This is a genomic window from Hymenobacter metallilatus (assembly GCF_003944705.1).
Classification (GTDB): Bacteria; Bacteroidota; Bacteroidia; order Cytophagales; family Hymenobacteraceae; genus Hymenobacter; species Hymenobacter metallilatus.
Genome location: NZ_RWIS01000001.1, coordinates 57,672 through 115,342 on the forward strand (window position 1 = coordinate 57,672; position 57,671 = coordinate 115,342).

Genomic DNA, 57,671 nt, shown 5'->3' on the forward strand with positions numbered 1-57,671 from the left:
GCTGTGAAGCCGGCCCAGGGCGTAAGGTGCAGATAGGTACCGCAATATTCTGCCTCGGTGCGGGGTGCCGGCGAAAACCAGAATGAGAGCGTGAGGCCGAGGATGAGCAGCGTGTAGGCGGCTATCCGGCGCGGCCAGGTTAGGCGAAGAGACATGGAGGCCTAATGAACGGGTGCCACCCGAAGCTGTGCTCCGGTCAGCGTTGAAGTTGTACCCCGGAGCTGTGCTCCGGCTCGCGGGAGACGATACTGAACCGCTTGCGCGGGCCGGAGCACAGCTCCGGGGTACACGTTTTGGCGGTGCTAGTGGCCACTGCTGCCAACCCCGCTGGCAGCGGGCGGCTGGTTGCGCAGGTTGGTTTCAAACAGCTTTAGAATACGCTTGTACTCGTCGGTCCAGGAGGAGGACTCCACGAACCCGTGGTCCTCAACCGGATACACGGCCAGCTCCCAGTTCTCCTTTTTCAGCTCGATGAGCCGCTGCGACAGGCGCACGATGTCCTGAAAATGCACGTTGGTATCCACCATGCCGTGGCACATCAGCAAGGCACCTTTGAGGCCGGCGGCGTAGTTGATGGGCGAGGAGCGGGCGTAGGCCAGGGAGTCGTTGTAGGGCTCGTTGAGGATGTTATCGGTGTAGCCGTGGTTGTAGTGGGCCCAGTCGGTAACGGAGCGCAGGGCGGCACCGGCCCGAAATACCTCGGGCTGGGTGAACATGGCCATCAGGGTGATGAAGCCGCCGTAGCTGCCCCCGTAAATACCAATGCGCTGGGGGCTTACGCCGTATTTCTCGGTCAGCAGCCGGGCCCCGTCTACCTGGTCGGTGAGGTCCTTGCCGCCCATGTAGCGGTAAATGCCGGTGCGCACGTCGCGGCCGTAGCCGCTGGAGCCGCGGTAGTCGATGTCCAGCACGGTGTAGCCCCGGTCGGCCAACAGGTTATGGAACATGTACTCGCGGAAGTACTGGCTCCACCACTTGTGCGCGTTCTGGAGGTAGCCGGCTCCGTGCACGAAGATGACGGCCGGGCCCTGGGGCTGCGTAATAGCCGGGCGGTAGAGGCGGGCGTACACGTCAGATCCGTCGCGGGCTTTGTAGCTGATGACCTCGGGGGCGCGCCAGGGGTAACTTTCAAACTCCGGCGTGGTGCTGTGGGTGAGGCGGCGCATCTTAGCCCCCGGCTTGTTTTCCATCACATACAGCTCCCAGGGCTGGTTACTGGTGCTGTAGCGCAAGGCCAGGGTTTTCTCGTCGGGCGAGAGACTAACCTCGTAGCCGCCGGGCTGGGTAGTGATTCGGGTGAGCGGCCCGCCTTCCAGTGGCATGGAATAGAAGTGCTGCTCGCCGGGGTGGGTTTGGTTGGCGGTGAGGTACCAGGTTTTCCGGCTGCGGCTGAGTTGGGCGCGCTGCACCTCAAACCGGCCGCTGGTGAGGGCCTTTTTCTGGCCCGTATTTACATCCACCGTGTACAGATGGGAGTAGCCGGTTTCCTCGCTCTGAAACCAGATGCGGCGCGAGTCGGGCAGCCAACCCACGTTGCCTTCGTCATAGCCAATGCCGGGGCCGTTGATCCAGGCGTCGTCGTGCTGGCGGTCCAAGAGCCTGATTTGCTGGGTTGCGGGGTCCAGGGCTACAATCCACCGGTCCTTGTTGTCGGTGCTGCGGATAACCAGGAAGGCCCGCTGCCCGTTGTCGGACCAGAACGGGCCGTAGGGCACCACGCGGCGCTGCTCAGTAGCGGGTTTTTCTTTTTTGGCGGCGGCCTTGCTGGTATCGGCCGGCACAGGGGCTTTGGCTTGCAGCTGGTACTCCTTGCGGTAAGCCGGCTGCTCATCCAAGCCCTTCAACTCTTTATAGCCCAGCACAAACGTAGTATCGCGCCCCACGTCGTACAGGCCCAGCTGGTAGGCTGTTTGGGGCGCCCCCACCTTGGTGCGGGTGCTGATATCCTCAGTAAAGCCGGAAGCCGTAACGAAGTTGGGCACCAGGGCCACCTTTTCGCCGGAGGGCTCCTGCGTGAGGGTGTAGGTAACGTAGCGGCCATCGGGCGAGAGGCGCAGGTTGCGCACGGTTTGCTGGCCCAGGTATATAGCTTTGGGCCGTAGCCGGGCCAGGGCTTTCTGCTGGCGCTGCCGGGCCCGGGCATCCTGCTCCTTGCCGCGCAGCACCTCAAACAGAGCCAGCTGCTGGGCTTTCAGAAACTTCTCTTCCTTATCGGTGGGCTCATTGGAAGCCGGCCGGGGGCCACGGCGGAAATCGGTGCGCTGCACGGTTTCGCCGGTGGCGGGGTCCCAGGTAAACAGGTTGCCGCCCCGGGTGTAGCTGATGGCCCCCTCCTGCAAGGCAAACTGCGGCTCGGTTTCCCGCTCGGCCGTGTTGGTTATCCGGCGGCGGCGCTGGGTTTTGAGGTCGAGCAGGTAAATATCCCCGTCCTTTTCGTACACCTTGCGGGTGTAGTGCTGGTCGTACTCACCGCTGGTGGCAGGCAGGCTCAGCTGTTCCCGCAGACTCACCTTGCGCGGGGTGCCGCCCTGGGGCGCGAGGCGGTAGAGCGAGTCGCGGCGGGCTTTTTCGGGGTTCCAGCTGAAGTAAATGGTTTTGCCATCCTCGGCCCACTGCACGTTGCTGGGCGAAGTACCCAGCCATTGCGCCGGCTCGCGCATGATTTTCTCGACGGTAAGCGGACTGAGCTTCTGGGCGTAGGTGGGCAGCGCCAGCAGCAGGCCGGCGGATAAGAATAGGTGTACAGGTTTGAGCATACAGGCAGGTGGTTGCAGTACCGCAACTTACGACGCTGTAGCTGATGCATAATACTGGATGAGAGTAGAATTTACCTCTACACTCCTTACTATTCTCTTAAGATGCTATTACCTTATTTTCGGATTCTTTTGTTGAAGAAATTCACAAGGCAATAAACGGCGAGAGTGGCCACAAAGGGCGCAACACCAACGAGCAGGTTAAATACATCAGCAGATTCTCGGAAGGGCACATTAATAAACATGGTCCATACCAACAATACGGTTAAAATATAGGCCAAACTCATCCAGGCTTTTGTAGCATACGCCAATCGGCTGAGCAGAAGGATTGCTGTAAATAAGACAACCGAGCCGAATTGAATAAAGAACGGCACAAGTACGTCCTCGCCGTGTGCAAACGCCAAAGCAGGCATTAGCAGAAAACCCAATAACAGGCAGGCTTTTCTCTGATACTGCATAAGGAACGGGAACGATTAAAGTGTTTGAATTGCACCCTGAAGAGCTTCCGAACTACACACTCCCGTTTTTCCACGCCTTCAACTCGGCCTGGAGGTTGCGGCGGGCGGCGGCATCCAGCTGCCCCCGGAAGGTGGCGGTGTGGTAGAGCAATGGCGTGTGGAGCAGCTTTTCGAGCACCTGACGGCGGCCCCGGCGGTACAGAAAATCGGGGATGAGGCGGTACTCCTGGCGCACCTGCCGGGCGTACTGCCAGTAGTCGGCCTCGGGGGCACCCAGTATTTGCAGGTCGGCATCCAGGAAGAAGTGCAGGTCCGGGTCGGCAGGCTGAGATTGGGTATGATCCTGAGTCCGCTCAATGAGGAAGGCTACGCGCTGCTGCCGGGCTGCGGAAAGTGTGGTGTGCTGCAAAAACTCCAGGGCCAGGGCAGCACTGCGGGCTTCATTATCGGCGCGACGGGTGTGGTACACGGCATCATGGAACCAGATGGCCAACTCCACTACCTCCCGGTCGTGCACCAGCGCGGGGTACCGGTCCACGGCTTCCAGCAGCGCCCGAATGTGCGGCAAAGCGTGGTAGTGCCGGTCGGAGCCGCCGTAGGCCGCCGCCAGCTGCTGGTACGTTGCCGTACGCAGGGCTTCATCGGAGAGAATAGGCGTGGTAAGGTGCTGCCAACGGGCCGCCAATGTGGTATGCATAGCGCGAGGATACAGAATAGACGAATGTGGCGCGGCTAATTGGCCGTGGGTATTCCGTATGGGTTGGCCCGCCGGACCTCCAGATACCGCTCCGGAGCGGCCAGCTCCTGAAACCCAAACTGCTGGTACAGGCCATGCGCGTCCAGGGTAGCCAGCAGGTGCCGCCGCTGGTTCTGCAGGTCCGGATGGCTCCACACCGTATGCATCAGCTGCTTGCTGAGGCCCTGCCCCCGGAACTCGGGTAGTACGAACACGTCGCAGAGCCAGGCAAACGTGGCCCGGTCGGTAACTACCCGGGCAAAGGCAGCTTGGCGGCCATCGGGGGCGTAGGCGCCAAAGTTGAGGGAGTTGGCCAGGGCCCGCTGCACCGTTTCGAACGGAATACCACGGGCCCAGTATGACTCCTCGGCCAGGTAGCGGTGAATCAGGGCTACATCGAGGCGGGCCGGGTCGGTGCTGACGGTGAACATAGCGGGGCTGGGGGTTGGGTGAGCAACAAGAACGAAAAGCCCGTGCAAACCCGCACCGTTTTTAATCCAAAAATGCTTCTATTACGTTACTCTTCTACTCCACCACCATTTAACTACCTGACTATGAAACACCTTCACACGCTGCTGATTGGGGCCGCTGCGTATTGCAGCCCGCTGCTACTGTCGGCCCAAACGGCGCCGGTGCTTACCACGTTTCCGGTAGGCAGCACCACCGTTTCGGTTTCGGCCCTGACCACTGGCCTGCAAGTGCCCTGGGAGCTGGTTTGGGGCCCCGACAATTTCATCTGGATGACGGAGCGCGGCGGCCGCATCAGCCGCGTAAATCCCGCCACCGGACAGGTTACGCCGCTGGTTACCTTGTCGGATGTGGTTACCTCCTCGGAGGGTGGCCTGCTGGGCATGGCCCTGCACCCTGATTTGCTCACTACTTCGCCCTACGTGTACGTGGTGTACAACTACAACGACGCGGGCGGCCAGTACCGGGAAAAGCTGGTGCGCCTCACTTACTCCAACGGTACGCTAAGCAGCCCGTTGGTGCTGCTGGGTAACATCAGCGCCGTGAGCACGCACAGCGGCTCCCGCCTGCTCATCCTCCCCGACCGAACCCTGCTTATGACCACCGGCGACGCCCAGAACCGCCCCGCCGCCCAGGACCGGGCCTCGCTCAACGGTAAAATCCTGCGGCTGAATCTGGATGGCACCATTCCGGCCGACAACCCGGTAGCCGGCAACGCCAGCTACACCTACGGGCACCGTAACCCCCAGGGCCTGGTGCGGGCCGGCAATGGCAAAATCTACAGCTCGGAGCACGGCCAGGATGCCGAGGATGAGGTGAACATCATCGAGCCCAACCGCAACTATGGCTGGCCCACCGTGGAAGGCCTGTGCAACCTGCCCGCCGAACAGCCCTTCTGCACCCAAAACAACGTGCGGGAACCTATTTTCACCTGGGCCCCTACGGTGGGTTGCGCGGGCATCACCTACTACGACCACCCGGCCATTCCGGGCTGGCGTAACAGCCTGCTGGCCTTGGCCCTGAAAGGAAATAAGCTTACGCAGATTCCGCTGGACGCCACGGGCAGCACAGCCGGCACCGGGGCCTTCACCCTCACCGGCTTCGGGCGCCTGCGTTCCATTTGCATTTCGCCCCAGGGCAAAGTGTACGTGGGCACCAGCAACCGGGACGGCCGCGCCACCCCCGGTGCCAACGACGACCAGATTCTGGTGCTGGAGAACCGGCTGTTCACCAGCACCGCCAAGGCCAACACGAGCCAGCTCAGCCTCTGGCCCAACCCGGCACGGACTTCCCTGACTCTGGAACTACCCGCGCCAGTCACCAACACCACCCCCGCCGATATTCACGATGCCGTAGGCCGGGTAGTACGCACGGCGCAGTTCAACGCGGGCCAGCGGACAACCCAGGTTGGCCTGCAAGGTCTGCGGCCGGGTCTGTATTCTATTCGTAGCAATAACGTGGTGCAGCGTTTCGTGGTGGAATAAGGCACTGAACCCTCCAAACCACGAAAAGGGGCCCGACGCAGCTGCGTCGGGCCCCTTTTCTTAGCGTAGAAGATGCGGATGGACTACTCCAGCACCACCTTCCGTACAATGGTGTACTCACCAACCTGCACCTGCAGGTTGTAGATACCCTTGGCCAGGCCCTGAACAGCCAGCGGCTGCTCCAGAGTGCCGCCCCGTACTGCCAGCTTCTGCGTAAGTACCTGCTGGCCCAGCAGATTAACCAGAGTGGCCTGCACTGCGGTGGCCTGCGTCACTCCGCTCATGCGCAGCGTAAGGCTACCCGTGTTGCTGGGGTTCGGGAATACGCTTACCTCGCCACCCGGCAACTCACTGCGGGTACCGGTAATCACGCGCGAAGCACAAATGGTAAACGGACCCACCGGATCGGCCGAGCCGTAGCCAGCCACCATTACCATGTAGCGGGTAGCCGGCTGCAAGCCGCCCACCTGGAAGGTGCCAACCGTCTGGCCGGTAGCCACTGCGTTACACGAAACGGCCGTGAAAGCCGTTGAGCAAGAAGCCGCCGTGAACAGGCGCACCTGCCCCGCGGCCGAGCCCGTGGTAGTAATGCTGATGGTTTGGGCACCCGTACCGCTGGGAGTAGTCATGCTGAACCACACGTCGCGGGGGTTAAGCGAGGTAGAGCAGCCAGGGTTCACGTAGCCATTGGCAACGGTGGACGTAGCGCCCACGGTGGTAGCTGCCAGTGGCGTGCAGGCTGTGCCCACGGGCAGCACCACGGCGTTGCAAGGCTCGTCGTTGCTGGCGGGCGGGTTGGGCGTGGTAAAGCAGGTGGGGCCCACGTTGGTGCTGCTGCCACTGGTGCCACAGTCCTGGCGCACATAGAAGCAATAGGTAGCGTTGGGCGTCAGGCCGGTGATGGTGGTAGAGGTGCCGCTGATGTTGCTGACCACGGTACCAGTACCAGGCGTGAAGCCCTGCAGGCCATATTCTACCCGGAACGTAGCCCCGGCGGTGGGAGCCGATACGCTCCAGCTCAGTACCGCCGACGTGCCCGTGAGGGAGCCCGCCGAAGGCGTAACCGGCACCGGGCAGTTGCTGGTAGAGCGCGCGCACAGCTTGAACGCTCCAAACGTATCGTTGCCATACTCCCACACCCGCACGTACAGCACCTCGCCGGGCGTACGGCCGGTCAGCTCAACCAGCGAGAACAAGCCGTTGGTGCTGCTGTCGTCGTCGCAGTCCAGTTCCGTAAGGGAGCCGCAGGCCCCGGAATACACCGACATGCCGGTGTCGCGGATGGGGCTGGTGCCTACAGAGTCGGTTTCCAGAGTAATCACTCCTGAGGCGGGCACCACTACCCGGAACCACACGTCGCCGCCCTGGTAGTTGGCGCAGGTAGGAGCCGGCGCACCAGTTGATGTGGTAGCGCCGCTGTTCACGGCCCGCGTGGGAGCCGTGCAATTTCCGTATTCCACGTTCACTGCCGTGGCGTTGGCGCAGTCGTCGTTAGCCGGGGGCAGTGCCAGTGTAGTGAAGGCAACTGGGCCGGTTGGGTTGCTGTTGCCGCTGGTACCGCCGCAGTTCTGCGTTACGTAAAACTGGTACTGAACATTAGGAGTAAGCCCCGTTACTCTGTAGCGGGTGGTGGTGATGTTCGGTACCCGGGTACCCGTGCCCAGGGTGAAGCCCTGGCGGCCATACTCAACAGTAAAAGGCCCAACCCCCGAGGGCGAAGTCCATTTCAATACGGCCGAGGTGGTAGTCAGAGTATCGGCCCGCAACGCCGTGGGCGCCAGGCAGGTGGGAGGCAGCGTGGCACAGATAGTGAAAGCCCCCTGCGTATCGGCCGAGCCGTAGCCAGCCACCATTACATAGTATGTAGTACCAGGCGTGAGGCCAGTCAGAATGCCCTGCCCCGCCGACGTATTGTTGGTGGTACCGGCAAAGCACCCCACCTGTGTGAAGGGGCCGCTGCAGCCGTTAGGAGAAGAAAACAACCGTACCAGACCGGCCGGCGTACCCGTAACCGTCATGGCAATACTGGTGCTGCCCAGGCCCGAGGCGGCAGTAGTAACTGTGAACCATACATCCTTGGGCGAGGTAGCAATGCCGCAGGAGGTGCCCGGGTTACTGTAGCCGTTAGTGGTGGTGGTAGTGGCCAGGTCGTTGGTAGCACTCAGAGGCGAACAGGTAGCACCCAGTGGCAACGCAATGGCACCGCAGGGGTCGTCGTTGGCCGGGGGCGGCGTGGGCGTTGTTACGCATACCGTGAACAGGGCCGGCGTACCCGTTTGGGCAGTGGCTGAATACGAGTATATCCGCAGGTAATAAACGGTGCCCGCCGTAAGGCCGGTGTACGTTTTGGTATTCGGGTCGGAGAAAGTAATGGAAGTAAGGGCACTGCAGGAGCCGCTCAACAACTGCTGCACGTAGTCGCCAGTGCCGGTGAGGGTAACCGTGTGCGCCGTGGAGGTAGCCGTAAACCGGTACCACACGTCATCGTCGGCGTTGCCGACGGGAGCAGCCAGACCGGGAGTTGCCAAAGCGTTTTCGAGCGTACCGCTCGTAGCGCTGGTACAGGCCGCGTTGATGGCTCCAGCCGTCAGGACAACCGCATTGGCACAATTGTCATTTGCCGGGGGCAGGCCACGGGTAGTGAAGGCCACGGGCCCCGACCGGGTGCTGTTACCGTTTGTACCACCGCAGTTCTGCGTTACATAGAACTCGTAGGCTGTGGCCGGGGTAAGGCCGGTTAAGGAGCGGGAGGTAGTAGTAAGGTTGGGCAGCAGCGTGCCGGTGCCGGGCGTAAAACCCTGCGGGCCATACTCAATAGTATACGGGCCGCTTCCTCCAGCCACCGTCCACGACAGGTCGGCGGTAGTGCTGGTAAGGTTTGCAACCGTGAGGTTGCGGGGTGCCGGGCAAGCAGCCAGCGGGGCCGGAGTGAAGGCATAAATCTGGCCGTCGGCTGGCTTGGTGTTGATATTTGTGGTTTCGGCAGTAGAACTGGCCGTAGGCGCGGTGCCGGTACCGTTCAGCGAGAGGTAGGAGCCGGCTCCGGTACCTATTCCGGCCAGCCCAATAGAAGCGCCCCCGCTGTTCACACCACCCGCCTCGGGGTGATAAATAAACTCTACCCGGTTGCTGGTTTCGTACAGCTTAGCCTGAAAGGAAATGACAGCGGAAGAAGCCGCGTAATTCCATTCCCAGTTCCGCCATTCAAACGTGAACACGCGGTTGGGAGCCGTACCCGTTACCAGGTAAGAGCCAGTGCCGGTGGCCCCGGTAGGGCGTCCGTCCAAATCATCCCACAACGGAGCTACCAGGGGGCGGTTGGTGGCAGAGCCCGTAGCCAGGTTGTTCGTCAGCGACGAAGATGTGGCCGTAGTACTGAACGTGAGGTAGCCATCAGAAGCCGCCTTAACGCTGGTGTAAGGCGTTCCATCGAAAACGAACGTGAAGCCCAGCGGAATAGCCGGCGACAGGTACGTATCGGCGGCCATACCGCTCACAACGGTGCTGCCCGCAAGCGGAGTGAACGTACCGCTGGAAGGCGTAAAAGTATACGTATCTACCTGCGCAACAGCCGGAGCAGCCAAGCCCAGTGCCAGCACCAACCCAGCGGCCAGCCTACGCCAACTTTTCCAACGCAACCCAACAGGAAAACTACTTGAGGGTAGAGGTTTTGTCATCATGCAATGCGGTTTAGAATGAAGGAAAGGAACAGAAAGTATGTTGAAACAAAGAAAAAACAAGCCTCAGAAAAGACCCGCATGCTTCCGGTATGGTACCCGCGCAGCAACCCCAAAGTATTCGCCGGCTCATTCTAGGGATTTTCTTTTGAATAATTGGCACCATTTCAAATTTATTTTCAATTCAACACAATTGAAATATTTATAAATTACCGCTAACATTGCTCAAACCTACCCGCTCCATCTGCTTCCTTCTTTACCATTTTTTCAATCAATTTCCTTCCGCATGAAGAAACTCTTACACGCACCTTTAGTACTCTTTCTAAGTTGGTGTATATCCGTGGTGGGTATGCAGCAGGCGCGTGCTTCGCACGCGCAGGGTGGGCAGCTTACGTACACGGCGCTTGGCAACAACCAGTACCGTATTTCGTGCCGCTTCTTTCGTGACTGTTCCGGTATTGCGGCGCCTACTACTCTTTCGCTGAGCGTAAAAAATGGCAGCTGCTCGGCGGCGGCCACTACTTATACCCTCAACCAGGTAGGAGCTTTGGAAAATGGCTCCCCGTACTGCGCCAGCGTACCTGGCGGTCCTACCCAGTGTACCAGCACCGGCCGCACTAACTTCCAGACGGCCAAGTACGAAACCACTATCACGCTGCCTCCGGCTGCTGAGTGGATTCTGAGCGTATCGGAAAGCTCCCGCCCCGCCATCGGCAACCTGGTAAGCTCCAGCGGGGAGAATATGTACTACGAAGCCCGCCTGAACAACCTGCTCTCGGTGAATGGCGTGAACACCACCATCCAGAACAGCTCACCGCAGTATCAGGATCAGGACATTCCGATTCCGTTTGTGTGCTGGCAGCAGCGCACCACCATCACCTTCTCGGCCCTAGAAGCCGACGGCGACTCGCTGGTGTACTCCCTGGACCGCCCCCTGGCTGGTTGCAACGATACCATTGCCTACAACACGTTTGCCAGCGGTGGTATTCAGGTTATCTCAACCAACCCGCCCTGCGTACTGCAGCTGCCCTCCAATGGCCGCTACAGTCCCTTATTTCCTATTTCCTCGTTTACCACCACCGGTGTGTGCCCGGTAAAAACGGCAGTACCCGATTTCCGCTTCGATGCCCAGCTGGGTAGCATGACGTTCACGCCCGGCGTATACGTTCAGCCCAATGCCGCCGGCAACACCGACAACTACCTTAACAAGTACTCGCTGGTAGGGAAAGTAACCGAATACCGCCGCATTAACGGACGCTACTACAAAGTAGGCTCCGTGCGCCGCGACTTCCTGGTGATTGTAATTGACTGCGGCGGCAACACCACGCCCGCTCCGCCCATTGCCTCGGGCCCGCCCAAAACCGGCGTGCAAATCATCAACACCGACTCTACCCTGATTACGGCATATACCTGCAACTACTCCGAAGTCCGCATCAAGTTCAGCGACCCAAACCCCGGCGACCTGCTGACGGTAACCTACCCCAAAGATACTGATCCGGTTTTCGCCGCAGAGGTAAAGCAGACCATCCTGCCAATTGACGTAGCACGCTTCACCATTGTAGGCAATGGCACAACCACGCCGTACGGCATTCTGAAAATTCAGCCGGACGTGCTGTTTACGGGTAAAACGTTCCGCATTCCGGTGCAGATAACCGACAATGCCTGTCCTATCAAAGGGGTGCAGAACCGGATTCTGGTGCTGAAGATTGCCAAAGGCAACTTTGCGAAAGTAGTGCCCTCGGTCAACAACCCTTATGTATGCGCCGGCACCCAGGTTGACCTCACCGCCACGCCCTTCCGCCCCGACTCGGTGGGTTTGCAGCTGGCCCAGTACGACTACCGCTGGAAGCTGGGTAACGGCATGGCCCCGGCCGATACCGTGAAGCAGACGCTGAAAGTAACGCCCACGCAAACCACCCGGTACTACGTGCGCATCATCGGCAAAAACTTCCGCCTGACGCCCAAGCCCACCTGCGTGGATACGGCCTCGGTGCTGGTGCGTGTGGCTCCGGCACTCACGGCCAATTTCACGGTAGCTGTGCGTAACGGGGGCACTAGTGCCAGTGTGCCGCCCCGCATCTACACCTTCACCAACACATCCATTTCCCGTGTTACCACCGACTCCGTGCGGTGGACTTATCAGCTGGTGAAGGATGGGGACGGTAACCCGGTAACCGGCGCGCCAGTGGTGGTTTTCTCCCGTAAGTTCGACCCGGGAGCCGATGTGCTGACCATCCGGGAAGGTGGCACCTATAAGTTTACGCTCAGCATCAACAATACGGCCGGCATAGCGCCCAACAAAACCCAGTGCACCGCCTCTACCAAATCGGTAGAAGTGGTGGTACCCAAGCTGGAAATTCCGAACGTGTTTACACCCAACGGCGACGGCAAGAATGAAACCTTTGTGCTGACGGCCGGCCAGGAAGGCAACAAGGTGCAGATTTTCAACCGCTGGGGCCGCCTGATTAAGGAGTACGCCAACTACCAGAACGACTGGACCGGCGAAGAGCAGCCCGCCGGTGTGTACTACTACCTGCTCACCGACAGAGCCGGTAAAACCACCAAAGGCTGGGTGCAGTTGTCCCGCTAAGCGGTAACCGCTTCCAACTAAACAGAAAGCCCGTTCGCAGAGTGCGAACGGGCTTTCTTACTGATAAAGGATTGCCTATTGGGGTATAGCATCATGGAGGGTAAGCTGGTGCCGCTCGTTTTTGGCCACGTTGGCCAGGGTCCAGGGAATTTCCTGCGTGAAGGCGTGCTGGCGGACGGGGCAGTCGGGCATGTGGCAGTGGGAGCAGGCCGAAAAGTGGCAGGGGTCGGCGTGTACGAACATTTCTACCTGTACATCGAACTCCTGGTCCACCAGCTGCTCAATGCGGTGCACCTGCTCGTGGGTCTGCTCCAGGCTGAAATAGTAGGGCATGGTCACGTGGCAGTCGATGTGCATGTTGGCCCCGTAGCGCACCACGCGCAGATTATGTACATCAATCCATGCTGGCTCCCGGTGCTCCTGCAGCTCCGCCACCACGTGCTGCACGGTGGCAGTATCGGCCTCATCCATCAGCCCCGACACTGAGCGGCGCACCATGCGCCAGCCGTTTACTACAATAAATACACCCAACAATAGGGCCGCTGCCGAGTCGTAGAGCACTTGGCCAGTAACCACCACCAGCAGCAGAGCCCCGCAGGAAACCAGGGTGCTCACGGCATCCAGGTATAAGTGCTGCCCGTCGCCGACGAGCGTGGGCGAGTGGTGCTGCCGCCCCGCCCGCACCAGCAGAAAGCCGGTGGCCAGGTTGGCCAGTGCCGTAACGAACAACAGCAGCATACCCCAGTCGGGCCGGGCAATGGCGTGCGGGTACAGCAAGGAGTGCAGAGCCGAGTAGAAGATATACATGCCCGCCATCAGAATCAGCCCACCCTCGAACCCCACCGAGAGGTACTCAATCTTGCCGTGACCGTAGGGGTGGTTTTCGTCTTTAGGCAGGCTGGCCAGGTAGATGCTGTACAGGGCAAAGCCGCTGGCTACCACATTGATAATGGATTCCAGTGCATCGGTCAGCACGGCCTGGGAACGGGTGAGCAGCCAGGCGTAGAATTTAATAGCAATGAGCACCACGCTGACTACCAAAGACAGAACGGCGAAACGGGTTTTGACAGGCAGCGTGAACATAGGCGACTAACGGCAGAGAAGGGCCCAAAATTCCGGGGAAAATTCGGGCTTCGGGAGGTATACGCAACTTTTTAAAACAAAAGCAGTAAGCAGACTGTCTTAAATTTAAATTTAGACAAGCCTAAAAATTTCGTTTCTTTGTGAGTATCAATACCTCCGCCTCCACGCCGACGTCCCCGGCCGACGATATGCCCGCAGTGCTACCTCCCCCCGCTCCTACCACTTTACCTGAAACGGCTACTCCGGAAGCCGGCTGGCGGCAGGCCCGCACGGCTCCTTCCTTGCAGGAGGTATATGCTTCGGTGCGGGTGCCGGCTCACAATGCTTCATTCTGGCGCAAGCTGCTGGCCTTTTGGGGGCCGGGCCTGATGGTGGCCGTGGGCTACATGGACCCCGGCAACTGGGCTACTGATTTGGAGGGCGGCTCCCGCTTCGGCTACACCCTGCTGTCGGTTATCCTGATTTCCAACCTGTTTGCCATGCTGCTCCAGCACCTGGCCGCCAAGCTGGGCATCGTAACGGGCCGCGACCTGGCCCAGGCCTGCCGCGACCATTACAGCAAGCCCGTGGCGCGGGTGCTGTGGGTGCTCTGCGAAATAGCCATTGCCGCCTGCGACCTGGCCGAAGTCATCGGCTCGGCCATTGCCCTCAACCTGTTGTTTGGGCTGCCGCTCACCTGGGGCGTGGTACTCACCATTCTGGATGTGCTGGTGGTGCTGATGTTCCAGAACAAGGGTTTTCGGGTGCTGGAAAGCATTGTGGCGGGCCTGATTGTGGTGATTTTCGGGTGTTTCCTGTACGAAATCATCGTGTCGCGGCCCGATTGGTTCGGGATTCTGGGCGGACTGGTGCCGCAGCCGGAGGTCGTAACCACGCCGCGCATGCTCTACATTGCCATCGGTATTCTGGGGGCCACTGTGATGCCTCACAACCTATACCTGCACTCCAGCATCGTGCAAACCCGCGCCTTCGACCAGGACGAGCCTGGCAAGCGCATGGCCATCAAGTTTGCCACCATCGACAGCACGGTGGCGTTGTTTCTGGCCTTCTTCGTGAATGCCGCCATCCTGATTACGGCCGCCGCTGCCTTCCACACCAACGGCCTCCAGGACGTGGCCGATATCCACGATGCCCACAAGCTGCTGGCCCCGGTACTGGGCGCGGGCGCGGCCTCGGTGGTGTTTGCGGTGGCTTTGCTGGCCTCGGGCCAGAACTCCACCCTCACCGGTACCCTGGCCGGGCAGATTGTAATGGAAGGCTTTCTGAACCTGCGGCTGAAACCCTGGCTGCGCCGCCTCATCACGCGCAGTATTGCAGTGGTGCCGGCTTTCATCGTGGCGCTGCTGTACGGCGAGAAGGGCACCGGTGAACTACTAGTGCTCAGTCAGGTAATCCTGTCGTTGCAGCTCAGCTTCGCGGTGGTGCCCCTGGTGGTATTTACCGGTAGCAAGGCCAAAATGGGCGTTTTCGTGAACAAACCCTGGCTGCAAACGGTGGCCTGGGTGGTGTCGGGCATCATCATCACCCTCAATGCCTACCTGCTGTACCAGACGTTTTTTGGGTAGAATGTGTACCCCGGAGCTGTGCTTCGGCCCGCGCTTGTGAGTAATTGCCCTCTTGCCGAGCCGGAGCACAGCTCCGGGGTACACGTTCTGTTAGTGTAAACCAGCGTGCTAACCCACGCTTTTTTTACCAGCCTTGATTTAGACTTGTCTAAATAAATTCACCAGCTCTTCCTAAAATGAAACCACTTCTGCTATTCTTTTTTCTGTTGATAACCTTATCAGGCCAGGCGCAAACCACCGGAGCAGTGCAGGGCACGGTGCAGGCGGCCGGCCAGCCGGTGCCGTTTGCCAGCGTGGGGCTGAAAGGCAGCGGGCAGGGCGTAACGGCCGATGAGGCCGGCCGCTTTGCGCTGCCGGGCCTGGCTGCCGGGCCGTATCGGCTGGTGGTGAGTGCCGTCGGGTTTCAGCCCCAGGAACGCCCGCTCACCATCGTGGCCGGCCAGACCATTACCGTGAGCCTGCGACTAAACGCGGTGCCGGCGGCTTTAGCTGAGGTGGTGGTAACGGGCGTGAGCCGGGCTACGGAGTTGCGGAAAAGCGCGGTGCCGGTGGCAGTGTTGAGCAAGCGGGAAGTGAACCTGAACAGCAACGGCAACCTCATTGACGCGGCCGTGAAGGGCGTGCCGGGCCTGAGTGCCGTGACTACCGGCTCCAACATCAGCAAGCCGTTTATCCGGGGGCTGGGCTATAACCGCGTGCTTACCTTGTACAACGGGCTGCGCCAGGAGGGCCAGCAGTGGGGCGACGAGCACGGCATCGAAATCGACCAGTACGACATTGACCGGATTGAAGTGGTGAAAGGTCCGGCCAGTCTGATTTACGGTTCCGATGCCGTGGCGGGCGTCATCAACATGCTGCCGAGGCTGCCTAATGGGTCGGCCGGACGGCTGCACGGCGAGGCGCTGTCGGAGTACCAGACTAATAATAACCTCATCGGCACCTCTCTGGGGCTGCATTACAACCAGCGCGGCTGGCAGTACGCGGCGCGGGGCTCCTACCGGCTGGCCCAGGCCTACCGCAACGTGCTGGAAGGCCGCGTGTACGGCACCGCGTTCCGGGAACTGAACCTGACCGGGCTGGCGGGCGTGGAGAAAACCTGGGGCAGCACCCACCTCACGGCCACGCTCTACGACAACTTCCAGGAAATTCCCGACGGCAGCCGCGACTCCCTGAGCCGGCACTTTACCCGCCAGGTGTGCGAAGGCGAGCAGGACGACATCAAAAACCGGCCGCTGGTGCCGACGGCCGAGCTGGCAACTTACCGCATCAACCCGCTGCATCAGCGCATTCAGCACTACCGCCTGCTGAGCCGCACCCGTCTGCGGCTGGGACCCGGCGAGTTGCACGCGCTGTTGGGGGCGCAGCAGAACCTGCGCCGCGAGTACAACCACCCCACCGCGCCCAACCAGGCCGGCCTGGCCGTGGCCCTGAATACCTACAACTACGACCTGCGCTACGCTGCTCCCGCCTGGCACGGTCTGGAAGCCACCGTGGGCCTGAACGGTATGCACCAGCGCAACCAGAATCAAGACGCCACCGATTTTCCCATTCCCGACTACCAGCTGACCGACGTAGGAGGCTTCGGCTACCTGAAAAAAACCTTCGGCCAGCTCGACCTGTCCGGGGGCCTGCGCTACGATACTCGCCTGCTCCGCTGGGCCGATTTCTACGTGGGTCCCAATCCTGCTACGGGCTTCGAGGGGCAGCTGTCGGCCGCTGAGGCCGGGGGGCGGGCTCCGCAGTTCGCGGCGTTTCGGGCGCGGTACGGGGGGCTTTCGGCGAGTCTGGGGGCTACCTACAGCTTCTCGGAGCGTTGGGTGCTGCGAGCCAACGTGGCGCGGGGCTATCGGGCTCCCAACATCACGGAGGTCGGCTCCAACGGCCTCGACCCGGGGGCGCACATTGTGTACTTAGGCAACCGCAGCTTCGGGCCGGAGTTCAGTTTGCAGCAGGATATTGGCCTGAGCGCCTACCTGCCCGATGCCGAGCTGAGTGCCAGCGTGTTCAACAACCACCTCAACAACTACATCTACCAGGCCCGCCTGACGGATGCGGCCGGGCAGCCGGTGGTCATTGTGCCGGGCAACGCTACCTACCAGTACCAGCAGGGCCGGGCGCAACTGTATGGCGGCGAGCTGACGGTAAACCTGCACCCCCAGGCCGCGCCGGCCTGGGCCCTCAGCAACAGCCTGGCCTACGTAACGGGCCTGAACCGGGCCGCCGACCAGGTGGAAACCCACGGCACGGCCGCCCGCTACCTGCCCCTGATTCCGCCGCTGCGCACCCGCACCGAGCTGCGCCTGACCCAGCAACGTGCCCGGGGCCGCTTTGCCAATGCCTACCTGCGGGCCGTACTCGACTATAACGCTCCGCAAAACCGTTTCTACGCCCTCGACGACACCGAAACCCGCACGGCCGGCTATGCCCTGCTGGGCCTGGGCGCGGGCACCGGCCTGCTGGGCGGCCCCGACAAGCGCGAGGTGCTTCAGCTGTTCGTGCAGCTCGATAACGCCTTCAACACGGTGTACCAATCCCACCTCAACCGGCTGAAATACTTTGAGTACTACGCGGCCGCGCCCAACGGGCGGCGAGGCATTTACAACCAGGGCCGCAACTTCAGTGTGAAGGTGGTGGTGCCGTTCTAGCCGTAAGCACGGGGCTGATGACGGTTTTCGGACCGTTTGCGTACAAGCCGCACTGTTCTGCTTCTTCTCCCCTCGTTGTACTCGTGACTACTTCCCGCTCTTTACTCGCCTTACTGGCCCTGCTGGGCGCGGCCGAAACCGCGCAGGCCCAGGACAAACCGGCCTCCTGCCCCTACGATTCGGCCCACTTCGACCTGTTCAAGCCAGTGCCGCGCAACCGGCTCCGGCCGCTGCGCCCCGACCGCCCCGGTGTTACGGAAAGTCCATTTACAGTGGATGCCGGCCATTTTCAGACCGAAACCGACGCTCTGCGCCTCATCAACGGGCGCGACGACGATATCCGGAGCCGGGAGTGGAAGGCGGCCTACACCACGCTCAAGTTGGGTTTGAGCCGACGCACTGACGTGCAGCTGGAAGTGCCGCTCTATAAGGTTTCCAAGGAGCGGCAGGCCACCGAAACCACCTGGCAACGGGCCGCAGGCTTCGGCGACCTGGCGTTGCGGGTAAAGCATAACTTTCTCGGCGACGACCAAGAAGGGCCCGTTGCCGTGGCGGTGGTGGCCTACACCCGCCTGCCCACCGGCGGCCAGGCCGGCAGCGGCGGCGTAGAGGGCGGCCTGATTCTGCCCGTCAACATAGAATTACCCGATAATTTCAACCTCGACGTGCAGGTGGAATCGGACCTGAACTACGACCGGGAAACCGGCCGGCTCTACGTGCAGGTAATGCCCTCCATTGCCCTCGACCACGAATTCAATGAGGTCTTCAGCTTTCTGGTGGAGGGCGTAACGCGCTGGGACGCGCAGCAGTCCGGCTGGCGCACTTCGGTGAACGTGGCTCCTATTTTCACCGTCAACCCCAATCTGCAATTCGATTTCGGGGCCCACCTCGCACTCAACAAGGAAACCGACCGGGAATTCTTCGTGGGCTTCACGTTTCGGCGGTAAGGTTGGTTTTTGGTTGTTGGTTGTTGGTTTTTCGTTTTTTGATGAGTGACCACAACTGGATTTCAGCATCGAAAAACAAAAAACCAACAACCAAAAACCAACCTCACACCAGCCCGCGCAGCCGCTCGAACCGGCTCCCCAGAATGGCCGTGTCGTCGGCCTGGAGCCAGTCGTGGAGGATGGTGGCGTAGAGGCTGCGGAAGTCGAGCTGGTGGCGCAGGTCGCCGTCGAGGAGGTTTGCTAGGTCGGGGGCGGCGTTAAGGATGCCTTTTTGCCGGAGGCCGCCGCCCAGCAGCAGCACGTTGTTGGCCGTGCCGTGGTCGGTGCCGTTGCTGGCGTTCTGGGTTACGCGGCGGCCGAATTCCGAAAACACCAGCACCAGCGTATCGTCGAAGTTGCCGGCCTTCTGCAAATCCTCTACGAACGAGCCCAGGCCTTCCGACAAGTCGCCGAGGAGCTTGCCCTGCTGCTCCTGCTGGCGGACGTGGGTGTCGAAACCAGTGAGCGACACGTAGAACACCCGGGAGCCCACGCCGGAATTAATCAGCTCGGCAGTGGTTTTGAGGTTACGGCCGAACTCCGTATTCGGGTACGCCACCGCCGACTTGTACATCTTGCTGGTCTGGTACAGGTAGTCAGCCGATGAGGCCGTTTCGGCCAGCGTCTTGTACAGATAATCCAGCTCCGCTACCGCGCCCAGCGGCTTTTCGCCGCTCACCTGGGCCAGAAAACGGCTTTGGGTCAGCTGGTGAAACTTCTCGGGGTTCTTCAGGGCCAGGCCTTTGCGCAGGTCGCCCTTCATGGCCAGACTCAGTGTGTCGTCTACCTCCAGCCCGTTGTAAGGCAGCTGGCAGGCGGGGCAGTTCGAGTCGAGGTAGCGGCCGAGCCAGCCGGTGCTCAGGTACTGATCCGAAGCCGAGCCGCTCTGCCAGATGTCCATGGAGCGGAAGTGCGAACGGTCGGGGTTGGGGTAGCCCACCGAGTTGAACACGGCCACGTGGCCCTGGTCGTAGAGGCCTTTGAGGCGCGTCATGGCCGGGTTGAAACCCAGACCGTTATCCAGGGTCAGAATCCCGCGCTGGGGCCGGATACCGAGCGTGGGCCGGGCCTTGTAGTACAGGTCGTTTTCGTAGGGAATGACGGTATTGAGGCCGTCGTTGCCGCCGCCCAGCTGCACCACCACCAGCCGGCGGCCCCGCGCGTCGCGCAGGTCGCGCAGACCCTGGCTATCCAGCGCGTGCAGAAACTTGGGCACAAACAGCAGGCTGCTGGCCAGAACGGAGGATTTGAGGAAGTCGCGGCGGGAAGTCATTTGGGTTAGGTTGGGTCATGCTGAGCGAAGTGCAACGAAGCCGAAGCATCTCTACCTCTGGCTAACTGATTAGCATTGTAACGAAGCGGTAGAGATGCTTCGGCTTCGTTGCACTTCGCTCAGCATGACGGTCTATATTCATTCCTAGCAGCCCCCATTCTTACATTAACTGATATTCCGGCAGGCTCAGCAGGCTCGTCACCATCGTGCGGAGGCGGGCTTCGGCGGGGACTTTGGCGGCGGCTTGCTGGATGAGGGCCAGGTTGTCGGGGCGGAGCGGGGTTTGCAGCAGGAACTGGCCGAGCTGAGCGGCCTGCTGGGCGGGGGGCGTGCGAGCCAGCAGAGCCTGCACCGGGGCCAGGCGCACGGTGGCTTTCACCGGCTGCTGCAAGGTGCGGTCGGCCCGGCTGAGGTTGGGCGCCAGGTCATTTTCGTCCTGCTTGAGCGCCACGCTGAATTCGGCGTTTTTGAGCAGCACCGCGGGCAATTGCAGGCGGTACAGCAGGCTGGAAGAGTCAATCCAGTTGCGGCCGCCGGGCCAGCCGGCCACGTTGGGCGGCTGAAACAGCGTCTGCCCCAGCGCCTTCTGAAACACAATGAGCGGCCGGTCGTCCACGAGTTGCAGCCCCAGGGTGCGCTTGATGCCCGCCAGCAGCTCCACGGGCGACTTGATGCGAGTACCCACATTGGCCGGCTCGTAAAACCAGTCGGCCGAAAACATCCGCTCCAGCAAGTACCGCACGTCGTAGCCGCTCTGGAAAAACGCCCGCGCCAGCGGCCCGATATGCGCCGGGTTGGGCACATCGTTCACGAAAAACCGGTAGAGCTTGGTGGTAATGAACTCGGCGCAGGCCGGTTGCTCCAGGATAATCTTCAGTACGTCCTCGCCCCCGAAGTTGCCGGTGCGACCCAGGAAGGTTTTGGGGCCGTCGTCGTGCTGCCGCTCCCGAAACACGAAGGCTCCCTGCGCATCGTAGCCCCAGCCCGTAAAGGCCCGGGCTGCCTCCTTCACATCGGTTTCCGAGTAGTGGCCCCGACCCAGGGTGAACAGCTCCATTACCTCGCGGGCGAAGTTCTCGTTGGGGTGCTGCTTGCGGTTTTGCTGGTTGTTGAGGAATTGGAGCATGGCCGGCTCCTTGCTCACGGCCAGCAGCAACTCGCCAAATTTGCCCAGAGCCAGTTGCCGGATGGTGTTATTGAGATGCAAAGCCGCATCGGGCCGGCGCACCTGGCAGGCAAAATGCCCGTGCCAGAACAGCGTCAGCTTCTCCCGCAGCTGGGCCGGCGACGTTGCCATTTGCTTCAGCCAACCGGTATTCATGGCATAAAAAGCCTCCCGAATGCTCCGGTTCTGTAGTTTGCGCTGCTCAGCCGTCATTTCCTGGCGGCGCAGCAACGGCGGCTGGGTGCGGCCTTTGGGTAGGGCCGAACGGGCCGGTACGGCGGCCACCGCCACCACCCGGCCGCTTTCCGGGGCCGTCTGGTCGGGCGTGGTCACCATGCTGCTTTGCGGGGTCCCGCCGCCCGGCATCACCGGCCGAAACTGCGCCAGCGGCTCGGTGTGGCGCATCTCGGGGCTATCCAACAACTCCACCTTCTCCGAAGCCTGAAGCAGCTGCCGCAGCGCCTTGCGAGGCGTGAGGCCAGCGGCCACGTCCTCGGGCCGGGGCCCAAAGCCTGCCCGCCAGTATAGGTGTTGCAGTTGCTGTTGCGTCGTCGTCATGCCCGGTTGGACGCGGGAGCGGTGCAAGGGTTTAACCGCCTGTCATTGCGAGGACGAAGGACGACGCAATCCGTCCTTTTCAAAGTCTAAAGCGCCCGGATTCAACAGTCCCTTCGCTGAACGGTTGGAGAGACGCGACACTTCGCGTCTCCCGTCAGACCGACCCTCCCGTTCAACGCTGAGACGCGAAGTGTCGCGTCTCTCCAACCGTTCAGGCATTAAGGCTTTTGAACAGGTCGAAATTTTGCGCTGAGAAAAGGACGAATTGCTTCGCTCGGCTCGCAATAACACGGTCTTATTGCCTCGCTCCCACCACTACTGTCTTCCGGTACTCGCGCTTCTGGCCGCCGCTGGGCCGGAACAGCTCCACGTGCAAAATGTAGTAGCCTACGCCGGCTTTCTGGCCCCGGTCGGTGAGGCCGTCCCACTGCCAGGTGCCTTGCGTAGCCAGGGTTTCGTTGTGGATGAGGCGGCGGGCGAGGCGGCCCTGGGCATCGTAAATGGTTACGGAACCAGCGTAGCCCGGCTGGTCGAGCTGGTAGGCCAGGGTGGTGAAATCCTGCTGGCCGTCGTCGTCGGGGGTGAAGATTTCCGGCTCCAGGGTGAGTACGCCAGTGCCCGTTACGTCGGGCTGCTGCTGGGAGTTAGGGCGGCCGGGCGTGGCGTAGCCCACGCTGCCTGCCGCCGAGTGGAAATTGCCGGCCTCACTCGGTCCGGTGGCCCGGATCCGCTCCAACGACACGCCATCCACGTTGTCCAACAGCTTGAGGTGTTGGGTAGCAGCGTAGGCATACTTGTCCAGCAGCTGGCCCCGGCTGTCGAACAGCACCACCGTACCGGCATCGTCGGGGAAGGTAGGCAGGGCCGGGAGTTGCAGCAAATGGGCTGCATCGGTGCTGGTGGGGTAGTGCTGCTGCACGATATCGGGGCGGGTGGTGAGGGCCAGCAGCCCGCCGGGCGGCAGCAGCACCGGCCCACTGCTGATGGGCTCGGCATCCACGGAATTGTCGGGGCGCTGGTTGCCCAGCTGCCAGCCCTGCATATCCAGAAACTTACCGGAGCGGTTGAGCACCTCCACAAAATCAACCCCACCCGTGCGCGGATTGAACAGGATTTCGTTGATAACCACGTCGCCCGCCGCCACTGGCACCGGCAGGGCAAACGTGGCCGAGGTAGCAGGGCCGCTGGCGTTGCCGGCGCAATCCACGGCCCGCTGGGCAGTTACCGTCAGCGGCTGATTGGCAGTCAGCGGAGCGGCTAGCAGTAAATCCACCACCCGAAAATCCGGCCCCACCGGCGCGGCGCGCAGAATGCCGGTGGTTGGCGTGATGGTGTAAAGCGCCGCGTTGGCAGCCGTTACGCTGTCCAGCTTCTCGCCAAAATACAGCCGCACGGTGGTGGGATTCAGGGCCAGGGCACGCAGCAAGGCGGGTGGAGTACGGTCGGGGTTGGGGCTACGCACGGAATTGGCGCGGCCGGGCGTGCCGCCGCTGGGGTCGTCGCTGGCCCGCCAGTTGTCGGAGCCGGCGCAGGGGTTGGCGGTGTCCAGCATTTCCAGCGTCCAGCCCCCGTCCTTTTTGCGGGTATCCCGATACCAGGTATCGGCGTAGCTCACCTCGAACAGGGTGCGGCCATCTTTACCGCGCAGCACCAGCTGGTCGACGGCGTTGCTCAGGCTAGGAAAATTGGTGAGGCCAAATACCTTCCCATACGCGGCAAACAGTGCCGTGCGGGTACTGCCACACACCACGGCATACTCGCCTGGCAGCAGCACGGCCCCCACCGGAAACACGGCTGGGTTGCCAGTATTGCCCGGTTTCAGCAGCCGCACTCCCCCCAAATCCACCACGACCGTAGCGGAGGGATTATGAATTTCAATGAACTCCGAAGCGGGCAGCCCTACCACCGGCGTTTCATCGGCCATGATTTCGGTGATGAGCAACTGATTAACAGTGGGCGGCACGGCAAACCCGTTGTTCTGGAAAATTGCCGTAAGCGGGCCGGGCGCCACGTTGCCAAACGCATCGGCCACGTTGCGGGCCTCTACGGTAATGCTACCCAAGGGCAAATCAGCGGCCAGGGTCAGGTGTACCACGGCGGGGTCCTGGGCATCCCGGGTGGCGGCCGTTACGGCCGGGCTGCCGGTGCTGAGCCGGTAGCTGGCCGCCGGTTGGGCAGCAGCCACGGCCTCATTAAACGTAAGGCTGAGCTGGCGGGCGGAGGTGGCGCTGGCCTGCAGCAGCAAGGGCGCGGTGGCGTCCGTCACCCGGAAATCATCAAAGAAAAACGCCCGGTTATTCGTGGATGAATACGTGCAGTACACCCCAGCATACGCACTGCGCTGATGGGTAGCATCGGTGGCCGTGCCCTCACTTATGTAGGTAGTGGTGCCCGCCAAATCACGTTCCAGCGTCCAGAGGCCGGCCGTGCTGCGCGTCACGCGCACCCGCACCAGGTTGTTGGTGGTGGAGTTCAGCGTGCCATCCTGCCCATTAACCACGTATACCGGGCTGCCAGTAGCGTCTTTGCGGAAGAGGGCTACCTCATCGGGGGTGCCGCCCAGGCGCACGAAGTAGCCCCGGGTGCCGCTGGCTTTCAGGTCGGGTTGGTCGGCCATCAGCCACACGTCGGCGTAATTGCCGCTGCTGGTGGCCAGGCGCAGGTTGGCCCAGAACTCCCAGGTAGTACCCGTGCTGGCGGCGCAGGGCGTTACCAGCTGCAGCTCGGTGCCGGTTGCGGCGGGCCCGTTGGTCTGGAGCTGCAGGGCGGCATTTACCTGAAACGAGGCCGCGTCGCCGGTCCAGGTGGGGTTTTGGGTGAAGTTGCCGTCGGCGAAGGTATCAGTGAGCTGGGCAGCAGCAGGCTGCGCGAAAGTCAGCGCCAGCAAGGGTAACAGTAGTCTTTTCACATCGAATAGAGGTTATCGGGGCCGCCACAAGCCGCCTAGGGCCCAGCATTGCCGCGTGTCACTGCCTGAAATATACCCAGAAATCAATGCCCGCGCCACCGTACCTTTACGGCTTCTTAACCTCGCAACTCCATGAAAGTAGCCGTAGTAGGTGCCACCGGCCTGGTAGGCACCGAGATGCTGAAAGTGCTGGCCGAGCGCCAGTTTCCCGTTACCGAACTGCTGCCCGTTGCCTCCGCCAAGTCGGTAGGTCAGGAAATTGAGTTTCAGGGCCGGAAATACAAGGTGGTAAGCATGGACGATGCCATTGCCGCCCGGCCCGCCGTGGCCATCTTCTCGGCCGGCGGCTCCATCAGCAAGCAGGAGGCCCCCCGCTTCGCCGAGGTGGGCACGGTGGTAATCGACAACTCCTCGGCCTGGCGCATGGACCCCAGCAAAAAGCTGGTGGTACCCGAAATCAACGCCCGGGAGCTGACTGCTGCCGATAAAATCATTGCCAACCCCAACTGCTCCACCATTCAGATGGTGGTGGCTCTCAACAAGCTGCATGAGCGGTACAAGGCCCAGCGCATTGTGGTGAGCACCTACCAGAGCGTAACGGGCACCGGCAAAAAAGCCGTGGACCAATTACTGGAAGAGCGCGCCGGTCAGGAACCCAGCAACCCCGCCTACCCCCACCGCATCGACCTGAACGTGCTGCCCCATATCGACGTGTTCGAGGACAACGGCTACACCAAGGAGGAAATGAAAATGGTGAACGAGACGAAGAAAATCTTCGGCGACGACCAGATTCGGGTAACGGCCACCACCGTGCGCATCCCGGTAATGGGCGGCCACTCGGAAGCCGTGAATGTGGAATTTGCCGAGGAATTTGACCTGACCGAAGTGCGCGACATCCTGCGCCAGACCGAAGGGGTGGAGCTGGTGGACGATGTGAAGAACAACGTGTACCCCATGCCCAAAGACGCCCACGGCCGCGACGCCGTGCTGGTAGGCCGCCTCCGCCGCGACGAAACCCAACCCCGCACCCTTAACCTGTGGGTGGTGGCCGACAACCTGCGCAAAGGTGCCGCCACCAACGCCGTGCAAATTGCGGAGGCCATGCTGAAAATGGGCTTGCTGGAGGCTTAGAAAACCTGATTTTGATCTAGGGGGCTGTTTGTTACAGGAAAAAGAACGGTCATGCAGAGCGGAGCGAAGCATCTCGCCTGCTGACGTTGCAGAACTATTCAGGCATCAGCACGCGAGATGCTTCGCTCCGCTCTGCATGACGTTCCACCACTTCCTAAACAGCCCCAACGAAAAAAGCTCCTTCGGCTAACCGAAGGAGCTTTTTTCATAGAACCAGCAGCGGCCTACTTGGCCAGCTTCTTTTTCAGGTTCTCATCCAGCGCGGCCAGGAACTCTTCGGTGTAGAGGTAGTCCTTGCCGTGCTCTACTTTGTTGCCGTGGATGCAAACGGCCAGGTCTTTGGTCATCTTGCCGCTTTCCACGGTTTCGATGCACACGGCTTCCAGCGCGTGGCAGAAGTCAATCAGTTCCTGGTTGCCATCGAGCTTGCCGCGGAACTCCAGGCCGCGCGTCCAGGCGAAGATGCTGGCAATGGGGTTGGTGCTGGTGGGCTTGCCTTTCTGATGGTCGCGGTAGTGGCGCGTCACGGTGCCATGGGCGGCTTCGGCCTCCATTGTGCCCCCATCGGGTGTTACCAGCACCGAGGTCATCAGGCCGAGCGAGCCGAAGCCCTGGGCCACGGTGTCGGACTGCACGTCGCCGTCGTAGTTTTTGCAGGCCCACACAAAGTTACCGTTCCATTTCAGGGCCGAGGCCACCATGTCGTCAATTAGCCGGTGCTCGTAGGTGATGCCAGCGGCCTGGAACTTGGCCAGGTAATCCTGCTCATAAATCTCCTGGAAGAGGTCCTTGAAACGGCCGTCGTACTTCTTCAGGATGGTGTTTTTGGTGCTCAGGTACAGGGGCCAGCCTTTGCTCAGGGCCTGGTTGAAGCAGGCGTGGGCAAAGCCGCGAATTGACTCATCGGTGTTGTACATGGCCAGGGCCACGCCGTCACCTTTGAAGTTGTATACCTCAAACGACTGGGTTTCGCCGCCGTCCTCGGGCTGGAAGGTGATGGTGAGTTTGCCTTTGCCTTTGGTTACGAAGTCGGTGGCGCGGTACTGGTCGCCGAAGGCGTGGCGGCCGATGCAGATGGGGGCCGTCCAGTTGGGCACCAGGCGGGGCACGTTCTGCATCACAATCGGCTCGCGGAATACGGTACCGTCCAAGATGTTGCGGATGGTGCCGTTCGGCGACTTCCACATTTGCTTCAGGTTGAACTCCTTCACCCGCTCCTCGTCGGGGGTGATGGTGGCGCACTTAATGCCCACGCCGTACTGCTTGATGGCGTTGGCCGCGTCGATGGTTACCTGGTCGTTGGTCTGGTCGCGGTACTCAATGCCCAGGTCGTAATACTTGATATCGAGCTCCAGGTAGGGCGTAATCAGCTTGTCCTTGATGAACTTCCAGATGATGCGCGTCATTTCGTCGCCATCCAGCTCTACTACCGGGTTTGCTACTTTAATTTTGGCCATGTGTTAGTGGGGATTAAGTGGTAAATCGTTACGCCATGGGTATGGCGGTGCGTGCAGGCTGGGGCATTGCAAGCCCGAAAGCGGGCCCAAGCTACGGCTACATCTGGTAATAATTCTTACCAAGGCCCGCAGTTGTGCTATATGCCACCCTGCTCAGGCACCCCAGCATTGCGGACATGCCCGCAAGGTGAGCTCAATTCTTAGCCAGGCCGTGTGGACAGTCACACCGAAAGACCATCCGTCCGCGCCCCGCGCGGAACCCAGCGTGCTGACATCTGGCTTGGTATTGCATCTGACTTGGTACTACAACCTCAGCACGCGAAATTCCTTAAGGACCCGGGATGACGTGCTTTTGAGTACAGCTTGCCACTTGTTCAGGCACCCTAGTGAAAGACACTGCCCGCAAAATTCACAACGGCGCGGCGGGTCAGCTCGGGCTCCTCGAAGTAGCCCAAGTGGCCTACGTTGCCAAGTAGCAGGGCGTGGCTTTGAGCAGGTAGCGCCAGCTGAGGCAGCAGGCTGTCGGTGGGTACGGCCACATCCTCTTTGCCAGCAATAAACAGTACCGGGAAGCGGGCTTCCTGTAGCACCCTGGTGCGGTCGGGACGGTTTTTCATGGCCTCCAGCGCGCCCAGCACGGTGGCCTCGGGGGTGGTTTTGCCAATCTCCTCCAGAAACTCCCGCTGCTCCAGCAGGCATTCCCGGTTGGCCGGCGCAAACAGCGGCCGGATAAAGGATTCCATAAATTTCTCCACGCCGTGGCGGCGCACAAAGTCCATATTTTTGTCCCGGTTGGCCTTTTTCTCGGCCGTATCAGGCAGGGCAGTGCTGTGGAACAGGACGAGGCCGGCTACCATTTCAGGGTAGCGCTCCGCAAACGCCAAAGCCACGTAGCCGCCCATGCTATGACACACCAGCAGGGCCCGGTCTACGCCTCGCTGGCGTAGCTGCTCGGCTACGTAGCGGGCCTGAGCCTCCATAGAATAGTCGCGGATGTCGTGCACGTTGGTGCCGTGGCCGGGCAGGTTGAGCGTGAGCAGCCGGTAGCCGTCGGGAAAGTCGCGGGTAAATTCCGTCCAGACTTCGCGGGATTCAGCAAAGCCGTGGAGGAACAGGATGGTAGGGTGAGCCGTGGTCATGAACAGGAGCGTTGCTCGGTAAAGAATACGTATAGGTACGCGCATTTGCTCTGTTTAGACAAGTTTCTCCCATTTAGCCAACCCGGTACTACCCGCCTCTAATGCCAACACGCCCGCTTCCTGCACCAGGAAACGGGCGTGTTACACCATACTCGCCGCGGCGGACACGCCTACTGAACGAGCCTTCGGTGTGCGGCCCGGCGCGGGAAATAAAGCGGCTGCTTAGGCTTGCTTGGCGAACTGCACGCTGGCTAGCAGCTTCACATCTTCACCCACCACAATGGAGCCGGCTTCGGTGATGCCTTCCCAGGTCAGGCCGAAGTCTTTGCGGTTGATTTTACCGCTCACTTCAAAGCCGGCCTTGGTGTTGCCGTAAAAGTCGGTGGCGGTGCCGCCGTACTCCACATCCAGCGTAACCGGCTTGGTCACGTCCTTGATGGTGAGGTTGCCGGTGAGCTTATAGTCAGAACCTGATTTGGCCAGGCTCGTGGATTCAAAGGTAATGTGAGGGAAAGTTGCCACGGCGAAGAAGTCGTCGGCCTTCAGGTGCTGGTCGCGCTGCTCCTGGTTCGTGTCGATGCTGTTCACATCAAGACTCATGCGCACCTGGGCGTTATCAAAAGTGTCGCCTTCGGTTTCGGCCGAGCCATCGAACTGCTTGAACGCGCCGGTTACCGTCGAAATAACGAGGTGCTTGATCTTGAACTGTACTTCGGAGTGCATCGGGTCCAGAACCCATTTGGTGGTTGCCATAGTTGTACGCGCTTAAAGGATGAAGGGAAACACAACACGAGTCCGGCCCCGGAACCCGGCTGTCGTCCTCGGAACAAATGTACATACTTCTTTTACAAATGATGTATGTACATCATTTTATTTTTTTACTTGTAATACAGCAGAGGGTTAAATCAAAAAGCCCCGCCGGATAAATCCAGCGGGGCTTTTCTCTACCATCAATACCAGCTTACAGCAGCACCGTTGCCAGAGGCGCGGCGGCGGCTACCTTGCCGCTCATTTCGCGCAGGGCGGCGGCAATGCCAGCGGCGTCGAAGCCGCACTCTTTATACAACTCATCCTGGGTGCCGTGCTCCACGATACGGTCCGGAATGCCGAGGCGCTTCACGGGGAGGCTGTAGCCGTGGTCGGCAAGGAACTCCAGCACGGCCGCGCCGAAGCCGCCGGGCAGGCAGCCGTCTTCTACCGTTACAATAGCCTTGTACCGGCGGGCAATATTATGCAGCATTTCCTCATCCAGCGGCTTACAAAAGCGCATGTCGTAGTGGCCGGGGTTGAGGCCCTCGGCTACCAGCTGCTGGGTGGCTTTCACGGCGTAGTTGCCGATGTGGCCGATGCTGAGCACCGCCACGCCTTCACCCTCGCGCACCACGCGGCCGGTGCCCACGGTAATTTTCTTCAGGGGCTTGCGCCATTCCGGCATCACGCCTTCGCCGCGGGGGTAGCGGATACTGAACGGGCCGGCGTTTTCGGGCAGGGTGGCCGTGTACATCAGGTTACGCAGCTCTTCCTCGTTCATGGGGGCCGACACTACCATGTTGGGAATGCAGCGCATGTAGGCCAAATCGTAGCAGCCGTGGTGGGTGGGGCCGTCGGCACCGGCAAAACCGGCGCGGTCGAGGCAGAACACCACGTGCAGCTTCTGCAGGGCTACGTCGTGCAGCACCTGGTCGTAGGCGCGCTGCATGAAGGAGCTGTAGATGTTGCAGAACGGCACCAGACCCTGGGTGGCGAGGCCGGCCGAGAAGGTCACGGCGTGCTGCTCGGCAATGCCCACGTCGAAGGCGCGGTCGGGCATGGCCTTCATCATAATGTTGAGCGAGCAGCCCGAGGGCATGGCCGGCGTCACGCCCATAATTGCGGAGTTCTGCTCGGCCAGCTCCACAATGGTGTGCCCAAACACATCCTGATACTTGGGCGGCTGGGGCTTCTCGTAGGTTTTGGTGTGGATTTCGCCGGTTACCTTGTCAAACAGGCCGGGAGCGTGCCACAGCGTCTGGTCCTTTTCGGCCAGCGCATAGCCCTTACCCTTCACTGTTACGCAGTGCAGCAGCTTGGGGCCCGGAATGCTCTTGAGGTCCTGCAAAATGGTGGCCAGGTGTTGCACATCGTGCCCATCTACCGGGCCGAAGTAGCGGAAATTCAGGGCCTCGAACAGGTTGCTTTGTTTGAGCAGGGTTGCCTTCATGGCCGACTCCACCTTGCGGGCAATCTGTTGGGGGTTGGGACCGAACTTGCTGAGCTTGCCCAGCACATTCCACAGCTCGTCGCGCACCTTGTTGTAAGTACGGGAGGTAGTAATGTCGGTGAGATATTCCTTGAGCGCGCCCACGTTGGGGTCGATGCTCATGCAGTTGTCGTTAAGAATAACCAGCAGGTTGGATTTCTCCACCCCGGCGTGGTTGAGGGCCTCGAAGGCCATACCGGCCGTCATGGCCCCGTCGCCGATGACGGCAATGTGCTGGCGGTCAAATTCCTTCTTATAATCGGAAGCTACGGCCATGCCCAATGCCGCTCCAATGCTGGTGCTGCTGTGGCCCACCCCGAAAGCATCGTACTCACTTTCGCTGCGCTTGGGAAACCCCGACATGCCTTTGTAGCGGCGGTTCGTAGGGAACTGGTCGCGGCGGCCGGTGAGTATTTTATGGCCATAGGCCTGATGGCCCACATCCCACACCAGCTGGTCGTGGGGCGTGTTGAAGACGTAATGCAGCGCCACCGTCAGCTCAACCACTCCCAGAGAGGCCCCAAAGTGACCACCATAAATGGAGACGGTATCAATGATAAATTGCCGCAGCTCCTGGCTCACCTGCACCAATTGGTCGGGACTGAGCTTTTTCAGGTCGTCGGGGGAATTAATTTCCGCCAGCAGGGCACCAGGTTCGACAATCATGTGCAGAAGGTAGAAGGGGGAATAAGTAGCGAGGCAACAGCAAAGCTACACGGAAGGTTATGGGTTCCGCCAACTCAGCCTGACACGATGGACAAAGTTACGGGTTTTCCGTTCCGGCGGTTGGGACGGAACGGCATTCCAGCCGTATCTGTCATCCTAAGCAAAATGCAGGAGCTTATCACGTATGAATGAGCCGAGCGGTAGTCACCCAAACATGATAAGGCTCCGGGCTCTGCTCGAGGCGCGAAATGCTCTGAATGTATAGGTGCGCTTCCTGCTTAACCCTACTTTAACACCCTACCCTGCCCAAATCCGTACCTTTATCCGCCCCACCCAAACCCGCCGGTAATGCCCCAGCTCATCAAACCCCAGGCCGAAGACCAGCAGCTGCTCGACAAGCTCCGTCCCTCGCGGATTGTGCTGCCGGTGTTGCTGGGTCTGAGCGTGGTGGGCTTCATGTTCTGGCGCAGCTACCAGCCCGGCGACCTAGCCCCCCTGGCCAATGCCAAGCCGCTGTGGCTGCTGCTGATGCTGGTGGTGCTGGTAGCCCGCGACGCCGGCTACGTGTACCGCATCCGCTACCTGACCGAGAAAGTACTCAGCTGGCGGGCTGCCCTGGATGTCATCATGCTCTGGGAGTTCTCGTCGTGCATTCTCCCCTCGGCGGTGGGCGGTACGGCGGTGGCTCCGGTACTGCTGCACAAAGAGGGCATTCCACTGGGCAAATCGGTGGCCTACATTATGGCTACGGCCATGCTCGACAACCTGTATTATGTGCTGATGGTGCCGCTGGTGGTGCTCATTGGGGGCGACGCGCTGTACCCGCACGAGGCCTTGCAGGGCGGGCTGGTGGCCACGCTGCGGGTAGGGTTTGTGCTGAGCTACGTGTTCGTGACGGCCTACGCTCTGCTGATGCTGTACGCCATTTTCGTGAACCCGCAGGCGGTGCGGCGGCTGTTTATCCGGCTGTTTTCGGTGCGCGGACTGCGGCGCTGGCGCAATAAGGCCTACCAGCACGGCAACGAGCTGGTGCTGGCCTCCCAGCAGCTGCGGGGCAACGGCTGGGGCTACTGGCTGCGGGCGGCCCTGAGCACGGCCTTCGTCTGGACGGCCCGCTACCTGGTTATCGGCTGCCTGATTGCGGCGTTTATCGACGTGAGCTGGCCAGAGTTCTGGCTGATTTTCGGCCGCAACCTCACCTACAAGGTTATCTTATTGATTGCCATTACGCCGGGTGGGGCGGGCATTGCCGAGGGCGCGTTTCCTACCTTCTTCGGCAAGTTCATCGGCACCCCCACCATGACCAATTTCATGGTATTACTCTACCGTATCGTTACGTATTACCTGTATCTGGTGCTGGGGGCCGTATTCCTGCCCCGCTGGATAACGCGCATTTACGGCAAGCGGAAAGCCGAGCAGGTCCTGCACTCTTAACGGTCATTCTGAGCAAAGCGAGAAATCTGGCTTTACCACCTCACTGGTATACCCCAGATTTCTCGTTACGCTCAGAATGACATGTTTTACTTCCCGGCTTCCAGCGTTGGGGCCGGCTCGGCAGGCACGGGGCGCTGGTAGGTTTGCCAGAACTCGGGGCGGTAGGGCACTTTAGAGAGTTGCCAGAGTCCGCCGCCGCGCAACTCCGGCTTCTGCTTGGGGTCTGGTAGCTCGGCCGCCGGCACCCGCGTGGGCGGCGCGTAGTATACCTGGCAGGCATTCTGCGTGTAGAACGGACTACCGCCTAGCACATGGCCAACTACCTGGGCCTGGGCTACGCTGGTGGAGGCATAATAGCGGCCGGAATTGCCGCGTTGGTACGTGACGATGTGCGTGGCGCGGTGGTCCTGGAATACGGCGGAAAACAGCCGGGCGGTGAGGTTATGGCGGCCGTAGTACTTGTGCGCAAGAGCGTTGACTTCGGCCGTATCGTGCTGCCAGAAACCCTCGTAGCGCACCACGGCGTAGTCCTGCTGACGCACGTACACTTTGCCCGAGTAACCCCTCACGAAGCTCAGGCCCGTTGCGCGGTGGCTGGCCCGCTTGGCGGCAAAGCGAATCACGTACCACGTATCAACACCGTGTTGCTCAATGGTATCCAGCCGGAGCCGGAACTTGCCCAGCGTAGCGGCTTTGAACAGCGGCGAAACCCGCACTGGGTCGAAGCCGCCAGCGAAGCCGTAGCCGCCCTCCCTGTATACGTCCCAGGTATCCTTCCCTGTGATTAGCCGCTTTTCCTGCACCTGGTGAACCGGCATCTTTTCCAGCATCAGAAAGCCCCCGGCCCAGTGCCGATACTCGGCGGGCGTCCATTCCTGATTGGTGTACTCTATTTCGTGACGCAAGGTGTCGTACCCCGTAATGCGCCGGTGCGTGTACCCCTGCTGGGTGTAATCCTGCTGCTCGTAGTTGGCTTCGGCAGCTTTTATCACCTTTTTCATGATGCGCCTCGGGTCCTGCGACTGGGCACTCACGCGCACATTGTCCAGGGCGAAGGCGGCGGGCGCGAGGCGCACGCTCAGGGCGGCGGTACTCTGGGCGGCTACGGTAGCCGGCTCGTAACCGATGCTGCTCACCTGCACCAGCTCGCCCCGGCGCGTTTCCAGCCGGAAGCGGCCCTGCTCGTCCGTTACGGTGCCAGCGCTGCGGGCGGGCACGGCCACCGTGGCAAAGGGCACCGGCTTATTGGTTTTTCCGTCGAGAATGGTGCCGCTGAGTGTAAGGGCCGCGCCGCTTTTGGCCGGGGCTACCAGCCGGGCGGCCGGGTTCAGGTGGCCGGGGGCCGAGGGCACCAGAGTTGCCGCCACCGGAGTTTCTGCCGCCGTGGCGGAAGCTGCTACCGCGCCGTGAGGTGGGTTCACTGTTTTCAGGAATAGAAACCCATCTACTACCTCGCTCCAGGGGCCGGTTTGCGGCTGGTACTCGAAGGCGTACGTGGTCAAGGCCTTGCCTTGGGCATCATGCTTCAGGCTTACGAAGCTGTACTCCTGCCCCTGGGCCAACAACTCGGCTTCCAGCGTGCCGGGAGCCGGCGCGGGCACGGGCAGGTACTTGCCCCAGGAGCCGAAACCGTGCGTGCCGCCCCCGGCCAGCGTGCCCAGCACGTACACGGCATCCTCACCCAGGGCAGCCTTTACGGCCCGCCCCATGGGTTTGTAGGTCTTGATTTCGGCATCAGCCAGCACCTCCACTTTATTGGCGAGGTGGGGCAATGCTCCCCAGCAGACCACTTTTTCCTGGGGGTGCTGGCGCAGATACCACAGCAGGTTGTCGGCCATCTGGGCGTCGCGGGGGTTGCTGTCGGTGGCCTTAAACTCAGTGGAGTCTTTCGTGCCGGGGTCGTTGGTGGCGTAGTCGTGGGCGGCGGCTTGCAGGCTACGCAGGTTTTGGAGCCAGAAGGTGGCCCGCTCGCGCCGCGTAGCATCGGGGCCGGTTTTCACCTTTTCCAGCAGCTTGCGGGCCTTGTTCAGCTGCATATCAAACACCACAATCTGGTGCGAAGGCGGAAATAGAAAATGCTCCCCCATCATGCTGATGCACTCCTCCAAATAGTCGTAGGCAATGCCGTCGGCTCCTTTTTCGGGCTTCAGAAATGCCTCCAACTCCTCCAGCAGCTCCTCCTGGTAGGCTCCGCTCAGCTGGTAGTCGAAGCCGGCCACGCGCAGCTTGCCGGGCCCCAGCAGCGGCAGTATCTCCCGAAACTCGCGGGTGCCGGTCCACACGCCAAACACGCTGTTATCCATGGCTTCGGCTGCCGGGGTGCCGGCCGTTAGCTGGCGCTGGGCTTTGTCCAGCTCATAAAAGCCACTCTCAAAGGCTACCGTTGTGAAGCCCATGCGCACCTGCAGGAAGCGCAGCAGCCGAACTTTAGCCTCGAACACGTTGCCCTCTCCATGGGTCGGCTCGCCCAGCATAACCACCCGCGCCCCGCCAATTTCCGGCCGCAGAAATTCCAGGTCGGAGAAGTTGGTATCGGTGGGGCTAATGCTGCGGACCGGATGGGTAGTAACAGGTGCGCTTGCCGCTGCCACCGGAAGGGGAGCGTTCTGCGCCAGCAGCGGCCCCGCCAGCACACTCAGCCAGCCCGCCAGAGCCAGCACTCGGATAGAAAACATAGTAACCCTAGTATGTAGTGAGCTGGCAAGCTACGTACTTCCGGCAATAAGCATCAAAAAAGCCCCTCTGCTTGTTGCAGAGAGGCTTTCTGAGTTTTTGGACTACTATACAAACCTAGCAGCAGGGTTATTCTTTTTCGAGCTTCAACTCGGCACCCGTGGGCGCTTTCAGCGTCAGCTTGTCGTCCGTAAGGGTTACCACGTCGAACGTATTGCTTTGAGCAGCCCCTTCGGGCGTCATGGTAATTTTCTTGGCCGCCTGGTCGAAGTCGTATTTACCATTCACGGCTCCCGTGGGCGAGGTCATATTGTATTGCCCGTTGGCGAAGAAGGTGATACGCTCGTCTTCCTGGGCATCGGTCTGCTTTACTTTGTCGCCGGTGGAGCTCAGTTCTTTATCCGTTTTCCAGACTTTGCTCTGGGTGCCATACAACATATTTACGCCTTCTACTTTGCCCTCCTTGCTGCCGCAGGAAGCAGCCGTGAAGAGAACCATCAATACCAGCAGGCTGGCCAGGAGGCGGAAGGGAGAGGTCAGGGTTTTCATGGGGAGAATGAATGGGATGAAGGATGTAGCAAACGCAACGGCCACCAAGGCCGACAATGCGCTTACTACGGCAGGGCCGAAGAAGATGTTCGCCCCGGCGACAACTGCCCGTCCCCGCAGAATACAGTGCCGCTACAACTTTGGGAAAACCAGTGCCAGTGCTCCTAAGGCAGACCCCTGCGCGGAATACGGTGCAGCTACAACCTATTGCCTGCCACGGCGTAAGAAGCCTGTGACTGCCCGCCTCCGTGGTCGGTTGTCGGTGCTTCCCCTCCCACTTTTAACGCTTCTGCTCCCATGGGACTCTTTGATTTTCTCTCGAACGACGGCGAAAAAAAACCCGTTGAGCCCGCTAAACCGGCCGCCGGTGGTGCTACCGACTTCTTCGGCACCAACCAGCCTGCCGCTACCGAAGGCGAAACCTACACCGTAGTAAGTGGCGATTCGCTGTCTAAAATTGCCCGCAACCATTACGGCGACGGCACCAAATGGCACCAGATTTATGAGGCTAATAAGAACATTATTGGCTCCGACCCCAACAAGATTGAAATAGGCCAGGTTCTGACACTGCCCAAGATTTCCAGCTAGCCGTTATTCTTGAAAATATGCAAAAAGCCACTCCGTACTGGAGTGGCTTTTTCTGTGTTTGCTCGTGTATTTTGTCCTGCTCCTCATTGCCCACCGTGCTGCCACACGCAGCCATTGAGGAGTTACTACCAGGCTAACCAACGGACTTCACTCGTAACTATACAGCCACTAACTTAGTTTTACAAAATTGACTATCAGTAGTTTGCGAGCTAAACCAGATAAACAACAAGCTTATGGAGCTGCTTAAAAATATTTTTATTTATTTTCACTTATTCCTTGCAGATATCAAATCTGCGTCTATACCTTTGCAACACCAACCCGGTACTCCCCCGCTCGCGGCGGGGTAGTTTTCATAGGATTTATACAGAAGTGGCGAGAGAACAGGCTCCGTGACCCACTGGCAACCTTCGACCGCGCGAAAGGTGCCAATTCCTGCCCGACCAGCCATCCGGCGGCGGGACATATAACTCAGGAGTACCATGGAAAACAACCCCGCCTTCGTTCTCACGCACCTCACCGCTCCAGCCGCCTTTGGGCCTGCTGTTTTGCCGTGGGGTTTTCGCGCTGCTCCTGCTACTTCTGCAGCAGCCCGCCGGATGCGAATGCGCTGCTGTAGCAGCGCGTGTTGTTGCTGTTGCTAGCCTGAATCCGGCTCCGCAGCCCCTCCCCTATCAGTAGCTTCGCCCAGACCGATGGTATCGGCTAACCGGTACCCGGTAAGCCGGCCCACACCTTTCGCGGTTCGTTGCCAGTTGTCTGGCTGACTGATGCTGGTGCGGCTTCAGCTCCGCTTACGGCGGCATTTCGGCGGTTTTCGCCTTTCCCCATCCATATCCAACGCCTTCTAACTCAGCCTTGCCATGTCCACGCAAAACCTCCACTTCGAAACTCTGCAACTCCACGCCGGCCAGCAGCCTGACCCCGTAACCGGCTCCCGTGCTGTGCCAATTCATCAGACGACCAGCTACGTGTTCAAGAGTGCCGAGCACGGCGCTAACTTGTTTGCCCTCAAGGAATTCGGCAACATTTATACCCGCCTGATGAACCCCACCACCGACGTGTTTGAGCAGCGCATTGCAGCCCTCGAGGGTGGTGTGGCCGCACTGGCGGTAGCGTCGGGGCAGGCAGCGCAGTTCATTGCCCTCAATAATATTCTGCAGGCCGGCGACAACTTTGTCTCTACCTCTTTTCTGTACGGAGGCACCTACAACCAGTTTAAGGTGGCTTTCAAGCGCCTGGGTATTGAAGTACGCTTTGCCGATGGCGACAAACCGGAAAGCTTCGAAGCCCTGATTGACGGGAATACCAAGGCGTTGTATTTGGAAACCATTGGCAACCCGGGCTTCAACGTGCCCGATTTCGAGCGGATTGCCGCCATTGCTGAGAAGCACGATTTGCCGCTTATCGTGGACAACACGTTTGGGGCAGGTGGCTACCTGTTCCGGCCCCTGGAGCACGGCGCGCACATTGTGGTGGAGTCGGCCACGAAGTGGATTGGCGGCCACGGCACCAGCATCGGGGGCGTAATAGTGGATGGCGGCAAGTATGACTTCGGCAATGGCAAATTTCCGCAGTTTACCGAGCCTTCGGACGGTTACCACGGGCTGGTATTCAACGACGTATTTGGCAAAAATGGCCCATTCGGCAACATTGCCTTTATTATCCGGGCCCGGGTAGAAGGCCTGCGCGACTTTGGCCCCTCGCAAAGCCCCTTTAACTCTTTCCTGCTGCTGCAAGGCCTGGAAACGTTAAGCCTGCGCGTAGACCGCACCGTGGAAAATGCCTTGCGCATTGCCACCTGGCTGGAGCAGCATCCGCAGGTAGAGGCCGTAAACTACCCTGGTTTGAGAAGCAGCCCCTATCACACGCTGGCTCAGAAGTATCTGAAGCGGGGTTACGGAGGCGTGCTGACTTTCGCCATTAAAGGCTCCAAGGAAACTGCCATTCAATTCATTGATAACCTGAAGCTGGTAAGCCATTTGGCCAACGTGGGGGATGCCAAAACCCTCATCATCCAGCCCTCGGCAACTACCCACCAGCAGCTTTCAGAGGAGGAGCAGCGCGCCGCCGGCGTAACGCCTACGCTGCTGCGCATATCAGTGGGCATCGAGCATTTTGAGGATATCCGGGCCGATCTGGCCCAGGCGTTTGAGGCCGTCCGTAACGCCGCCACCCCGGACACCGACAGCACCCTGCTGCCGGAGCCGGCAACCGAACACGCTGCACCGCTGGAAGTCTAACACAGCTTGAGAGGGGTTGAGGTGGCCGGAGGAAGGTGAGAGAGCCTCCGGCTGCACAGCTTCCAGCACGCAGCGCGGGCACCCGTTTCGGGATTTTGTGAGAGAGAAACCCGAAAGACCAGTGGTGCCCGCACTTATTAAGTAATGAGAGTTGAGTGAGGAGGTGAAAAGAGCGTCATGCTGAGCATGGGCCGCATCAGGTCACAGGCCCATACTCAGTATGACATTCTACCGTCAGCACGCGGGATACTTCAACGGTGCCTCTGCATGACGGGCTGTTTACTCACCTATCACCTGTCACGATTTCCCTCATCCTTTCATTATTCAACTCTTATCACTCAACTCTCAATTCCATGTCTTCCGAAAACTCCCATGTGTTTCGCCTGCCCCGGCCGCTTCGGCTGGAAACCGGGTCTGTGCTACCGCACGTGGAGGTAACCTACCACACCTACGGGCAGTTGAGCCCCACCCGCGACAACGTGCTGTGGGTGTGCCATGCCCTCACTGCCAACTCCGATGTGCTGGAGTGGTGGCCTGGTTTGGTGGGCCCCGGCTGTCATTTCGACCCAAGCGAGTGGTTTATTGTGTGCGCCAACGTGCTGGGCTCCTGCTACGGCACTACGGGTCCGCTCACGCCCGACCCCAGCAGCGGGGAGGCCGCTTACCAGCAGTTTCCGCTCGTCACCATCCGCGACATGGTGGCGGTGCATGAGGCCCTGCGGGAACACCTGGCTCTGGCCCGGATTCATACCCTGATTGGGGGCTCTCTCGGGGGGCAGCAGGCAGTGGAATGGGCCGTGCAGCGCCCGGCGGTGTTTGAAAACCTGGTGTTGCTGGCTACCAGTGCCCGGCACTCCGCCTGGGGCATTGCCTTCAACGAGGCCCAGCGGCTGGCCATCCTCGCCGACCCCACCTACCACCAGGGCACCCCCACTGGGGGCGCGGCCGGTTTACGGGCGGCCCGGGCCGTAGCCCTGCTTAGCTACCGCAGCCACCACGCCTACGGCAGCACTCAAACCGACCAGGATGAGGCCAAAATCACCGATTTTCTGGCCAGTTCCTACCAACGCTACCAGGGCGACAAGCTGGTGGCCCGCTTCGATGCTTACAGCTACGTAGCGCTTAGCCAGGCCATGGACTCCCACAATGTGGGCCGGGGCCGGGGCAGCGTACAGGCGGCACTGGGCCGCATTCGGGCCCGCACGCTGGTGCTGGGTATTACCTCCGATGTGCTGTTTCCGCCCCAGGAGCAGCAGATGCTGGCCCGCTACATCAAAGGGGCCATGTACGCCGAAATGGACTCCCAGTACGGCCACGACGGTTTCCTGATTGAAACCGCCCAAATCACCCATTTTCTCGAACGATTCTACGTCCAGACGTATGTCCATTAACCTTGCCTCCCTGCCTGTTGCCTCCGTATCTGCCCCCGCCCAAGCGTGGCGGGTTGGCTTGATCGGGTTTGGCTGCGTAGGCCAGGGCTTGTACGATATTCTGCAGCAGCGCCCAGAAGCGGCTTTTACCATCAGCCGCATTGCCGTAAAAACGCCGGGCAAAGAGCGGCCGTTGCCCGCCGAGCGGTTTGAGTTTGATGCCGACGCCCTAGTGGCCGATGACTCCCTGGATGTGCTGGTGGAAGTAATTGACGACGCTGACACGGCTTTTCGGCTGGTAAGCGAGGCCCTGCGCCGGGGCCGGCGCGTGGTTACGGCCAACAAGGCCATGCTGGCCCGCCACCTGCCGGAACTGGTGCAGCTGCAGCGCGCCGGCCAGGGCACATTATTATATGAAGCGGCCGTATGCGGCAGCATTCCCGTCATCCGTACCCTGGACGCCTACTTTGGGCAGGAGCCGCTACGCCGCCTCACGGGCATTCTGAACGGCTCTTCCAACTACGTGCTGACCCGCATGGGCGAGGATGGCTCCGACTACGCGCCGGCCCTGCGGGAAGCCCAACAGAAGGGCTTCGCCGAAACCGACCCCACCCTGGACATGGCGGCCTTCGACCCGCGCTCCAAAGCCGTATTGCTGGCCGCACATGCCTACGGCTCTTTCCTGAACCCCGAGCAGGTGCTGAACCTGGGCATTGAAGGTATCAGCGCCGTGGATATTGCCTTTGCAGCCAGCCAGGGCCAAAAAATTAAAGTAGTAGCCGGCCTGCAGCGCCTGGCCGATGGCCGCGTAACTGCCCTGGTTACCCCCCAGCTAGTTGGCCCCGAGTCGCCGTTGTACACCGTCGACCATGAGTTTAACGGCGTGGTGCTGGAGGCTGATTTTGCGGGTGAGCAGTTTTTGCGGGGACGCGGGGCCGGGGGGCACCCCACCGGCTCGGCCGTACTTGCCGATTTGGCCGCGCTGCGTCAGGGTTTCGCCTACCAGTATCCTAAAACCGCCACCCCCGCCGAATACGCCTCCGATCTGGAAGTGGAGATTTACCTGCGCACCGACGAGGACCGCCTGATTGACCTGCTGGACTTCAGCGAAATATCAGAGGAAGCCGACGAGGACGAGTACGTGGTGGGCTACGTAGCCCTGGCCAACCTCATCCGCCACCGCGACACCCTGCGCAAGTACGGCGCCTTCGTTGTACGCACCGGCCGCCTCCGCCCCGTCAGCAATGAGGTGTTGGTGGCCGAGGGTTCAGCGGAATAAACCGAAAGCGTAGAGCCAGCTGCTGCTGCGAGCAGGGCGGCACAATCGGTCCTTTTCGGAGGTAGAAACTCAGAAAAACGAAAAGCCCCTGCTGTCCGAGTGACAGCAGGGGCTTTGGTGTACATAGGGCGGGTGGTTTACAACGCAAAGCCTTTGTTTCGCGTGTTGCCAACTTCATCGTTTCCATACTGCCGGAAATACGCGAAGCAAAGGCTTCGCCCTACTGCGCCGGTGCCGCACCACTAGTCTCCGGGGCTATCAGGGCTGGCCGCCGCACTGAATCGGGCATAGCTTTCAGCAAATCGGGCTGCCAGACCAGCTCGGGTGGCGAGGGTAGCTGCACACTGATGCGGCGCGGCAGGAGCATGGCCGTAACCTGGGCAGTACGGCGCGGATTGAGGGCGGCCGCCAGCAACGGCCCAGGCGCACCGGCACCCAGCAGCGGCCGCAGAAAGTCGCGCACGGTCACGAAAGCTGAATCGATATACGTGGGCTCAAAGGAGTACGGGACGTGCCCGGCCCCGCGCAGGCGGCGCAGCACATTGGGCACCCCCACGGTGTTGGCACGCACCCGCAGCGCCCCGCTACCATACACGAGCTGGGCCGGCAGCTGGGCCCCAATGGTGCCTTTGGCGTAGGGTACCAGCCCGTCGCGGGTGCCGTGCACGCTGCATAAAGGCGGGTCGCCGGCTTCCAGCCAACTGGCCCGGGCCAGCGCCCCACACAGGTTGATTACCCCCCGGGGCCGGCTGCTGAATTTGGCATTGCCCCCCGTGCCTTCCAGCCCGCCCAGGGCCGCTACATTTAGGTAAGCGGGCACTTCGGAGGCTTTGTTGAGGTAGCCGGTTTGCAGGGCCATAAAGCCCCCGGCCGAGGAACCGCCCACAAACACGTACTGCGGATGCACCCGAAACTTGCGGGCTGTGGCGGCATCGTGGCGGAAAAAGCGCACGGCGGCACGCATATCCTGGGTGGCCCGGATGGCCGCCCGACCAATGCCCACGGTGTCAAACGGGAAGAAATAGAGCCGGTAATCAATGGTAGCGGCCACGTAGCCGAGGCGGGCCAGGCGGGTGCACAGGGCCGTCATTACGGCATCGTCGCGGGTACCCGTCAGGAAGCCGCCCTCGTGGGCCAGCACCACCAGGGGGCGGCGGCGTACGGTGTCGCCCTGGGGCTCATATACGTCCAGGTACAGCGTCTGGGGCAGGCCCAGCATGGTGGTGACGTGGGCAAACTCCACGTTGCGCCGCACCTGCACCTGCCGGAACAGCGGGCGGTGGTAGCGGCCGTGGGTAGTATCGATGGGTGCAGGTGGCTGCGCCCGGACCCCGAAACTCAGCAATAACAATACTCCAAGCAGCCAACTGTATTTCATGCAAAAAAGCAACGACCATGGAGCCGTTGCTTTTCCAAAGATACTGCCAGTTTGCCGGCCGGTGTCCTCAAATTTCTACTCGAATACAATGCGGCGGGCAGCCAGTCCCGGCGCCCGCACCAGGTAGATACCCGCGGGCAGAGCTTCCCGGCGAATGAGCAGCGTGGGGTGCTCCCAGCGCAGGCGGCGCACTACGCGGCCAGTGGCATCGAGCACCTCTACCGGTTGCGGCCGAAACGCCAGCGCCGCCGGCCACTGTACTTGTACGGTTCCTGTAGCCGGTACCGGGTAGGCGTGCGGGGTAATGGCGGCGGCGGCCTGGGTGGCTGTTACAGTACCTGGCTGCCGAAGCAGAGGCCGCAGAAAATCCCGGACAAAGCGCATGGTGGTATCCATGTATGCCAGGGCGGTGGCACTGCTGCCGCTGTAAGGCACATGGCCCGCCCGCCGAAAGGAATATAACTGATTAGGAACGCCCACAGCCGTGGCCCGGGTTTTCAGAATAGCGCTGCCGTAGACTTTCTGGGGCGGCAGGCCGCTGCCTACAGTACCGGCCCCGTAGGGCACCACGGCATCATTGGTGCCGTGCAGGCTTACCAAGGGTACGTTGCCGGCTTCAATCCACCAGGGGCGCCCCAAGGCCCCGCACAGGTTGATGACGCCCCGCACCGTGCTGCTGTAGCCTGGGTTGCCACTACTGCCCTCCAGTCCTCCCAGCGCCGCCACACCAATGTAGGCGGGCACTTCGCTGTCCTTGTCCAGATATCCGGTTTGCAGGGCCATAAAGGCGCCGGCCGAGGAACCACCAGCATATATAAAATCGGGGTGGATGCGGTAGGTTTTACTGGTGGCGGCATCCCGCCGGAAAAAGCGCACGGCGGCCCGCATATCCTGGGTAGCCCGGATGGCCGCCCGGCCAATGTTCAGAGTATCGAAAGGCAGAAACAGCAGGCGGTAATCAATGCTGGCCGTAACATAACCCATGCGGGCAAAGCGGGTGCACAGCTCTACTATTTCCGCATCGTTTTTATTACCAGACACAAACCCTCCCCCGTGGGCAAATACCAGCAGGGGCCGACGGCGCACGGTGTCGCCCTGGGGTTGGTATATATCCAGCCGCAGATTCTGGTTGTTGCCCATAAAATCGGTGGCGGCCCCGTACGTGACGTCCTGGGTGCGGATAACGCTAGTAAAAACCGGCCGGTAATATCGTCCGCCGGTAGTATCAATGCGGGTTTGCGCCGCTACCGTTGCTACACAACCCAACCACCCGCAAAACAGAGCAAAAACAAGTTTTTTCATAGGATAGCAGTGTATGACTTATGCAATATAAAATATAACTCTTTTAATCAAAATTTTTCTTTTTCTAACAACCACCCAAAGCACAATGGTGGGGTATGCACCTATTCAGTAGGTTTACCCTCTCAGAAGCACGCTATATGCCCACTACTGCCCCGCCTTCCCTCCGCCCCGGCGACCAGGTTGCCATTGTTTGCCCCGCCCGCAAAGCCTCGCACAAGGAGTTAGCCGCCGCAGTGGCCACTCTGGAAAGCTGGGGCCTGCGCGTGGTACTGGGAGCCAGCACCAACGTGGCCCACCATCAGTTTGGGGGCGAGGATGCAGTGCGCCGCCAGGATTTTCAGCAGCAGCTCGACACCCCCGCAATCCGGGCCATCCTTTGCGCCCGGGGCGGCTACGGTACCACCCGCATCATCGATGGCATCGACTTTTCCCGGTTTGCCCAGGACCCCAAGTGGATAGCCGGCTTCTCGGACATTACCACCCTGAACTGCCATTTGCTGCGGCGCGGGCACCAGAGCATTCATGGGGTTATGCCGCTGCTGTTTCATCTGGAAGGCGGAGAGGATTCGTTGGAAAGTCTGCGCCGGGCGTTGTTTGGGGAGGAAATCAGCTACGCGGCCCCGGCCCACGTCCTCAACCGCCCGGGCACAGCCACCGGCGAGTTGGTGGGTGGCAACCTCAGCATCCTGCAAACCCTCACCGGCACGCAGTCGGATGTACCTACGGCGGGCCGCATCCTGTTTCTGGAGGATATTGATGAGTACCTGTATGCCATTGACCGGATGCTGGTGCACCTGGACCGCACCGGTAAACTGGCCGGGCTGGCCGGGCTGGTGGTGGGCCATTTCACCAACCCCCAGGACAATGCCGTGCCTTACGGCCAGACGCCCAACGAAATCATTAACCAGTACGCCGTACGCTACGGCTTTCCCGTGGCCCACGGCTTCCCGGTAGGCCACGAACCCCACAACCAGGCACTCATCGTCGGCCGGATGGCCCGCCTGACGGTGTCGGCCGCCGAAGGAACACGCCTGGAGTACGTGTAACGCCCCCCTCATCAGCCGCCAGTATGCCCGTCACCATTCACCGCGTAACCGCCCGGGAGTTTCCGCAGCACATAAGCGCCCTGACAGAACTGCTCCGCGACGCTGTGGATGCAGAAGCCTCCGTGGGCTTTCTGCCGCCCCTGACTACGGCCGAAGGGCAGGAGTTCTGGGAAGGCGTGGGCACCGGCGTAGCGGCCGGCACTACTCTCCTGCTTGTGGCGGAGGAAGCCGGGCAGCTGGTGGGCACCGTGCAGCTGGTGCTGGCCACCAAGCCCAACGGCCTGCATCGCGCTGAGGTATCCAAACTGCTGGTACCCACCCGGGCCCAGCGGCGCGGTATCGGGCGGCAGCTGATGCTGGCCGTGGAGGAGGTGGCCCGGCAACATAACCGCTCCACCCTGGTGCTGGATACGCTGCAGGGTGCCGGCTCCGAGCTGCTTTACCAAAGCCTGGGCTATACCGCCGCCGGCGCTATTCCGGCCTTCGCCCGCGTGCCCGGCGGGGCGCTGGAGGCTACCGTGGTGTATTATAAGCTGCTCTGAATCACAGATGATGCAGATAGGTCTGATAGCGCAGATTCGTTCTGGCAAGGCTGTTTGCGCCGGTGAAATTCGTAGCATTTACTCGTTCTGAGCGGCTGATGTCCGCTACTGGCTGGAGCAAAGAGTATGTCGCTAACGATGCCCGGATTTCTCACGCCACCTGATGCGCGGAATGTCCGAATGACAAACGGCCCCGGCAGCTTGTGCTACCGGGGCCGCATCTGTTACCAGCAAACCGCCTACTCGCCGTATACCACCGTCAGCAGTGTCTGGCCCACGGCTTTGAGGGTGCGCCGGTCGATGATGCTCATATTGTCCTGGGTGGTGTGGTGGTAGGGCTGGAATTCGCCATTGGGCAGAAAGTCGATGATGTCGATGGTGCGGATACCGGCGTTGTTGGTGAACACGTGGTCGTCGGTGATGCCATAGCCGTCGGCAAACAGGAAGTAGTCGGAGAAGCCCAGTTGGGAGGCCGTGTTCCACACCTTATCTACCACGTCGCGAGCTTTCTGCCGAGAGAGTTCCTCACGGCTGAACTTACCGCCCTTGGCACCTACCATATCCAGTAGAATGCCATAGTTGGGCTTATAGCCAACGGGCAGCAGGTTTTTGGCCCAGTACTGGGAACCCAGGCACCAGCTTTCCTGGTTGCCCAACAGGTTTTTCTTCTCGCTCTGGGTACTGCCGTCGTAGCCATAATCCTCCGAGTCGAACAAAATAAAATCGACACCGACGCCGGGAGCCAGGCTGTCTTTCTGGGTACCCAGCACGCGGGCCATTTCCAGGGCCACGGCCACGCCGCTGGCGCCGTCGGAAGCGCCATCGAGGGGAGCGTTTTTCTTGTCTTTGTCCTTGTCGGCGAAGGGGCGGGTATCCCAGTGCGCGAAGATGGCCACCCGCCGCGGGGCCTGGGGCAGGTACTGGGCAATGATGTTGCGCGACTTCAGCATTTTGCCATCGAAAGCCATGGCCTCAAAGGGTTGCTCCTTCACTGTGAGGCCCGCTGCCTTGAACTTGCCAATAATCCAGTCGCCAGTTTTTACGTGAGCCGCCGTGTTGGGCACCCGCGGGCCGAAGCTCACTTGCTTGGCCGTAAAGGCGTAAGCCGAATCGGCGTTGAAGGCCGGGGCTTTGGGCAGCGCGGCTTCCTCAGCCGCCGCGGTATCGGTGGAGGTTCCGGCCGTGTCCTTGTTGCCGGGGCAGGCCGTGAGCAGGAGCAGGCTGGCCAGGGCGGCCGGGGCAATGCGGGAAAGTACAGGCGTCATAGAAAGTGAATGAAGAACGTCATGCAGAGGCGCAGCCGAAGCATCTCGCGTGCTGATGTTGCAGTGGCAAGTTAACAACTCATGAGCGAGATGCTTCGGCTGCGCCTTTGCATGACGTTCAAACGTACCCGTTTATTCCTCACTATACGCCCAGTCTACGCCGGCCTTGGTATCCTTCACCACAATGCCCTGCTCCTTGAGGGCGGCCCGGATCTGGTCTACCTTGTCGTAGGCTTTGGTGGCTTTGGCTTCCTGGTAGAACTCCAGGGTGAGGCGCAGCAGGTCTTCGGCGCTGGCCCGGGGCTCATCGTGCAGGCCCAGCACATCCTGCACCAGCGCTTGGTAGGCCGTGGCAGCCTCCTCCAGAGCAGCGGCACTGACGCTGGCCAGGGTGGCGGGGTTGGCGGCAAATCCGTTGAGCTTACGCAGCAGATTAAACAGGCTGGCAATGCAGCGGGCCGTGTTCAGGTCGTCGTTGAGGCCCACAAAGCAGTCCTGGACCAGCTTGTGCAGCTCCGCGTCGGCGGCGGTAGTATCGGGGGTTTTGCCTTCCGTGACCGGAGCTACAGTGCGGGCCTTGATTACGTCGGGCGAGAGGCTCAGCTCGCGCAGCTTATCCAGCAGGCGCAGGCCGTTCATCAGCTTGCGGTAGCCTTTGCGGGCGGCCTGTAGGCCTTCATCCGTAATGTCAACGGGGCTGCGGTAGTGGGCCTGGAGCAGAAAGAACCGCGCCGTCATGGGCGAGTAGGCCTGGGCCAGCGTGGTATTTTCGCCCGAGAACAGCTGACTGATGGTGATGAAGTTGCCCAGCGACTTGCTCATCTTCTGGCCATTCACCGTCAGCATGTTGTTGTGCATCCACACCTGGGCCTCGTTGGTGGGGTGGTTGCAGGCCTGGCTCTGGGCAATTTCGCACTCATGGTGCGGAAACATAAGGTCCAGCCCGCCGCCGTGAATGTCGAACTCGGCCCCGAGGTATTTGCGGCTCATGGCCGAGCACTCCAGGTGCCAGCCGGGAAACCCCTCGCTCCAAGGGGAGGGCCAGCGCATGAGGTGGCGCTCATCGGCTTTTTTCCAGAGGGCAAAATCCAGGGGGCTGCGCTTTTCCTCCTGGCCAGCCAGGTTGTCGCGGGAGCCGGCCAGCAGCTCCTCCACCACGCGGTTACTGAGCTTGCCGTACTCGCGGCCGGCGGCGTTGTAAGCGGGTACATCAAAGTATACCGAGCCGTTGGACTCGTAGCCGAAGCCATTGTCGATGATTTGCTGCACCATCTCAATCTGCTCCACAATGTGGCCGCTGGCCCGGGGCGTAATATCGGGCGGTAGGCAACCAAGGGCCTCCATGTGCTGCTGGTAGAGGTTGGTGTAGCCCTCAGCTACCTGCATAGGTTCCAGCTTGTTGGCGCGGGCAATTTTGCCGATTTTGTCTTCCCCTTCGTCCGCATCGCCTTCCAGGTGGCCTACATCGGTGATGTTGCGCACGTAGCGCACGGTGTAGCCCAGGTAGCGCAGGTAGCGCGTCAGCACATCAAACACCACCGGCCCGCGGGCGTTGCCCACGTGGGCTTCATTGTACACCGTCGGCCCGCAGAGGTATACCCCCACAAAAGGAGCATTCAGGGGCTGAAACGGGGCTTTGCGACGGGTGAGGGTGTTGTAGAGCGAGAGTGGGTGCTGCATGGGTGCAAAAGTAACCGCAGTTTTGGCAGTAAAGGCGGTAAAATCAGATTTTGTAACTGCCTCCGGCTGCGGACAACAACGAGGCCTGATAACAGCTGCGGCCAGCTAAAAGTCTGGATAAAGCTGGGTTATTCCTGAAAATTAGTTTAAAAGTCAGCTCTAAAAGTACAAAAGGCCCATTCGCTAGTCTATAAAGTTCGTAGGCTAGTACAAGACGTTTCCTAATCGGTACAATCTCCTTACTAATGGGTGCTTTTGCGCAGCTGGTACGTTGCGGTGGTAGGGAAATGGTCGGAGTAAGGAATTTCGTAATGCACCCGGCAGTCTGCCACCGTGAACTGGGGGCCGGCAAACTGGTTATCAATGCGCACAAAGGGCAGGCGGCCGTTATAGGTGCTGCCTACGCCATTGCCCACGGTGGCCCAGGCGTTCTGGAAGTGGTCGGCCAGCTGGTCGTAGCTGTAGCTGTAGGGCACGTCGTTGAGGTCGGCGCAGAGCAGGATGGGGTAGCGGCACCGCGCAAAGCGCTGCACCATTGTATCAACCTGCCAGTGCCGGGCTACCGCTCCGCGCTTAAAGCGCCGCAGCAGGTCCAGGCCTTTTTGCTTAAGGCCGGCCTTGCTGGAGTAGCTGTCCACAATGTCCTTCTCATCCATGCTCATGCTCTGCAGATGAAAGCTGTACACGCGCACCGTATCCCGGGAGGGCAGGCGCACATCGGCCCACATGGCGTGGTTCTGGGTGAGCTTACCGAAGCTGATGGTACCCCGGCGCACAATGGGGAAGCGCGAGAAAATGGCCATACCAAACTCGGCCCCGGCGCTGTTGGTCAGGGTTTTGGACAGAAACACCTGCCGGCCCGCCTCCCGCCCGATGTTGTCTACCGTCCGGAATACGGCGCCATCCTGGGTGCGGGTACCGGCTGGCTCGTTGTAAAACTCCTGCAGGCACAGGATATCGGCCGGGCTTTCCTGCAGCCACTGCACCATGGCTTTCGATGACTGCAAGCCCGCATTGCGCAGCTGAGGGTACACGTTGAAAATGCGCACGTTGGCCGACAGCACCGTTACCACCGGGCCGGCAGCCGGGGCGGGGGCATTGGCCGCGCGGAAGGGGTGCAAAGCCAGCCCCCGCTGAAAGTGCGGCCAGGTAAGTACAGCCAGGGCCAGCGGCAGCAGGGCCACCGGCCAGCGCCGCAGCAGCCAGTAGCCCACCAGCAACAGGTTCAGCAGCAGGGCCACCGGCAGGGTAAGGGCCCCGAAAATGGCCGGCCAGAAGGTGTAGGCCGGAACCTGGGCGCAGGCAATGGCCACCAGCACCCACCCCATCACCAACACGGTACTCTTAAAGGCAAACGAACGACGCACAGCTTTCAACGGCAGAATTGATCAGCCACCAAAGGTAGCCCTTCCGGCGGAGCCAGCTGCACCCGCAAAACGGCCCGAGTTTTGCGCGGCGGAGTACGTATCTTTCGTGCCGTTTGTAAACTCATTTCTATGCTCCGATTTTTTACTTGTATCCTGTTCTGCCTAAGTACATTGCTGGCCGCAGCAGCCCCGCAACCCGTCTGGGCTCCTGAACCCCACCAGAGCCTGGAATTTGTGGAAAACAAGGGCCAGTGGCCCCGTCCGGTTTTTTTCCGGGCCGATGTGCCGGCGGGCCAGCTCTACCTCACGGCCACGGGCTTTACCTACTCCTTCCTGGACCCCGCGGCGCTGCGGACCGCCTCGCACCACCACGAGGCCACTACCGGCCCCCAGCGGCCGGCTCCGGCTACCGTGCGGGGCCATGCCTATACCGTGTCGTTTGTGGGTGGCAACCCGCGCGTGGTTCCCCAGGCTTCGCAGCCCACGGCGGGCACGCGCAATTACTTCCAGGGCAATAATCCCGCGCAATGGGCAGGACAGGTACGGGGCTTCCGGCAGGTGTATTACAAAGGCGTGTACCCCGGCGTGGATGTACGCCTCTACGAAAACCGCCAGCAGCAACTGGAATACGATATGGAGGTGGCCCCGGGCGGCCGCCCCGGCGCCATCCGGCTGCAGTATGGCGGAGCCGATGCCGTGCAGCTGACCCCGGAGGGCCACCTGCGCATCCAGACTTCGGTGGGCGAGGTAACGGAGCAGGCCCCCCGGGCCTGGCAGACGCTGCCCTCGGGGGAGCAGCAGCCGGTGAGCTGCCGCTTTGAGCTGAGCGGGCAAACGCTGCGGTTCCGCCTGGGCAGCTACAATACCCGGCTCCCGCTTACCATCGACCCCACAGTGTTGTTTTCGTCGTTTACGGGCTCAGCGGCCGATAACTGGGGCTTCACGGCTACCTACGATGCCCAAGGCAATATGTACTCGGGTGGGGTAGCTTTTGCCACGGGCTACCCCACCTCTACGGGTGCCTTTCAGCAGACGTTTGCCGGCATCGGGGATGTAGCCATCATCAAATACCGCGTTACCACTTCGGGCCCGGCGGCCCGGCTGTACGCTACCTACCTGGGCGGCAACAATACCGATGCGCCTCACAGTCTGGTGGTGAATGGCCTGGGCGAGCTGGTGGTGCTGGGCACTACCGGGTCGTCTAACTTCCCGGTATCGGCCGGGGCGGTGCAGGGCGCTTTTCAGGGCGGCCCCGGCGTCAACCCATTGGGAGGGGCTCTGAATGGGCAAATGGGCTACCCTGTCGGCTCCGACCTGTTCATTGCCACCCTCAGCGCCGATGGGGCGCGGCTGGTGGCCTCCACCTATCTGGGAGGCTCCAGCAACGACGGCCTCAACCTGGGGCTGGTGAACAACTACGGCGACACCTTCCGGGGCGATGTGCTGACCGATGGGGAGAATAACGTGTACGTGGCCTCCGTTACGCAAAGCACCAACTTCCCGCTGGCGCAGCCGGTGCAGCCTACCCGCCAGGGCCTCTCCGACGCGGTGGTATGCCGGCTGCCCCGGGCACTGAACCGCCTGACCTGGAGCACTTATCTGGGGGGTACAGGTGCCGAAGCAGCCTTTTCCCTGCAACTCACCCCCGACCGCCACCTGTACGTAGCCGGCGGCACCGACAGCCGCGACTTCCCGACGATAACGGGTGGGCTGCAGATGCAGTCTGCCGGAGGGCGCGAAGGGTTCGTGGCCTGCTTCACCCCGGCGGGCACGGCCCTGCGCTACGCAACCTACCTGGGTACGGCAGCCAACGAGCTGGCGTTCTTTCTGCAGCTGGATGCCAGCAACGACGTGTACATTCTGGGGCAGACCACTTCTAACAACTACCCTATTACGGCCGGGCGCTACGGCGTCCGGGGGGCGCATCAGTTTATTCAGAAGCTGACCGGCAGCCTGGGTACCACGCAGTACAGCACCACCGTGGGTTCCGGGCGGGATGGGTTTGATATTTCCCCAACGGCTTTCCTGGTGGATGACTGTGAGCGGGTGTATATGTGCGGCTGGGGCGGCAACGTGAATGCCACGTATGGTGGTGGCTCCACCCTGGGGCTGCCCACAACCAGCGGGGCCCTGCAAACGTCTACCGACGGCAGCGACTTTTACCTGGCCCAGTATGCGGCTGGCCTCACGGGGCTCGATTACGCTACCTTTTACGGGGAGCGGGGTGCCCGGGGCGAGCATGTGGATGGAGGCACTTCCCGCTTCGATAAAAAGGGCGTGGTATACCAGGCCGTGTGCGGGGGCTGCGGGGGCACCCAGGGGTTTCCGGTGCCGCAGGGCGCCAACTATTATACCACCCGCAATGCCAGCAGCAACTGCAACAACGCGGCTTTTGCCATCAGCTTTGGCCTCACCGTTGCCGACCCCGGCCCCACCCGCTACGTGTGCCAAGGCAGCGGCCCGGTTACGCTGGGCGGCCAGCCCAGCGGGGGCATCTGGAGCGGGCCAGGCGTTACGCGGCTGGCCAACGGCACCTATCAGTTTCAGCCCAGCGCGGCCCTGGTAGGGCGTAACCTGCTGCAGTACTCGGTGCAAACCACTGGCATCTGCCGCAGCATCCGGCCCCTGGCCATGATTGTGACGCCGGAGCTGGCCGTCACCATCAATCCGGTGCCGGCTCTCTGCGCCAATGGCACCGCCGTAACGCTGCAAGCCACGCCGGCCGGGGGTACCTGGAGCGGGCCGGCAGGCCTGTCGGGCAATGTGTTTAATCCGCAGCAGGCGGGCCCCGGCACCTATACCCTCACCTACACCTACTCCGACACGCTGGGTTGCGGCACGGCTACCCGCACGGTAGTGGTCAACCCGTTTCCCAAGCCGGTGGCCGGGCCCAACCTTACCTTTTGCGCCTACGAAACCCAGCCGGTGCAGCTGACGGGCGCCAGCCCGGCCGGGGGCACCTGGAGCGGCCCCGGCGTAACACCGACGGGCCTGTTCACGCCGCCCAATACCAATCTGCGCGGCGGCATTTTCACCCTTACGTATTCAGTTACCGAAAACGGGTGCACTGCCTCCGCTACCCGCCAGGTGCTGCTGGCCCCCTCGCCGTCCGTTAACTTTCCGCTGAACGTGCCCGAGTGCAGCAATTTTCCCCAGTACACGGGGCTGGCACCTTTCAGCTGTCCGTTTGTGCCCGTGCTGACGGGCGGCAGCTACACCTGGGACTTCGGCGACGGAAGCCCCGTTTCGACGGAAGAAGCGCCTACCCACGTCTACCAGCAGCCAGGCTCCTACACGGCCAAGCTCACCGCCCGCTACGCCAACTGCACCGTGGAAACCAGCTTCGTGCCGGTACTGGTAGGTGAGGTATTCGTGCCCAATATCATCACGCCCAACCACGACGACAAAAACGAAACCTTTATGCCCCGTTTCAGCTGCCGGCCGGCTACGTTGCGCGTGTTCACGCGCTGGGGCAATAAGGTATTTGAAACTGATAATTACCGCAACGACTGGCGCGCCGACAACCTGCCCGACGGATTATACTACTACCACCTGAAAGATGCCGATGGCCGCACGGCCAAAGGCTGGATTACGGTAGAGCAGTAACGGGCATTTTTCCTGCTGCAACCAGCCGAATAACCCGTAGCTTTGCGGCTATTAGCGTTATTCGGCTTGTTGCATATATGAAGCAATTGTACCTGTTTATGGGCCTGTGGCTGGCCCTCAGTATCGGAGCAAAAGGCAGTCCTACCGGCCCCGAGCACCACCTGGAGTTTATTGAGAACAAAGGCCAGTGGCCCACCCCGGTGCTGTACGCCGCCGACGTGCCAGGCGGCCGGCTGTTTATGGAGCCCGGGGGCCTCACCTATGCCCTTACCCGGGGCCTGGAGCATCCGCACACGGCCTCGCCCCGGCCCGCTGCCATGCCGGTACCCGCTGGGGCCCACGCGGTGCGGGTGGAGTTTGTGGGCGCCGCCGCTTCGGCCCGGGTGCAGCCCGCGGAGGCCACCCCCGACAAGCGCAACTACCTACAAGGGTCCGACCCGGCCCGGTGGGCGGCCGGCGTAGGTAGCTTCCGGCAACTGCGGTACCCGGCCGTGTGGGCGGGCATTGGGGCGCACTTCTATGAAAACGACCACCAGCAGCTGGAATACGATTTCGAGCTAGCCCCGCTGGCCGACCCTGCCCGCATCCGGCTGCGCTACCACGGTGCCGATGCCGTGAAGCTGACCCCGGAAGGCCAGCTGGAAATCAGCACCTCCGTGGGTACGCTGCGGGAGCTGGCGCCCCGGGCCTGGCAAACCGATGCGCAGGGCCGGCGCCAGCCCGTGAGTTGCGCCTACGTGCTGCGCAACCAGGAGGTCAGTTTCCGCCTGGGTGCCTACGACCCGCACCGGGCACTTACCATCGACCCCACGGTGGTCTTTTCCACGTTTACGGGTTCTTTAGCTGATAACTGGGGCTTTACGGCTACCTATGATGCCCAGGGTAACCTCTATTCCGGGGGCATTGTGTTCAGCACGGGCTACCCGGCCAGCCCCGGGGCCTACAGCACCCAGTTTGCCGGCTCCACCGATATTGCCATCATCAAGTACAATACCACGGCCCGGGGCCCGGGGGCCCGGGTGTGGGCCACCTACCTGGGAGGCCTCGGCGCCGATTTCCCGCAGAGCATGGTGGTGAACAGCCGGGGCGAGTTGCTGGTGCTGGCGGCCACCGGCTCCACTAACTTCCCCACCACGGCCGGAGCCCTCGACCGGAGCTTCAACGGCGGCAACGCCATCAACCCCTACTTCGGCTACTCGCCCTCCAACATGCCCAACGGCTCCGACCTGGCCGTGGTGCGATTCAGCGCCGATGGGAGCCGGCTGCTGGCCGCTACCTACCTGGGCGGCATCGGCAACGAAGGGGTGCTGCCTTCCACCATCGGCTTCAACCTGTTGCGCAACTACGGCGACGCTTTCCGGGGCGACATTCTGGTGGATGGACAGGACAACGTGTACCTGGCCTCCAACACCTCCTCCCCCGATTTTCCGGTTCGCAACAACTTTCTGCCCTACACGGCCGGCCTCAACGGAGTAGTTACCAAGCTCACACCCGGCCTCGACCAAGTGGTATGGGGCAGTCAGCTGGGCGGCAACCAGCCGGATGCCGCCTACTCCCTGCAGCTGGACGCGGCCGGCCGCCTGTACGTGGCCGGCGGCACCACCAGCCCCGATTTTCCGCTGACGGCTGGTACCGTACAGCCCGCGCAGCGCGGCGACGTGGATGGCTTTGTCACGCGCATCAGCGCCTCCGGCACCGTCCTCGAAAGGTCGGCCCTGGTTGGTACTACGGCTTATGACCAGGCCTATTTCGTGCAGCTCGACCAGAGTGGCGGCGTGTACTTGCTGGGCCAGACGCTGGGCGCCTACCCCACCGTGGGCAACCGCTACGGCGTTGCGGGCGGGCGGCAGTTCATTCATAAGCTGAACGCCGACCTGACCGCCACCGAGTTTGCCACCACCTTCGGCAGTGGCCGCCCCACCATCGACCTTTCGCCCACCGCTTTCCTGGTGGATCAGTGTGAGCGGATTTACGTGAGCGGCTGGGGCGGCGGCAACAACTCCGGCTACGGCAATGGCACCGTGCAGGGCCTGCCTACTACCACCAACGCCACCCAACGCTCCACCGACGGAAATGATTTTTACCTGATGCAGCTGTCGACGGGGGCGCGGGCCTTGGATTATGCCACGTTTTTCGGGGGCAGCGGCCAGGACCACGTAGACGGCGGCACTTCCCGTTTCGACCCACGTGGGGTCGTGTATCATGCCGTATGCGGGGGCTGCGGGGGCTCCAGTGACTGGCCCGTTCCGCCGGGCGCCGGCTACTACTCTACTGTCAATAACAGCACCAACTGCAACAACGCTGCTTTCAAGTACAACTTTGAAACTGTGAATGTAGTGGCCGGCACCGACCGGAACGTATGCGTGGCTTCAGCCCCCATTCCCTTGCAGGGCAGCCCCGCCGGCGGCGTCTGGACGGGCCCGGGCGTAACGGGCTCGGTGGGCGCGGGCTTTTTCTTCACGCCCACCGCCAGCCTGTTGGGCACTCAAACCCTCACGTATACGGTGACGGGTGTGGGCCCCTGCGGCGGGGTTTCTACGCTGCAGTTGACCGTGGTGCCGGCGCCACCCATTGCGTTTACGGCCCCCGCTCAAACCAGCTTCTGCCTGAACCCGGGCGTGCCCACCGTAGTGGGGCTGGCGGCCACGCCGGCCGGCGGCACGTTCTCGGGGCCGGGCGTGAGCGGTGCGCAATTTAACGCTGCCGTAGCCGGCCCGGGTACGCACACCCTGGTGTACTCGGTAACCACCAACGGCTGCCAGCTCCAAACCACGCGCACGGTTACGGTAACCCAGGCAGTAGTCGGCGCGGGCTTGGTTACCTGCACCGGAGCCGGCCCCCAGGCCTTGGTGGGCAGCCCGGCGGGCGGCGTGTGGTCGGGGCCCGGGGTATCGGGCTCGGCGGCAACGGGCTTCGTGTTTACGCCTACTCCGGCGCTGCTGGGCAACCGGCTGCTCACCTACACCGTTACGGCCCCCGGCGGCTGCACCAGCTCGGCTCCCATGCCGGTTACCGTGCTGGCCACGCCCACTTTTACCCCGCCAACTCTGCCGGCCTACTGCACCACCAACGCCGTGCCGGTAGCCCTTCCGCCTGCGGCCTCGTGGAGCGGCAACGGCATCCGGGGGGCCGCTGGCCCGGGCTTCACCTTCACGCCGGCTCTGGCCGGAGCCGGCACCCATACCCTCACCTACCGCACCGGTTTCGGCCTCTGCGACTACACCGGCTCCATCACCGTGCAGGTCAGCGCCCCTGTTGCCGTCAGCGCCGGGGCCGATACGCTGCTGTGTCCTGGCAGCACCCAGCCTTTCCGGCTGCGGGCGGCCGTGGCCGGGGGTACCTGGAGCGGCCTCAACGTTACGCCCGACGGCCGCTTTACTCCTCCTGCCGGCTTCACGGGTAGCGTAACGCTTACCTATACGCTGCCCGATGTCTGCCAGAGCACCGGCACCCGCCGGGTAGCCGTGGCCGCGCCCCCGGCCACCGCCCCAACCTGGACCCCGGCCAGCTGCCCCGAAAACCGCCTGGCCCCGCTGACGCTCACCTTTAGCGGCGGCGCCACCACTTCCAGCTGGGAGTTTGGCGACGGGTCGGCCCCGGCCGTGGGCAGCAGCGTTACGCACACCTTCGCCCAGGCGGGCACCTACCGCCCCCGCGTTACTACCTTCTTCAACGCCGGCCGCTGCTCCCAAACGGCCACGCTGCCCGCCGTGGAGGTAATTCCCCAGCAGCTGCCGCCCAACATCATCACCCCCAATGGGGACGATAAAAACGAGTTTTTTGTGATTCGTACGGCCTGCCCGGGCCAGCTACAGGTGTTTTCGCGCTGGGGCAACAAGGTGTTCGAGGCCACCGCTTACCGCAACGACTGGCGCGCCGACGGCCTGCCCGACGGCGTGTACTACTACATGCTGCGCCTGCCCGACGGGGCCCCTATCAAGGGCTGGCTGACGGTACAGCGCTGAGCCGCTGACAGCTTGCTTTCCGTGGTTTTGCATTGTATCTTTGCAGCAGCAAACTAGAACACGAACAGAGGGGACGGATAGTCCCCTCTTTCTTTTATCCGGTAACCCGCCCATGAAACTCGATCAAGCCCGCCTTTCCGAGCTGCTCCAGGATAGTCTGCCCACCGATGGCAGCCTGTTCGTGGTGAGCCTGGCCGTGTCGGATGCCATCCGGCCCAAAGTCACCGTTACTCTCGACGGGGAGCAGGGCGTGGGCATTGATGAGTGCGCTCAGGTCAGCCGCCGCCTGGCCCGTCGCGTGGACGAGGAGTACGGCGAAGATGCCAGCTACACCCTGGAAGTAACCTCGCCCGGCGCCGACCAGCCCCTGCGCGACGCCCGCCAGTACACCCGCCACGTGGGCCGC

At 61.4% G+C, this 57,671-nt stretch carries 37 protein-coding genes and 1 riboswitch (2 of these 38 cut by a window edge); of the genes, 16 read left to right on the forward strand and 21 right to left on the reverse strand.

All coding sequences use genetic code 11. The features are described from left to right. The 5 genes from EI290_RS00250 to EI290_RS00270 all read right to left on the reverse strand — a co-directional run. On the reverse strand, positions 1-155 hold the start of the coding sequence (locus tag EI290_RS00250) for a hypothetical protein (protein WP_125425473.1). 1,099 nt of this gene lie to the left of the window's left edge; 155 of the gene's 1,254 nt are visible here — the first part of the coding sequence; the start codon lies at positions 153-155; the stop codon falls past the left edge of the window. 147 nt (positions 156-302) lie between these two features. Further along, entirely contained in the window at positions 303-2,756 is a 2,454-nt protein-coding gene (locus EI290_RS00255; protein ID WP_125425475.1) for a S9 family peptidase, read from the reverse strand. Between the two features lie 113 nt (positions 2,757-2,869). Beyond that, on the reverse strand, positions 2,870-3,211 hold the full coding sequence (locus EI290_RS00260) for a hypothetical protein (RefSeq protein WP_125425477.1): 342 nt from the start codon (positions 3,209-3,211) through the stop codon (positions 2,870-2,872). A 52-nt stretch (positions 3,212-3,263) separates the two neighbouring features. Beyond that, positions 3,264-3,908: an HD domain-containing protein gene (locus EI290_RS00265; RefSeq protein WP_125425479.1), complete on the reverse strand. Its 645-nt coding sequence runs from the start codon at positions 3,906-3,908 to the stop codon at positions 3,264-3,266. A 35-nt stretch (positions 3,909-3,943) separates the two neighbouring features. After that, positions 3,944-4,378 (reverse strand): GNAT family N-acetyltransferase, encoded by a 435-nt coding sequence (locus EI290_RS00270; protein WP_125425481.1) that lies wholly within the window; start codon positions 4,376-4,378, stop codon positions 3,944-3,946. Positions 4,379-4,501: 123 nt separating this feature from the next. Between EI290_RS00270 and EI290_RS00275 the strand changes: the two genes are divergently transcribed. After that, on the forward strand, positions 4,502-5,899 hold the full coding sequence (locus tag EI290_RS00275) for a PQQ-dependent sugar dehydrogenase (protein WP_185816770.1): 1,398 nt from the start codon (positions 4,502-4,504) through the stop codon (positions 5,897-5,899). An 83-nt stretch (positions 5,900-5,982) separates the two neighbouring features. Here the strand turns inward: EI290_RS00275 and EI290_RS00280 are convergent, their stop codons facing one another. Continuing rightward, positions 5,983-9,537, reverse strand: a complete 3,555-nt coding sequence (locus EI290_RS00280) for a fibronectin type III domain-containing protein (RefSeq protein ID WP_185816771.1) — start codon at positions 9,535-9,537, stop codon at positions 5,983-5,985. 388 nt (positions 9,538-9,925) lie between these two features. Here EI290_RS00280 and EI290_RS00285 point away from each other — a divergent pair, with 388 nt between their 5' ends. Beyond that, positions 9,926-12,166 carry a gliding motility-associated C-terminal domain-containing protein gene (locus tag EI290_RS00285; protein ID WP_185816772.1) on the forward strand — a complete coding sequence of 747 codons (2,241 nt, stop codon included), beginning with the start codon at positions 9,926-9,928 and terminating at the stop codon, positions 12,164-12,166. A 75-nt stretch (positions 12,167-12,241) separates the two neighbouring features. On the opposite strand, the gene EI290_RS00290 is transcribed toward EI290_RS00285, so the two are convergent. Further along, positions 12,242-13,249 carry a cation diffusion facilitator family transporter gene (locus EI290_RS00290; protein ID WP_125425489.1) on the reverse strand — a complete coding sequence of 336 codons (1,008 nt, stop codon included), beginning with the start codon at positions 13,247-13,249 and terminating at the stop codon, positions 12,242-12,244. A 188-nt stretch (positions 13,250-13,437) separates the two neighbouring features. On the opposite strand from EI290_RS00290, the gene EI290_RS00295 reads away from it, so the two are divergent. The 3 genes from EI290_RS00295 to EI290_RS00305 all read left to right on the forward strand — a co-directional run bounded on the left by EI290_RS00295 (position 13,438) and on the right by EI290_RS00305 (position 18,406). Then, positions 13,438-14,814, forward strand: a complete 1,377-nt coding sequence (locus tag EI290_RS00295; protein ID WP_125426686.1) for an Nramp family divalent metal transporter — start codon at positions 13,438-13,440, stop codon at positions 14,812-14,814. 176 nt (positions 14,815-14,990) lie between these two features. Further along, a complete protein-coding gene (locus EI290_RS00300; RefSeq protein WP_125425491.1) occupies positions 14,991-17,459 on the forward strand; it encodes a TonB-dependent receptor in 2,469 nt (822 codons plus the stop codon). Positions 17,460-17,542: 83 nt separating this feature from the next. Beyond that, entirely contained in the window at positions 17,543-18,406 is an 864-nt protein-coding gene (locus EI290_RS00305) for a transporter (protein WP_185816773.1), read from the forward strand. A 103-nt stretch (positions 18,407-18,509) separates the two neighbouring features. On the opposite strand, the gene EI290_RS00310 is transcribed toward EI290_RS00305, so the two are convergent. The 3 genes from EI290_RS00310 to EI290_RS00320 form a co-directional block, all read right to left on the reverse strand. After that, positions 18,510-19,718, reverse strand: a complete 1,209-nt coding sequence (locus EI290_RS00310) for a DUF1501 domain-containing protein (protein ID WP_125425495.1) — start codon at positions 19,716-19,718, stop codon at positions 18,510-18,512. 160 nt (positions 19,719-19,878) lie between these two features. Further along, a complete protein-coding gene (locus tag EI290_RS00315) occupies positions 19,879-21,441 on the reverse strand; it encodes a DUF1800 domain-containing protein (RefSeq protein ID WP_125425497.1) in 1,563 nt (520 codons plus the stop codon). A gap of 295 nt (positions 21,442-21,736) precedes the next feature. Beyond that, a complete protein-coding gene (locus tag EI290_RS00320) occupies positions 21,737-24,349 on the reverse strand; it encodes a lamin tail domain-containing protein (protein ID WP_125425499.1) in 2,613 nt (870 codons plus the stop codon). A 132-nt stretch (positions 24,350-24,481) separates the two neighbouring features. Between EI290_RS00320 and EI290_RS00325 the strand changes: the two genes are divergently transcribed. After that, the gene (locus tag EI290_RS00325) at positions 24,482-25,480 is read left to right on the forward strand and encodes an aspartate-semialdehyde dehydrogenase (protein WP_125425501.1); all 999 of its coding nucleotides are present in this window, start codon (positions 24,482-24,484) and stop codon (positions 25,478-25,480) included. 224 nt (positions 25,481-25,704) lie between these two features. On the opposite strand, the gene EI290_RS00330 is transcribed toward EI290_RS00325, so the two are convergent. The 4 genes from EI290_RS00330 to dxs form a co-directional block, all read right to left on the reverse strand. After that, on the reverse strand, positions 25,705-26,937 hold the full coding sequence (locus EI290_RS00330; protein ID WP_125425503.1) for an isocitrate dehydrogenase (NADP(+)): 1,233 nt from the start codon (positions 26,935-26,937) through the stop codon (positions 25,705-25,707). A 383-nt stretch (positions 26,938-27,320) separates the two neighbouring features. Beyond that, positions 27,321-28,076 (reverse strand): alpha/beta fold hydrolase, encoded by a 756-nt coding sequence (locus EI290_RS00335; protein WP_125425505.1) that lies wholly within the window; start codon positions 28,074-28,076, stop codon positions 27,321-27,323. A 222-nt stretch (positions 28,077-28,298) separates the two neighbouring features. Further along, positions 28,299-28,829: a YceI family protein gene (locus EI290_RS00340; RefSeq protein ID WP_125425507.1), complete on the reverse strand. Its 531-nt coding sequence runs from the start codon at positions 28,827-28,829 to the stop codon at positions 28,299-28,301. 208 nt (positions 28,830-29,037) lie between these two features. After that, complete coding sequence (gene dxs, locus EI290_RS00345) at positions 29,038-30,981, reverse strand: 1-deoxy-D-xylulose-5-phosphate synthase (RefSeq protein WP_125425509.1); 1,944 nt, start codon at positions 30,979-30,981, stop codon at positions 29,038-29,040. A gap of 348 nt (positions 30,982-31,329) precedes the next feature. Between dxs and EI290_RS00350 the strand changes: the two genes are divergently transcribed. After that, entirely contained in the window at positions 31,330-32,415 is a 1,086-nt protein-coding gene (locus EI290_RS00350; RefSeq protein ID WP_125425511.1) for a lysylphosphatidylglycerol synthase transmembrane domain-containing protein, read from the forward strand. Positions 32,416-32,501: 86 nt separating this feature from the next. Here the strand turns inward: EI290_RS00350 and EI290_RS00355 are convergent, their stop codons facing one another. Both EI290_RS00355 and EI290_RS00360 read right to left on the reverse strand, forming a co-directional pair. Next, complete coding sequence (locus EI290_RS00355; protein ID WP_125425513.1) at positions 32,502-35,090, reverse strand: erythromycin esterase family protein; 2,589 nt, start codon at positions 35,088-35,090, stop codon at positions 32,502-32,504. 127 nt (positions 35,091-35,217) lie between these two features. Next, positions 35,218-35,637, reverse strand: coding sequence for a hypothetical protein (locus EI290_RS00360; RefSeq protein ID WP_125425515.1), 420 nt, complete (start codon positions 35,635-35,637; stop codon positions 35,218-35,220). Between the two features lie 297 nt (positions 35,638-35,934). Here EI290_RS00360 and EI290_RS00365 point away from each other — a divergent pair, with 297 nt between their 5' ends. From EI290_RS00365 to EI290_RS00380, 4 genes are all read left to right on the forward strand, one after another. Further along, complete coding sequence (locus tag EI290_RS00365) at positions 35,935-36,225, forward strand: LysM peptidoglycan-binding domain-containing protein (protein WP_125425517.1); 291 nt, start codon at positions 35,935-35,937, stop codon at positions 36,223-36,225. Positions 36,226-36,581: 356 nt separating this feature from the next. Continuing rightward, positions 36,582-36,695, forward strand: a riboswitch (SAM riboswitch). A 390-nt stretch (positions 36,696-37,085) separates the two neighbouring features. Further along, positions 37,086-38,465 (forward strand): O-acetylhomoserine aminocarboxypropyltransferase/cysteine synthase family protein, encoded by a 1,380-nt coding sequence (locus EI290_RS00370; RefSeq protein WP_125425519.1) that lies wholly within the window; start codon positions 37,086-37,088, stop codon positions 38,463-38,465. 353 nt (positions 38,466-38,818) lie between these two features. After that, positions 38,819-39,856, forward strand: coding sequence for a homoserine O-acetyltransferase MetX (gene metX, locus EI290_RS00375; protein WP_125425521.1), 1,038 nt, complete (start codon positions 38,819-38,821; stop codon positions 39,854-39,856). After that, positions 39,846-41,114, forward strand: a complete 1,269-nt coding sequence (locus EI290_RS00380; RefSeq protein WP_125425523.1) for a homoserine dehydrogenase — start codon at positions 39,846-39,848, stop codon at positions 41,112-41,114. Before metX ends, EI290_RS00380 begins: the two co-directional genes overlap by 11 nt. 220 nt (positions 41,115-41,334) lie before the next feature. Here EI290_RS00380 and EI290_RS00385 read toward each other — a convergent pair whose 3' ends face one another. Together EI290_RS00385 and EI290_RS00390 are read right to left on the reverse strand one after the other, a co-directional pair. Next, positions 41,335-42,492: an alpha/beta hydrolase gene (locus tag EI290_RS00385; protein ID WP_125425525.1), complete on the reverse strand. Its 1,158-nt coding sequence runs from the start codon at positions 42,490-42,492 to the stop codon at positions 41,335-41,337. 75 nt (positions 42,493-42,567) lie between these two features. After that, positions 42,568-43,794: an alpha/beta hydrolase fold domain-containing protein gene (locus tag EI290_RS00390; RefSeq protein WP_125425527.1), complete on the reverse strand. Its 1,227-nt coding sequence runs from the start codon at positions 43,792-43,794 to the stop codon at positions 42,568-42,570. Positions 43,795-43,931: 137 nt separating this feature from the next. On the opposite strand from EI290_RS00390, the gene EI290_RS00395 reads away from it, so the two are divergent. Then, positions 43,932-44,840 carry a S66 peptidase family protein gene (locus EI290_RS00395; RefSeq protein WP_125425529.1) on the forward strand — a complete coding sequence of 303 codons (909 nt, stop codon included), beginning with the start codon at positions 43,932-43,934 and terminating at the stop codon, positions 44,838-44,840. Between the two features lie 23 nt (positions 44,841-44,863). After that, positions 44,864-45,382: a GNAT family N-acetyltransferase gene (locus EI290_RS00400; RefSeq protein ID WP_125425531.1), complete on the forward strand. Its 519-nt coding sequence runs from the start codon at positions 44,864-44,866 to the stop codon at positions 45,380-45,382. A gap of 239 nt (positions 45,383-45,621) precedes the next feature. Here EI290_RS00400 and EI290_RS00405 read toward each other — a convergent pair whose 3' ends face one another. The 3 genes from EI290_RS00405 to EI290_RS00415 form a co-directional block, all read right to left on the reverse strand. Beyond that, positions 45,622-46,647, reverse strand: a complete 1,026-nt coding sequence (locus EI290_RS00405) for a M28 family peptidase (RefSeq protein WP_125425533.1) — start codon at positions 46,645-46,647, stop codon at positions 45,622-45,624. 132 nt (positions 46,648-46,779) lie between these two features. Beyond that, positions 46,780-48,327, reverse strand: coding sequence for a cysteine--tRNA ligase (gene cysS / locus EI290_RS00410; RefSeq protein ID WP_125425535.1), 1,548 nt, complete (start codon positions 48,325-48,327; stop codon positions 46,780-46,782). Between the two features lie 242 nt (positions 48,328-48,569). After that, positions 48,570-49,694 carry an endonuclease/exonuclease/phosphatase family protein gene (locus tag EI290_RS00415; RefSeq protein WP_125425537.1) on the reverse strand — a complete coding sequence of 375 codons (1,125 nt, stop codon included), beginning with the start codon at positions 49,692-49,694 and terminating at the stop codon, positions 48,570-48,572. Positions 49,695-49,823: 129 nt separating this feature from the next. Here EI290_RS00415 and EI290_RS00420 point away from each other — a divergent pair, with 129 nt between their 5' ends. The 3 genes from EI290_RS00420 to EI290_RS00430 form a co-directional block, all read left to right on the forward strand. Beyond that, positions 49,824-53,300, forward strand: coding sequence for a DUF7948 domain-containing protein (locus EI290_RS00420; RefSeq protein WP_125425539.1), 3,477 nt, complete (start codon positions 49,824-49,826; stop codon positions 53,298-53,300). A gap of 77 nt (positions 53,301-53,377) precedes the next feature. Then, positions 53,378-57,265 (forward strand): DUF7948 domain-containing protein, encoded by a 3,888-nt coding sequence (locus tag EI290_RS00425; RefSeq protein ID WP_125425541.1) that lies wholly within the window; start codon positions 53,378-53,380, stop codon positions 57,263-57,265. Positions 57,266-57,377: 112 nt separating this feature from the next. Next, positions 57,378-57,671, forward strand: partial view of a ribosome maturation factor RimP gene (locus EI290_RS00430; protein WP_185816774.1) — the 5' portion only. Its footprint extends 180 nt past the window's final position; 294 of the gene's 474 nt are visible here — the first part of the coding sequence; its start codon is at positions 57,378-57,380; its stop codon lies beyond the right edge, outside the window.

Excerpts from the sequence above, each read along its gene's own strand:
- EI290_RS00295 (WP_125426686.1), top strand. The coding sequence starts at position 13,438 with ATGCCCGCAGTGCTACCTCCCCCCGCTCCTACCACTTTACCTGAAACG.
- cysS (WP_125425535.1), bottom strand. The coding sequence starts at position 48,327 with ATGCAGCACCCACTCTCGCTCTACAACACCCTCACCCGTCGCAAAGCC.
- dxs (WP_125425509.1), bottom strand. The coding sequence starts at position 30,981 with ATGATTGTCGAACCTGGTGCCCTGCTGGCGGAAATTAATTCCCCCGAC.
- EI290_RS00310 (WP_125425495.1), bottom strand. The coding sequence starts at position 19,718 with ATGACTTCCCGCCGCGACTTCCTCAAATCCTCCGTTCTGGCCAGCAGC.
- EI290_RS00425 (WP_125425541.1), top strand. The coding sequence starts at position 53,378 with ATGAAGCAATTGTACCTGTTTATGGGCCTGTGGCTGGCCCTCAGTATC.
- EI290_RS00265 (WP_125425479.1), bottom strand. The coding sequence starts at position 3,908 with ATGCATACCACATTGGCGGCCCGTTGGCAGCACCTTACCACGCCTATT.
- EI290_RS00285 (WP_185816772.1), top strand. The coding sequence starts at position 9,926 with ATGCAGCAGGCGCGTGCTTCGCACGCGCAGGGTGGGCAGCTTACGTAC.
- metX (WP_125425521.1), top strand. The coding sequence starts at position 38,819 with ATGTCTTCCGAAAACTCCCATGTGTTTCGCCTGCCCCGGCCGCTTCGG.
- EI290_RS00260 (WP_125425477.1), bottom strand. The coding sequence starts at position 3,211 with ATGCAGTATCAGAGAAAAGCCTGCCTGTTATTGGGTTTTCTGCTAATG.
- EI290_RS00290 (WP_125425489.1), bottom strand. The coding sequence starts at position 13,249 with ATGTTCACGCTGCCTGTCAAAACCCGTTTCGCCGTTCTGTCTTTGGTA.
- EI290_RS00335 (WP_125425505.1), bottom strand. The coding sequence starts at position 28,076 with ATGACCACGGCTCACCCTACCATCCTGTTCCTCCACGGCTTTGCTGAA.
- EI290_RS00255 (WP_125425475.1), bottom strand. The coding sequence starts at position 2,756 with ATGCTCAAACCTGTACACCTATTCTTATCCGCCGGCCTGCTGCTGGCG.
- EI290_RS00340 (WP_125425507.1), bottom strand. The coding sequence starts at position 28,829 with ATGGCAACCACCAAATGGGTTCTGGACCCGATGCACTCCGAAGTACAG.
- EI290_RS00350 (WP_125425511.1), top strand. The coding sequence starts at position 31,330 with ATGCCCCAGCTCATCAAACCCCAGGCCGAAGACCAGCAGCTGCTCGAC.
- EI290_RS00315 (WP_125425497.1), bottom strand. The coding sequence starts at position 21,441 with ATGACGACGACGCAACAGCAACTGCAACACCTATACTGGCGGGCAGGC.
- EI290_RS00365 (WP_125425517.1), top strand. The coding sequence starts at position 35,935 with ATGGGACTCTTTGATTTTCTCTCGAACGACGGCGAAAAAAAACCCGTT.
- EI290_RS00380 (WP_125425523.1), top strand. The coding sequence starts at position 39,846 with ATGTCCATTAACCTTGCCTCCCTGCCTGTTGCCTCCGTATCTGCCCCC.
- EI290_RS00400 (WP_125425531.1), top strand. The coding sequence starts at position 44,864 with ATGCCCGTCACCATTCACCGCGTAACCGCCCGGGAGTTTCCGCAGCAC.
- EI290_RS00330 (WP_125425503.1), bottom strand. The coding sequence starts at position 26,937 with ATGGCCAAAATTAAAGTAGCAAACCCGGTAGTAGAGCTGGATGGCGAC.
- EI290_RS00325 (WP_125425501.1), top strand. The coding sequence starts at position 24,482 with ATGAAAGTAGCCGTAGTAGGTGCCACCGGCCTGGTAGGCACCGAGATG.
- EI290_RS00275 (WP_185816770.1), top strand. The coding sequence starts at position 4,502 with ATGAAACACCTTCACACGCTGCTGATTGGGGCCGCTGCGTATTGCAGC.
- EI290_RS00385 (WP_125425525.1), bottom strand. The coding sequence starts at position 42,492 with ATGAAATACAGTTGGCTGCTTGGAGTATTGTTATTGCTGAGTTTCGGG.
- EI290_RS00420 (WP_125425539.1), top strand. The coding sequence starts at position 49,824 with ATGCTCCGATTTTTTACTTGTATCCTGTTCTGCCTAAGTACATTGCTG.
- EI290_RS00300 (WP_125425491.1), top strand. The coding sequence starts at position 14,991 with ATGAAACCACTTCTGCTATTCTTTTTTCTGTTGATAACCTTATCAGGC.
- EI290_RS00360 (WP_125425515.1), bottom strand. The coding sequence starts at position 35,637 with ATGAAAACCCTGACCTCTCCCTTCCGCCTCCTGGCCAGCCTGCTGGTA.
- EI290_RS00405 (WP_125425533.1), bottom strand. The coding sequence starts at position 46,647 with ATGACGCCTGTACTTTCCCGCATTGCCCCGGCCGCCCTGGCCAGCCTG.
- EI290_RS00370 (WP_125425519.1), top strand. The coding sequence starts at position 37,086 with ATGTCCACGCAAAACCTCCACTTCGAAACTCTGCAACTCCACGCCGGC.
- EI290_RS00270 (WP_125425481.1), bottom strand. The coding sequence starts at position 4,378 with ATGTTCACCGTCAGCACCGACCCGGCCCGCCTCGATGTAGCCCTGATT.
- EI290_RS00355 (WP_125425513.1), bottom strand. The coding sequence starts at position 35,090 with ATGTTTTCTATCCGAGTGCTGGCTCTGGCGGGCTGGCTGAGTGTGCTG.
- EI290_RS00390 (WP_125425527.1), bottom strand. The coding sequence starts at position 43,794 with ATGAAAAAACTTGTTTTTGCTCTGTTTTGCGGGTGGTTGGGTTGTGTA.
- EI290_RS00395 (WP_125425529.1), top strand. The coding sequence starts at position 43,932 with ATGCCCACTACTGCCCCGCCTTCCCTCCGCCCCGGCGACCAGGTTGCC.